The organism is Rossellomorea sp. NPDC071047, assembly GCF_050270195.1.
Taxonomy (GTDB): domain Bacteria; phylum Bacillota; class Bacilli; order Bacillales; family Bacillaceae_B; genus Rossellomorea.
The window spans coordinates 403,701-461,371 of record NZ_JBNNJT010000004.1 but is presented as its reverse complement, the minus strand read 5'-3'; the positions used below and the strand labels follow the sequence as shown (position 1 = coordinate 461,371).

The following is a 57,671-nucleotide window of genomic DNA, read 5'->3' as shown; positions in this document are numbered from 1 at the left end:
ACGATAGTTGAAATCCTGCGCCATACGTACCATTGTGTCATAAACAGCTGAGTCACCGTGGGGGTGATACTTACCGATTACTTCACCGACGATACGGGCTGATTTCTTATATGCTTTGTCGGCTGTCATCCCCAGGTCATTCATCGCATACAAAATACGGCGATGGACAGGTTTCAGGCCGTCACGGGCATCCGGGAGTGCACGGGAAACGATAACACTCATCGCATAATCCAGGAAAGACGAGCGCATTTCACTACTTATATTAATCTCTTTAACATTCGATCTTGGTGTTTCTGCCATAGTAAAAGGGACCTCCTTTTAAAGAAAGATTTATACCTTTCTCATTCTTTACCTTGTCCGCTATGTAAAAGACAGGATAGCACATGGTCTATCCTGTACTATTTTATTTTAGATATCCAAATTCTTAACGTAAGCTGCATTTTCTTCGATGAAGTTACGTCTTGGCTCTACTTTGTCACCCATCAGGATATCAAAGGTTTCGTCTGCCTCGATCGCATCTTGAAGACTTACTTGCAGCAGGGTTCTTGATTCCGGATCCATTGTCGTTTCCCATAGTTGTTCAGGGTTCATCTCTCCAAGACCTTTGTAACGCTGTATTCCAGGTTTAGGCGTCGGGGAGATTTCTGCAAGTATGCGATCCAGTTCTTTATCATTGTAAGCGTACTCGATTTTCTTCCCTTGTTGTATTTTGTACAAAGGCGGTTGAGCGATGTAGATATAGCCTGCTTCAATGATATTTCTCATGTAACGATAGAAGAACGTTAATAATAGCGTACGAATATGAGCGCCATCTACGTCGGCATCGGTCATGATCACGATTTTATGGTATCTTGCTTTAGCCAGGTTGAAGTCTTCACCAATCCCTGTCCCAAGAGCTGTAATAATCGCACGAACCTCGTTATTTGAAAGGATCTTATCCAGACGTGCCTTCTCCACGTTGATGATTTTACCACGTAGGGGAAGGATGGCCTGGAAGTGACGATCACGGCCTTGTTTAGCAGATCCGCCGGCTGAGTCACCCTCAACCACATAAATCTCACTGATGCTTGGGTCTTTAGAAGAACAGTCTGCCAATTTACCAGGTAAACTGGAGATTTCCAGGGCACTCTTACGACGGGTAAGCTCCCTTGCCTTTTTCGCAGCCAGTCGGGCACGTGCAGCCATTAGACCCTTTTCTACCACTTTTCGAGCAACAACCGGGTTCTCAAGTAAGAACGTTTCCAGATGCTCTGAAAAAAGAGAATCAGTGATGGTTCTTGCTTCTGAGTTCCCCAGTTTTGTTTTTGTCTGACCTTCGAACTGGGGATCCGGATGTTTAATCGAGATAATCGCTGTTAGTCCTTCACGAACATCTTCCCCTGAAAGATTCGCATCGCTCTCTTTAAACACATTGTTTTTTCGGGCATAGTCGTTAATGACCCTCGTTAATGCCGTTTTAAATCCGGATTCATGGGTTCCACCCTCATGAGTATGGATGTTATTGGCGAAGGAATAAAGATTACTTGCGAAGCCATCGTTATATTGTAGGGCGATTTCAATCGTAATCTCGTCTTTCTCGCCTTCAATGTAAATAGGTTCTTCATGGATGACTTCTTTAGAACGATTAAGATGTTCAACGTAGGACTTAATTCCACCTTCATAATGGTAGTCTCTTCGTTTCCCTTCTCCACGCTTATCTTCAATGCTGATTTGGATTCCTCTGTTTAAGAAAGCCAATTCGCGAATACGATTTGCAAGTGTGTCATATTCGTATTCCGTCGTTTCAGTAAAGATTTCAGGATCTGGAGTGAAGTGAATGATCGTTCCCGTTTTATCCGTTTCTCCGATCACCTTAAGATCGAAGCTTGGTACACCTTTTTCGAATTTTTGATAATAGATGTTTCCATCACGATGAACATGGACTTCAAGTTCTGTGGAAAGAGCATTTACTACTGATGCCCCAACTCCGTGGAGACCTCCTGATACTTTATATCCACCGCCGCCGAACTTACCACCGGCATGGAGGACCGTCATGATTACCTCAACGGCAGGACGTCCCATTTTTTCATGAATACCTACAGGGATACCTCGTCCATTATCTGTAACAGTGATACTGTTATCCTCTTCGATGATGACTTCGATTTCATTACAGTAACCGGCTAACGCTTCATCGATACTGTTATCAACAATTTCCCACACCAAATGATGCAAACCTCTTCCGCTTGTTGATCCAATATACATACCAGGTCTTTTTCGAACGGCCTCTAATCCTTCTAAAACCTGAATCTGATTCTCATCATAGGATTGACCTTGTTTTTGTTCCATAGCCATACTGATTCACCTACACTTTCTAACCTTCAGGGCTTTATATTTCTATAATAAATTCTCATAGTTTGAGTATTTCTTTGATCGTTTCTTTAACGTACTTGATGCGAGTGGTGAAAGATACAACTGATTAGACGTGATAACAAGAGATTTATATGAACCCTTTGCAAGATTACAAAGGTTTTTATCTTTCGTTTTTAAAAAGTGTTGAATTTCTTCTGAAAATTGAACGGTGTCTCGATCAATAATAGCGATGATTTCATCTGTACGTACCATGACATCTTCTCCAACATGTATGTACAAGGTAACACCTCATTTCAGTCTTTTCATTGATCCGGCTTCCACTTCAAAAGTAGTCGCTTCGTTTAAGGTTTGATGATCAATTCCATCCACGTTTGTCGTCGTGACAAAGGTTTGAACTTTTCCCTGGATGGTATTTAATAAATGTGACTGTCGATAATCATCTAATTCTGACAAGACATCATCAAGAAGTAAGATGGGATATTCTTTAATTTCAGAATGAATCAGCTCAATTTCTGCAAGCTTCACAGAGAGGGCTGTTGTCCGTTGCTGCCCCTGCGATCCGAATGTTTGAACATCTCGTCCATTCACAATAAATTGAAGATCGTCCCGATGCGGCCCGACCAGGGTCACACCGCGATCAATTTCCCGCTCGCGGATACCATCAAATTTCTGCTCATATATATCTACCATTTTTGACCATTCTTGATTATCTGATACATCCAAAGACGGTTTATATACGATTTCCAAGGTTTCTAAGTTTCTTGAAATCCCGGAATGGATCGGTTTTGCCCAACTTTCTAATAGCTGAACGAACTCAAAGCGCTTTTTCGTAATTTTCACAGCCATCTCTATGAACTGTTCCGTCAAGACATCCAGCATGGTCTGGTCTTTTTGCTTTCGCGTTTGCAATTGTTTCAGATAATGGTTACGTTGCTGTAATATTTTTTGATAAAGGCTGATATCATGTAAATAAACAGGAGATACCTGACCGATTTCCATATCAATAAAACGACGCCTTACTTGAGGGCTCCCTTTTACTAAATGGAGATCTTCAGGCGCAAACATGACAACATTCATATTGCCGACATATTGACTTAATTTAGATTGCTCAAGGTGATTGCTTTTCGCTTTTTTCCCTTTTTTCGAGAGGATAAGCTCCAATGGTAACGCACCGTTATACTTCTGAATCCTACCTTTTATTTTAGCATATTCCTCGTCCCAACGGATTAAATCTTTATCATTTGAGGTCCGGTGGGATTTAGCCATTGCCAGTACATAGATAGACTCCATAATATTCGTCTTTCCTTGAGCATTTTCTCCAAGAATTACGTTCACCTTATTTTCGAAACTCACATCGATTGATTCGTAATTTCGATAGTTTCTTAATTCTAATTGTTCAATGTACATGGAAATAACACCCTTTATTATTCTCCAGCAACCACAAATACTCCTACTTCGGGAATTTCAATTGTGTCACCAATTGTGAGTTTTCTGCCTCTTCTTTGGTCTTGTTCGCCATTTATGTATACTTCATATTCACTTAAGAACCACTTGGCCATCCCACCGGACTGAATTACTTCAGCCAGCTTCAGGAATTGTCCCAATGTGATGATTTCCGTTTCAATGGTGATCTCTTTCGCCACTAAAATCACTACTTTCCGTATAAAGTCTCTAATATCTTATTTTACTCTAAATGGAGTTAAGTCACAACTAACGAAAAATCAGCAAGGACTCGCAGAGCAATTTGTCCTTGTTATCATTGGATTTTTCATTGAATGGACGAGAGTAATTCCTTCAATTACCAGATATAGTGTAGAAAAAGAGCCAATACCCCATGTGAAAGGCATCGGCTCTTGTCTATTCATTAGTACGTTCTAACTGGAAGAATCAATTGAAGGATCGAATCATCATGAAGTGGTTTCAGTACGAACGGTCTCATGGCCCCGGTGAAGTTCACATAGATTTCTGTTCCCTCAATGGCTTTTAACGCGTCCATCATATATTTTGCACTAAAGGAGATCTTCAGTTCTTCCCCTTCAATGGACTGACTCTGCACCTGTTCGATTACTTTCCCGATCTCCGGTGTGTTAGACGAAATCTCAATCATTCCGCCATCGAGAGTTGAAAGTTTCACTACGTTGTTTCTTCCTTCCCTGGCAAGTAGTGACGCACGGTCTATCGCTTGTAAAAATTCTTTCGTATTCAGTGTTAGTTCTGTCTTTGTATCAGAAGGAATCAATCGACTAGTGTCAGGATAATTCCCTTCTAATAATCTTGAGAAGAATAATAGGTGTTTCGCTTTGAATAGCACTTGATTTTCTGTGATCACTATTTCAACAGGCTCTTCTGTATCATCAAGGATTTTATTCAGCTCGTTTAAGCTTTTCCCTGGAATCACAATATTGTATGAAGCATCATGATTGGTTTCAATCGGTGCCTTTCTCATCGCAAGTCGGTGACTATCTGTTGCAATACAGCTCAGTTCCCCGTTTTCAATCTGACAGTTTACACCTGTCAAGATGGGGCGTGTTTCTGAGGTGGACACTGCGAATACGGTTTGTCTGATCATCGTTTTCAGGAGATCAGTCGAAACTTTAATCCCATTCCCTTCTTCAATCTGAGGAAGATGCGGGTATTCTTCTGGATCCAAACCATTTAAATTAAATTCTGCCTGTCCTGAACGAATAACGGTTTGGAAATGATTTTGCACTTCAATTTCCACCGTATCCTTAGGTAATTTCTTAACGATTTCACTGAAGAACTTAGCTTGAAGAACGATCCCTCCAGTTTCCATGATCTCAACAATTTCTGAACCTTCTTCTTCATTCGGAATAAAGGATTCAATTGAAATGTCTGAATCACTACCTGTTAATGTGACGCCATCTTCCGTAGCGATGATCTTTATCCCTGTAAGAATGGGAATCGTTGTTCTTGACGTTACAGCCTTCATGACATCCTGAACACTTTGGACAAGATAGTCCCTTTGAATAACAAATTTCATGATTTATTCCTCCAATTTGCACATAATTTTATGGACTGAATCATATACTAATAATTTATTTAAAAAATAGTAATAGAAGTAGTAGGGCCTGTTGATATGTGGATAAGTGTGTGAATTCAACGTAAACACAGCCTATCCACATGTGGACAGACTGTGTGCTAGTTTGTCTTAGTTATTCACATTATCCAATTTTTTTGTGTGTAAAATTAACTCTTTAAAGACTCACGAATTTCTTTCAATTGCTGCTGAAGAAGAGCATCCGCTCCCAGTAATGTACTGATCTTCTCATGAGCATGAATGACGGTCGTGTGATCCCGGCCGCCAAACTCTTCCCCGATCTTTGGAAGGGAAGAATCCGTCATTTCCCTGGATAGATACATAGCGATCTGTCGGGGAAACGCGATGGATTTTGTTCGTTTCTTCGCTTTAAAGTCTTCCAGCTTCACATTGAAGTGCTCACCAACGACCCGTTGAATTTCCTGGATGGTAATAACCCGTGGTTTTGAGCTTGGAATGATATCTTTCAAAGCTTCAGCTGCAAGATCCGCATTAATATCTTTATTTATAAGAGAAGAGTACGCAACAACCCTGATTAAAGCGCCCTCTAACTCACGAATGTTTGAATCGATTTGATTAGCTATATAAAGCATGGCTTCATTTGGTATGTCCAATCCTTCAGCCTTTGCTTTTTTTCGTAAAATAGCAATTCTCGTCTCAAGATCTGGGGGAGTAATGTCTGTAATGAGACCCCATTCAAATCGAGAGCGAAGTCTGTCTTCAAGCGTCGGAATTTCTTTCGGCGGCCGATCACTTGATATGACAATCTGCTTGCTTTCTTCATGTAAGGTATTAAAAGTATGGAAAAATTCCTCTTGCGTTTGTTCTTTTCCTGCTAAAAATTGAATGTCATCTATTAATAAAACATCAACGTTGCGGTATTTATTGCGGAAATCAACTGCTTTATTGTCACGAATGGAGTTAATGAATTCGTTTGTGAATTTCTCAGAGGATAGATAAACCACTTTAGCAGCAGGATTATGCTCCAGTACATAATGTCCGATCGCATGCATTAAGTGAGTTTTTCCCAGTCCTACTCCACCATAAATAAACAAGGGATTATAGGCTTTTGCAGGTGCTTCAGCAACAGCTAGAGATGCGGCATGGGCGAAACGGTTGCCCGAACCGATAACAAAGGTGTCGAATGTGTATTTGGCATTCAGCATATTTTGATTGATATCCTGTTGCTCGTCGTCTTTCATCGACTTCTTTGGCGGTAATTGAATATCAAATTCTTCAGGCTCCTGATTTTGTGGAATGATGAATTTTACGACCAACTCTTCGCCCGTAATATCATACAAAACCCCGGAGATTAATTGAGAGTAGCGTCCTTCCAGCCAATCTCGTGCAAATTCATTTGGAGCTGTGATGACAAGTGTGTCACCTTGAATGGAATGCGCCTTAGTCGATTTCAACCAAGTATCAAAGCTCGGTTTACTTATCTTTTTTTCGATGCTTTCTAAGGCTTTGCTCCAAAGATCCCCGATATTCTCCAATCCTGATCCCTCCTTTTCTCAGTTTGTATAACTTCTGTACAATAGTTACATGCTATAAAATCCGTTAACTCTCGCTATTTTATAAAAATACAAAACAATGAATGTGGAAAATATATATAATAAGGAAAGAAAATGGTTTTTCGACAATATCCACCACTTGTGGACAACGTTTTACAAACCCTCTGAATAAGTTACCCACATGATATCCACATTTTGTGGATAAATCATTTTCGCAAACAAAGTTATTAAGAGTGAAAACACAATAATCATATCAAAATATCCTTAGAGGTGCAATGCTTTTTAAATTTTATCCACAAGCCCAGGCCCTTGTGGAATTATTTTGTCCACAAGCCATGAAATTGTGAAAAAGTTGTCAGTATGTGTTGTGGATAATTTAAAACCGTGTCGAATCCTATCCACAGGCAGATTTAATAGAGAAATGGAATAAGATTTGTAGAAGGATAAAAAGAAGCGAAAATCAACCAGCACTCCTCGTTGTAAAAGACTCTTTTCGCAAAGTTTGTGGTTATCTTAATGAAGAATGTAGGAGTTGATTTCCGCTCCAGGATGCTCGCTTTCCGCGGGGCTGGCGGTGAGCCTCCTCGGCTGCGCCTCCGGGGTCTCACCTGTCCAGCTATTCCCGCAGGAGTCGATCATCCTTCCGCTACAATCAACTTTCTGAGTATGTATCCTTAAGGGAAATCAATGAAAACAAGAATTTTAGCAAACAACCTTACTTAAGATTAGAGATTGATTTCCCTTTTATAAAAGAAGAATTATTCCTTCTAGTTACATGGTTTTATTACGCATGTTGAAGCTCTGCACACAATAAATCTATTAAAGATGGTGAGGGGAACTGCGTAGACTCCTGCGGAAGTACGGGCGTGCCGAGACCCCGGAAGCGAAGCTGAGCAGTTCCCCTCACCGTCCAGCACATGCTGATTGGCAGAGCTCATGCAGACCCTTATGTTAAAAGCAACAATCTTTACGAAAAGAGCCTTGTAAAAAGAAAAATAATATGAGTGTTGACTTTTTATGGGTACCGTCTTTATAATAGTGAGGAATGTCTTTAACTTTTATAAAGATATCCTTCAGGGAGGTGTCATAGATGAAAAGAACGTTTCAACCAAATAATCGTAAAAGAAAAAAGAACCACGGTTTCCGTGCACGTATGAGCTCTAAAAACGGACGTAATGTTTTAGCTCGTCGTCGTAGCAAAGGAAGAAAAGTATTATCTGCCTAGACCACTGAACTGACTCAGTGGTCTTTTTTTTCCTTTATCCCAAGTGAAAAGACGATTTGGCTCGTTCGTATTTTGTTTTAAGAGAAAAATTACTTATAATTTCAAATGAATGAGCCAATAATGTCGAGGATACATCAAGACAAAAATGAAAATTAGGTGTGGTCAATGCGGAAAGATCAGAGAGTGAAGAAGAATAAAGAGTTCCAGGAGATATTCAAAAAAGGAACATCCTTTGCGAATCGGCAATTCGTCTTATATCTATTGAAGAAAGATGAGCCTCAACCCTTTCGAATTGGAATCTCCGTAAGTAAGAAAATTGGAAACGCTGTTTGTCGAAACCAAATTAAACGGTATGTTAGACAGGCTTTCTTAGAATTACAAGAAGATGTAAAAGATCAGTACGATTACTTAATCATCGCCAGAAAACCGGCGGCCGAAATGAATTTCCATGAGGTGAAGGGCAGCCTCACCCATGTGCTGAAAAGAGGAAAAGTGTTGAAAAGATCCTCTAATGGAAAACATGTTAGAAAGAAGTCATAACATTTTACGATATTGACAGGTTTCGTCATCACAAGCCTATGAAAAGATGTTACAATACGAGAGATTGTTCTTTTTAAGTACGGAAGACCTGTTTTACATTATTTTGAAAGATATTAGTAGGGAGGAAATTAAGGGTGAAAAAGAGAATTATAGCCCTGATGGGAATCATTGGGCTAATGGCTTTACTATCAGGTTGTACGGAATACAATCAGCCTATCACACCTGAGAGTAGCGGAATATGGAATGAATATATTGTCTATCCTTTATCACAATTAATCACAATGGTAGCTGAGTTCATGAGTGGATCTTATGGATTGGCCATTGTCATTGTTACTTTGATTATTCGTTTAGCGATTCTGCCATTAATGATTAAACAAACGAAAAACTCAAAAGCCATGCAGGCTTTGCAACCTGAAATGAAAAAGCTGCGTGAAAAATATAGCTCTAAAGATGCACAAACTCAACAAAAGCTTCAACAAGAAACGATGGCTTTATTCCAAAGTCACGGGGTCAATCCGCTGGCGGGTTGCTTCCCATTGATCGTTCAAATGCCGATCTTAATTGGTTTCTATCATGCGATCGTAAGAACAGAAGAAATTAAAGCTCATAATTTCCTGTGGTTCGATCTCGGTAACCCGGATCCGTACTATATTTTACCTTTAGTAGCAGGTATTACAACGTTTATCCAACAGAAATTAATGATGGCGGGTACAGCGAATCAAAATCCGCAAATGGCAATGATGCTTTATATCATGCCGGTCATGATCATCATTTTTGCGATTAACTTCCCTGCAGCCCTATCCCTTTACTGGGTAGTCGGAAATCTATTTATGATTGTTCAAACGTATTTCATTAAAGGACCTGATATCAAAGAAGCGCAAACCGCTAAGGCTGGTGGGAATTCGGGAGGAAAGAAAAAGTGAGAGAAGTAGAAGCGACTGGTCAAACGGTGGAAGAAGCCATTGAATCAGCCTTGTCTCAACTGAATATCACCAAAGAAGAAGCAGAGATTGACGTCATTGATCAAGGTAAAAAAGGCTTGTTCGGATTGTTTGGTGGAAGACCTGCTGTCGTTCAAGTCAAAAAAGCGATTGATCCGGTAAATGAAGCGAAAGATTTTCTTCTATCTGTTGCCCATGAAATGGGAGTAAATGCTACCATTGAAGTGAATAGGGATGGAAGAGATGTTGAGTTCAACATATCTGGTGAAAAAATGGCTCTATTAATAGGAAAAAGAGGACAAACGTTGAATGCCCTTCAACATTTAACTCAACTAATTGCAAATCGGGTTTCCGATCAGTTCATCACCATTATTTTAGATGCGGAGAACTATCGAGAAAGACGCAAGCAAACGTTAACAAACCTGGCTGAACGATTAGCAGAGAAAGCATTGCGCACCAATCGTTCCGTTTCATTAGAGCCAATGCCTTCCTATGAACGAAAAGTGATTCATACAGCATTAGTTGATTCGACTACTGTTGATACACATTCAGAAGGCAGAGAACCCAATCGTTATATTGTGATTGCTCCAAAATAAATAAGAGACGATTCCTTTCGGGGGATCGTTTTTTTTTGCTTTCAGGGAGGTGGTTGTAGATGGGAGCTTACTGGGGATTTTGTCTACTGCCGCCTCTGTGGATTCTTATTTTCATCCCGGTTTATTGTTATTCACATGTGGATAAGTTAAAATAATAGAGATGATGTGTTATCTGTGTGGATAACATTATTTGGTGACGAATAGAGGGTTTCCTTTCTTTAGTATTAAATAGGATTGTGATATTCTAATAATTTGGGGAAACTTTGCTCTCTACTATAATTCAATTATAAATAGATCAACTAAGAAATAAGAGAGGTGAATACAATGGAGTTTGATACAATTGCTGCTATTTCCACTCCGATGGGCGAAGGGGCGATTGCGATCGTGCGTTTAAGCGGTGATCAAGCCTTCGATATCGGTGATAAGATCTTTAAGGGAATGAAAGGAAACCCTATGACAGAATTTGCTTCTCATACCATTCATTATGGACATATTATCGATCCTGACACAGAGCAAGTGGTGGAAGAAGTCATGGTTTCTGTCATGAGGGGGCCAAAAACATTCACCCGTGAAGATATTATAGAAATTAACTGCCACGGAGGACTTGTGTCGGTCAATAAAGTACTGCAGCTCGTATTGAAAAATGGAGCCCGCCTTGCTGAGCCGGGGGAATTTACGAAACGGGCATTCTTGAGCGGACGAATCGACCTATCCCAGGCAGAAGCGGTAATGGACCTAATCCGGGCAAAAACCGATCGGGCGATGAATGTAGCCCTAAATCAAATGGAAGGCCGTCTTTCCAAGTTGATTCGGAAGCTTCGTCAGGAAATTCTTGAAACACTGGCTCATGTGGAAGTGAATATCGATTATCCTGAGTATGATGATGTGGAAGAAATGACACATAACGTACTGTTGGAGAAATCGAAACATGTCAGGGATGAAATTGACAAGTTGGTCCGAACATCTGAGCAGGGTAAAATTCTAAGAGAAGGTCTTTCTACCGTGATCATCGGACGTCCAAATGTAGGGAAGTCATCTCTATTGAACAGTCTTGTTCATGAAAACAAGGCGATCGTAACCGACATCCCGGGAACAACCCGGGATGTGATTGAAGAATACGTCAATGTACGAGGTGTTCCCCTGCGTCTGGTTGATACAGCCGGGATTCGTGAAACAGAGGACATTGTTGAGCGCATTGGTGTGGAACGTTCACGACAAGTATTGAAAGAAGCGGATTTAATTTTACTCGTACTCAACTATGCGGATGAATTAACTCCTGAGGACGAACAACTGTTTGAAGCAGTAAGAGGAATGGACGTTATTGTCATCGTGAACAAAACGGATCTGCCTCAGAAGATTGATATAGATAAAGTAAGAAAACTGGCGGAAAACCATCAGCTTGTCACAACGGCGTTACTTGAAGAGCAAGGGATCGATGAGCTTGAGGAAGCCATATCTTCTTTATTCTTTGCAGGTTCCATTGAAGCAGGGGATATGACATATGTGTCCAATAGCCGTCACATCGCGCTACTCAATCAAGCTTCCCTTGCAATCAATGAAGCCATCGATAGCGTAGAAATGGGAACTCCCATCGATATCGCTCAAATTGACTTAACCAGAACGTGGGAGCTATTAGGTGAAATCATTGGGGATAGCGTTCATGAAAGCCTGATTGATCAGCTGTTCTCTCAATTCTGCTTAGGGAAATAAATACTATTATAATGTGGACTTTACATTCAAGGTCCTACAAGGAGGAAAAAACAAACCATGCAATATGACGCAGGGCAATATGATGTCATTGTCATTGGTGCTGGCCATGCCGGAGTAGAGGCAGGACTTGCTTCCGCCCGTATGGGAGCAAAAACGTTAATGGTCACCATTAACTTGGATATGGTCGCCTTTATGCCATGTAATCCATCAGTTGGTGGACCGGCAAAAGGGATCGTTGTAAGAGAGATTGACGCTCTTGGTGGAGAAATGGGGCGAAATATAGATAAAACTCATATTCAAATGAGAATGTTGAATACAGGAAAAGGTCCGGCTGTCCGGGCATTAAGGGCTCAGGCGGATAAATTCCTATATCAACATGAAATGAAACGCACGATCGAAAATGAACCGAACATGACCTTGCTTCAAGGAATGGTTGAGGAATTGATTGTTGAAGATGATGAATGCAAAGGTGTCGTAACGATGACGGGTGCTGCCTATCGCGCGAAAACCGTCGTCATTACAACGGGTACATTCCTGCGTGGTGAAATCATATTAGGAGATCTGAAATATTCAAGCGGCCCTAATAATCAACAACCTTCGATCAGACTTTCTGATCATTTACATGAATTGGGCTTTGATACTGTTCGTTTTAAAACAGGGACTCCACCGCGAGTGAATAGTTCAACAATCGATTATTCGAAAACGGAAATTCAACCAGGTGATGATGTTCCCCGTGCATTCAGCTATGAAACGACGAAATATATTACCGATCAACTTCCATGTTGGTTAACGTATACGAACGAACACACTCATCAATTGATTGATGACAACTTGCATCGTTCTCCGATGTATTCGGGAATGATTAAAGGAACCGGACCGCGTTACTGTCCATCCATTGAGGATAAAGTCGTACGTTTCCATGATAAACCGCGTCACCAGATTTTCCTTGAGCCTGAAGGAAGAAACACACAAGAAGTCTATGTACAGGGATTATCAACGAGTTTACCTGAAGACGTACAACAAAAGATTCTTCAAACCATCCCGGGTCTTGAGAAAGTCCAAATGATGCGTGCCGGGTATGCCATTGAGTATGATTCCATCGTACCTACGCAATTATGGCCGACCCTTGAAACGAAGAAAATTAAAAATCTTTATACAGCGGGACAAATCAATGGAACGTCCGGTTATGAAGAAGCAGCTGGACAAGGTCTGATGGCAGGGATCAATGCTGCCTGCCGTGCCCTGGATAAAGAAGAGGTCATCTTAAGCCGTTCTGATGCGTATATCGGGGTATTAATCGATGACCTTGTGACTAAAGGGACGAACGAACCGTATCGTCTATTGACTTCCCGTGCTGAATATCGCCTGTTGCTCCGTCATGACAATGCGGATCTTCGCCTGACTGATATCGGTCATAAAATAGGATTAATCTCCGATGATCGATACGAACGTTTCACAGCTAAAAAAGAAGCGATCTTTGCAGAGAAAAAGCGCCTGGAAGGAATCCGTATCAAGCCAACTGACGAAACACAGGCCGTTATCCGTGAAGCGGGGGGAAGCGAGCTGAAAGACGGCATTTTAGCAGCTGATCTTCTGAAGCGCCCTGAAATGAACTATAGTCATATTAAATCACTCGTTCCAAGTGAAATCGAATTAGATTTCGATGTTGAGGAACAGGTTGAAATCCAAGTGAAATATGAAGGCTATATTGAAAAATCCCTTCAACAGGTCGATAAAATGAAGAAGATGGAAAACAAAAGAATTCCTGAAAACATTGATTACAGTGCGATTAGCGGTTTAGCATCTGAAGCAAGACAGAAATTAATCGAGGTTCAGCCCCTTTCTCTTGCACAGGCTTCCCGGATTTCAGGAGTGAATCCTGCTGACATCTCTATTTTACTCGTCTATATCGAGCAAGGGAAAATTGCAAAAGTATCAGGTGATCAATAGAGGTAAAGGAAGGATAATTTCATGAAAATAAATGAATTTCAATCAATGCTTAAGGAGAAGGGGATCTCCCTTTCTCCTGAGCAATTAAATCAGTTTGAGCGTTATTATGAATTATTGGTTGAATGGAATGAAAAAATGAACCTGACGGCCATCACTGAAAAGGAAGATGTTTATTTAAAGCATTTTTACGATTCGATCAGTGCCGCTTTTTATGTTGATTTCACGCAGGTGACAACTCTTTGTGACGTTGGGGCAGGAGCCGGTTTTCCGAGTATCCCTCTTAAGATTTGCTTCCCGCACTTACATATCTCGATTGTTGACTCCTTGAACAAGCGGATTACGTTCTTGAACCACTTATCAGATGAGTTAGGGCTTGAAAACACGAATTTCTATCATGATCGTGCGGAGACTTTTGGTAAAAACAAGGCTCATCGTGAAAAGTATGATATGGTTACAGCAAGAGCCGTAGCCAGAATGTCTGTTTTAAGTGAATTATGTTTACCACTTGTGAAAAAGGGCGGCATATTTGTAGCAATGAAGGCTTCAAATGTGAAAGAGGAGCTATCCAATGCCAAGAAAGCCATTGGCATGCTGGGTGGACAAACAGATAAAATGTATTCGTTCATCTTACCGGAAGAGGAAAGTGAACGAAATATCGTGAAGATCGACAAAGTGAAAGAGACGCCTAACAAATATCCCAGAAAACCTGGGACACCCAATAAATTACCGTTAGAATAATATGAAAAGCTCTCCTGCCCAGACAGTATCAATACTTTGAAAATCTCAGCACAGGCAGGAACTTGCCATATTTTAGAGAATATTAATAAAGGGAGTTTCTTAAAGGTGGTGTAGGAAGATGAAGCATCCTTTCTCTCGTTTTTTTGGCCTAGGTGAAAAGGAGCAAGATGTTGAATCTGAAGAATCAAATGTAGTGGAAGAAGATCGAGATGAAGTGAAAAAGATACCCGTCTCACAAATCATCCCTAATCGCTTTCAACCAAGAACAGTGTTCAATGATGAAAAGATAGAAGAGTTATCCAGAACGATTCATACTCATGGTATTATCCAACCGATTGTGGTTAGACAATACGATGATGAGCAGTTTGAAATCATTGCAGGTGAACGTCGGTACAGAGCCGTTCAGAAGCTTGGCTGGGACACCGTACCGGCCATCGTAAAGAATCTTAATGATACAGAAACAGCCTCTGTTGCATTAATTGAAAACTTACAAAGAGAAGAGCTCTCTCCTATAGAAGAAGCCATCGCGTATGGAAAACTGTTGGAGTTACATGATTTAACTCAAGAAGCCCTTGCTCAACGCTTAGGAAAAGGACAATCGACTGTGGCGAACAAGCTTCGTCTCCTTAAGCTTCCAGAAGAAATCCAATCAGCCTTGTTAGATAAACTGATAACAGAACGCCATGCCAGGGCTTTGATTCCTCTGAAGAATGCTGAAAAGCAAATTCAGCTCCTTCAAGAAATCATTGAAAAAAGCTTGAATGTCAAACAAACCGAAGACCGGGTTGTGAAAATGCAAGAAGGAACGACTCAAAAGCCAAAACCGAAACGAAAAGCCTTCAGTAAGGATATGCGAATAGCTGTGAATACGATTCGTCAATCTCTCTCCATGGTATCGGACAGCGGGATCAATCTGGACTCTGAAGAAGAAGAACATGAGGAATTCTATCAATTCACCATCCGTATTCCTAAAAAAAAATAGATTCATAGTCTAAAAGTGAGAAACATATCGGAGTGGTTTCTCACTTTTTTGTTTAGTTCTTTTTGCAAAGTGTTCTTAAATATGTAATCTTCCAGAATCTCTGTCAACCAGTGTGTGCTGGATGGTGAGGGAACAGCTCCGCTTGCAGCTAGCGTTCGGCCGAGCCTCCTCAGCTTAGCCGAACGGGGTCTCGGCACGCCCGTTCTTCCGCAGGAATCTACGCCGTTCCCTTCCCCATCTATCTTAAGTTTATCGTGACAGAGTTATAGAACTTAATAAAAAAAATTAATAGATAAAAGCAATTCTAGTATACAACCAGTATTCGACCACTCTCTTCTTTTAAAGCTGTTACTAGAAAGTTTTTTGTATGTCTACTAGATTTTCAAACACATGCTTTGAAAGTTGATTGTAGCGGAAGGTGCTCGACTCCTGCAGGAATAGCGGGAAAGTTGAGACCCCACAGGGCAAAGCCCGAGGAGGCTCAACTCACGCCCCGCGGAAAGCGAGCATCCTGTAGCGGAAATCAACTACCACTGTCTCTAGTTCTGTCGATTCAGGGCAAGTACTGTCGATTCGTGAGTAAAGATCTATTTACGATTTCCTATTTTTAGAAACACTGCACTTTTTGAAAAATTGACAGACAATTAACAAGGAATTTTGATAGAATAGAAGAATACTGTGAAAAAATTTAGTGAATCTTAGGAAGTCAAAAGGTAGGTGACAACCTTGGGCAGAATAGTAGCCGTTACTAACCAAAAAGGTGGGGTGGGAAAGACCACAACATCCGTCAATTTGGGGGCTTGCTTAGCTTATATAGGGAAAAAGGTTTTACTGGTAGACATTGATCCTCAAGGAAACGCCACTAGTGGTGCAGGTGTTGAAAAAGGGGATGTCCAGCAGTGCATATATGATGTGCTGGTAGATGATGTGGATGTCAGAGAAACGATTAAACAATCAAAAGTTGAGAATTTATCCATCGTACCTGCAACTATTTCATTGGCAGGGGCAGAAATTGAACTTGTTCCAACCATCTCCCGTGAAGTGCGTTTGAAGAAAGCATTGGAGAAAGTGAAAGCCGAATTTGATTATATTATCATTGATTGCCCACCGTCATTAGGATTATTGACAATCAATGCGTTAACAGCCTCAGATGCTGTCGTCATCCCGGTTCAATGCGAATATTATGCTCTGGAAGGATTAAGTCAGCTATTGAGTACCGTTCGTTTAGTTCAGAAGCATCTGAATCATGACCTTATGATCGATGGTGTGCTCCTTACAATGCTTGATGCGAGAACCAATCTGGGAATCCAGGTCATTGAAGAGGTCAAAAAATATTTTCAAGATAAAGTGTATCGCACAATTATTCCTCGTAACGTTCGTTTAAGTGAAGCGCCCAGTCATGGTGAACCGATCATCATCTATGATGCAAAGTCCAGGGGAGCAGAAGTTTATTTAGAACTAGCAAAGGAAGTGGCGGCGAATGGCTAAAGGATTAGGAAAGGGCCTCAATGCTCTCTTTACCAATATCCAAACAACTCAAAATGAAGAGTCCGTGCAAGAAGTGAGCCTGAAAGAAATACGGCCGAATCCATATCAACCACGAAAGATCTTTGAGCCGCAAGCAATTGAAGAATTAAAAGAGTCGATCCTAGAACACGGTATCCTGCAACCGATCATTGTGCGTAAAACGATCAAAGGGTATGAAATTGTCGTTGGGGAACGCCGTTACCGCGCAGCTAAAGCGGCTAAATTAGAATCGGCTCCTGTCGTGGTCCGGGAATTGAATGAGCAACAAATGATGGAGCTTGCCGTTTTAGAAAACCTCCAACGTGAAGACCTGACACCGATCGAAGAAGGTGCTGCTTATCAAATGCTGATGGATAAGCTAAAGCTCACTCAGGAGGAATTAGCGAAGAGATTAGGAAAGAGCAGACCTCATATTGCCAATCATATTCGCTTATTATCCCTCCCTTCTCCTATTCAGGAACTTATTTCAGAAGGTAAGTTAACGATGGGACATGGGCGTGCACTCCTTGGGTTGAAAAATAAGAAGAATCTATCAACCGTTGTAAATCGTATCCTTAAAGAGTCATTAAACGTTCGCCAATTAGAAAAAATCATTCAAGAGCTGAATGAGAATGTTCCACGTGAAACAAAAAAGACAGAGCGTAAAGATGTCTTCATCCAGGAACAGGAATCCCTTCTACGTGAACGCTTCGGGACAACGGTCACGATTAAACAATCAAAGAAAAAAGGAAAGATCGAGCTCGAATTTTTTTCGAAAGAAGATCTCGATCGTATTTTGGAATTATTACAGTAACCATTTGGGAAAAGGACTGGCTTAAAAGGTATTTTTATACCAATTAATCCAGTCCTCTTCCATATTGTACATATAAGGTACACTATTCTTTGGGAAATAATCATCAAAAAGCATAATTTTTCAGACAGATAAGGAGAACGTCATGGTACTATTAGGAACGCTTGTAAATGGAGTATGTATTATCATCGGAACTCTCCTGGGTAAGGTCCTTCATCGCATCCCGGAAGACATGAAGGGAACTGTCATGAAAGCGATTGGGTTAGCTGTCATCGTCCTTGGATTACAGATGGGATTGAAAAGTGAAAACTTCCTCATTGTCATCATCAGCCTCGCTCTGGGTGCTGCATGGGGAGAGTGGATGAACCTGGAGGACAAGCTTAACTCATTGGGTAACTGGTTGGAAAAGAAGCTGGGCAGTAATCAAGAAACATCCATTTCTCAAGGGTTTGTCACAGCTACCCTTATTTTTGTTATTGGAGCCATGGCAGTAATAGGTGCGTTGGATAGCGGCATCAGGGGCGATCATGATGTTCTGTTGACGAAGTCGATCATTGATGGCTTTACATCGCTGATCCTAACGACGACTTTAGGGATTGGTGTCATGTTCTCGGCGATCCCTGTCGTCCTTTATCAAGGATTCATTGCTTTGTTTGCAACTCAAATTCATCAGTGGGTTCCAGAAAAGCTGATGGATGCCTATATCGTAGAGATGACCTCTACGGGAGGAATTATGATTTTCGCGATTGGACTCAACCTCCTCGGTGTAACGAAGATCAGAGTCGCCAATTTACTTCCCGGGATCATCGTTGTGGGATTGGTTGTAGGAATCATAAACGCATACCAGCTGTATATGTAATAGTGAAAAAGGGAGATGACCCAGGTCGTATCTGGATCTTCTCCCTTTTATTGCTGTAATTCTTCCCGCCATTTTTCAATACTGACGGCGTTGCGGCGTTCCACTGAATCGCCTGCCAGCACAATGGCTTCAGCAATCGTCTTAGCCATTTTCATTACAAGATTCAATCGTGTATTTTGTAAAACAAAGAACTCCATAAATCCACTTACATTCACGATTCCGGTCAGGTGAATCTCCCCCACCTCTGGTAACTCTTTATTTACTCCGGCACCAGGTTTTAATGGCCCGTCACTAAGTTGAATGGCGCCAACACTTTTTAATCGACCGAGACAGGCATCTACACCAATGATAAAAGGATTGATATGTTTAGCGGAAATTTGACTGAGCTTCTCTTCCAGGTTTACTGCATGGATCGGATCATCCAACGTTCCATAGACATGAAATGGTTTGATATCTTGTTCTTCTATTAATGATCCAACTAATGGGCCTAATGAATCCCCTGTTGAACGGTCTGTGCCAATACATACGAAGACAATGGGTCTTGTACGATAGTAAGTGGGAAGCATCGACGACAATTGAACGGATAGATCCTGTGCCGCACGCTCTTCCTGATGAAGGACTCTAAAGGGTTCAGGTCTTCGTTCAAATAGTCCTTTTTTTAGATTCATCGCTTCCACTCCTTTGGATATGTTTAAGGGGAATTTTATAGTGAACATACTTTGTCGGACGTGACTACCATAATCATATTTTCTAAGTATTATCAGTATACGGACGATTTCATTTTTTCATACATAATATGGTTGGATTTTTCATAAAATAAAAATTTTCTATAAACTATAGTATTATGAGGTTATATCTACACAAGGAGAGGGAAAGTTGATAAAATAAGGAATACTTCTTATTGAACAATAAGTGGAGGTTCGGTATATATGTCGAGTACTAAAAAAGTTGAAGATACCGTAGAAAAAATAAAAGATAGTGAAGCAGCTCAAAAACTTATAGATAATGAATTATGGATTGCCCTGGGATCAGGTGCGATAAAAATTGTGGCAATCATGGTCATTACCTATATCGCTCTAAGGCTGGGAAGGTCAGCCATTCGAAATGTGTTCAGGGTCCGGTCCCGCTCACCTCTCAAATTTACGGAGCGGCGGGAAGCCACTTTATCAAAATTATTAGAGAATGTATTGACCTATGTGATCTATTTCATTAGTTTAATGACGATTCTATCTACTCTGGATATTGATGTGAAAGGACTGATTGCCGGTGCCGGGATCGTCGGTCTGGCGGTAGGTTTCGGAGCACAAAACCTTGTTCGGGATATCATAACGGGTTTCTTTATTATATTCGAGGACCAGTTTTCAGTCGGTGACTATGTTCGAATTGGTTCTGCTGAAGGGACTGTTGAAGAAATCGGTCTTCGTACGACAAAGATCAAAAGCTGGACAGGGGAATTACATATCTTCCCCAATGGTAATATTACGGAAGTAACGAACTTCTCCATTCATAACAGCATTGCGGTCGTAGATGTCAGTATCGCCTATGAAGAAAATATAGAAGAAGCAGAGAAAGTGATGCAGGAGCTTCTCCTTGCTTTACCGCAAAAATATGAAGATCTTGTGAATCCACCTGAACTGTTGGGTGTTCAAACCCTGGGAGCTTCAGATGTGGTCATTCGGATCGTGGCTGAAACGGTTCCGATGAGACATTGGTATATGGCGAGAATGATACGTAAAGAGGTCAAACTATGCCTGGATGAGCACGGTATTGAAATTCCATTCCCACGTATGGTGATGTATTCACGTCAGGATCAGGAAGATATCCAGCCACGTGAAGAAAAACAAAGAAAACTTGAAAGCGAATAAGGAGGAGAAACCCAGTGGAGCCCAAGACATTCACATTAAATGATATTGTAGAAATGAAAAAGCCGCATCCATGCGGGACGAACCGCTGGAAAGTGATCCGCATGGGAATGGATATTCGCATCAAATGTGTAGGCTGCGGCCACAGTGTCATGATTCCGAGAAAAGACTTTGCGAAAAAAATGAAAAAAGTCATCAGTAGCGGCGAAGAAGAATAAGTATTCTTTTTTTACCCATATTTCTTTTGACCTAATCCATCCTATGGTTAATTTGCCAGGTTTAAGAGCATTCAGTCGGTTTAAGTCGATTGGATGCTCTTTTTAGTCAGCCATGCCGATGACTGAAGCTTCACTTGTCTTTTCCCGCTATTATCTCTATAATTGTGAAAGGTTCGACCGTTTACTTATTTTCGATCTTTCATTATTTTTAATAGATAAGAATTTAGATGAGGAGTGACCATAATGGCTTTAACAGCTGGTATTGTTGGATTACCTAACGTAGGGAAGTCCACTTTATTTAATGCAATTACAAAAGCAGGTGCAGAATCTGCCAACTATCCTTTCTGTACAATTGATCCGAACGTAGGAATTGTTGAAGTTCCCGATCACCGTTTAGATAAATTAACAGAGCTTGTAGAACCTAAGAAGACGGTTCCCACTGCCTTTGAATTCACGGATATCGCCGGTATCGTAAAAGGAGCGAGTAAAGGAGAAGGATTAGGGAATAAATTCTTATCTCACATCCGCCAAGTAGATGCGATCTGTCAGGTTGTCCGTTGTTTCGCAGATGATAATATCACACACGTTTCAGGTAAAGTAGATCCGATTGCGGACATTGAAGTCATCAACCTGGAATTGATCTTAGCCGACCTTGAGACAGTTGATAAGCGCCTTGCCAGAGTTCAGAAAATGGCCAAGCAAAAAGATAAAGAAGCGGTATTTGAGCATGATATCCTTGTCAAAATCAAAGAAGCCCTTGAAGCAGAGCAGCCGGCTCGTACGGTTGAGTTCTCTGATGAACAAATGAAGCTTGTGAAACAGCTTCACCTTCTGACTTCAAAGCCTGTCCTATATGTAGCAAACGTTAGTGAAGATGAAATTGCCGATGCTTCTGACAACGAATATGTTCAGAAAGTACGTGATTTTGCTAAAGAAGACAATGCAGAAGTAATTGTTGTCTGTGCGAAAATCGAGTCGGAGATCGCTGAGCTTGATGATGAAGAAAAAGCGATGTTCCTGGAAGAGTTAGGGATTGAAGAGTCCGGTTTAGATCAGCTGATCCGCGCTACCTATTCTTTATTAGGACTGGCTACTTACTTCACAGCCGGCGTTCAAGAGGTCCGCGCCTGGACTTTCCGTGAAGGGATGAAAGCCCCACAATGTGCCGGCGTCATCCATACCGATTTCGAAAGAGGCTTCATCCGTGCCGAAACGGTTTACTTTGACGATTTAGTCGCAGCAGGAACAATGGGAGCAGCCCGCGAAGCCGGAAAAGTCCGTTTAGAAGGTAAAGAATACCTCGTAAAAGACGGAGACATTATCCACTTCCGTTTTAATGTGTAGGTTTTGAGAAAAAAATAGGCGAGACTATGCATTTTTCTTTGAAATTTTATCAGAACTAAATTCTCTGAGAGTTGATTGGAGCTGAAAGCGAGTGCCTGGAGCGGAAATCAACCAGCACTCGCTTCTTAAAAAGCAACAAAGTTTACGAAAAAAGTATTATTGAAAGACTAGAGTCCCGATTCTAGTCTTTTTTTTACGTCATATTGCAATAATAGATAACCTGTGCTATAATTTTATTTCGTGAGTAATGAACGCATTGCTCCTTGTTCTTTCACAAAGAAAGGACCGCATAGACCACGAGGAGGTGACATTCAGATGAGAAAGTACGAAGTTATGTACATTGTCCGCCCAAACATTGACGACGAGTCAAAGAAAGCAGTAGTTGAGCGTTTCGATAACGTTTTAACAACTAACGGCGCGGAAATCATCGAGTCAAAAGATTGGGGTAAACGTCGTTTAGCGTATGAAATCAACGATTTTCGTGATGGTTTCTATCAACTAGTTAAGATGAGCGCTACTTCTGATGCAGTTAACGAATTCGATCGTTTAGCTAAAATCAGCGATGATATTATCCGTCATATCGTTGTTAAAGAAGAAGAATAATCCGTACGTTTTTTAAGATATACACTTCTATCATCTGTTTCACGTGAAACAGTAAACTAGAAGGAAGGGGTTGATTCTGATGATGAACCGAGTTGTATTAGTAGGGCGTTTAACCAAAGACCCTGAATTAAAATATACTCCAAGTGGAGTGGCTGTTGCTTCGTTTACACTGGCTGTCAATCGTAGTTTTACGAATCAATCAGGAGAACGGGAAGCAGATTTTATTAACTGTGTTGTATGGCGTCGCCCTGCAGAGAATGTAGCAAACTTTCTTAAAAAAGGCAGCTTAGCTGGCGTTGACGGTCGTATTCAAACACGTAATTTCGAAGGACAGGATGGACGTCGGGTGTTTATGACGGAAGTTGTAGCAGAAAGCGTTCAGTTCTTAGAACCGCGTAGTGCGAACCAAGGCGATCGTGGAGGAAGTCCGGGCTATTCGGGTGGAGGTCAACGTGACCAAGGAAATCCTTATAGTCAGAATCAGAATCAACAACGCAACAACAATAATAACAACAACTATACACGTGTAGATGAGGATCCATTTGCAAATGACGGTCAGCCGATCGACATTTCCGATGATGATCTGCCATTCTAAATGAACGATAATAAATCTAAACAAGACAGGAGGCGAAACAAATGGCAGGAGGACGTAGAGGTGGACGTAGACGTCGTAAGGTGTGCTACTTCACAGCAAACGGAATTACACATATCGATTTCAAAGATGTAGATCTTCTTAAGAAATTCGTATCTGAACGTGGAAAGATTCTTCCACGTCGTGTAACTGGAACTAACGCTAAGTATCAACGTAAGTTGACTCGTGCGATCAAACGCGCTCGTACAATGGCATTACTTCCATACGTTACTGGTGAATAATATCATCGGCTAAAGCAGCAGAGACTTGTCTCTGCTGCTTTTTTATGCCGTTTTTTAAACGATGTGTATGAGATCTATTCTTCCTCTGTAAAGTACCTCTTCGATTATCCTGTCCATCTTAACTTTGATCTTGTAAATTCCCTTATACCTATAAAGAAATGGCGAAAACTGTCGATGAATAAGTGTATATATAGATAGTTATTTGGTAGTAAGAGGGGGAATTTATGTGAAAAAGAAAAACACAAGGAAACAGGTGGAACGAAAGAAAGGTTTTCTTTTATCATCCATCAGAATGAAGCTTATTGTAATCATATCCATTTTATTTATGGTATCGTTAGCCGTTATCATTGCGATTACAAGCTTACAGACGAGAATGAAAACAGAGAAAGAGGTTATTGATCAAACTCAAGGGATCGTTGGAGAATTAAATAATTCCGTGCAACTCTTTCTGGGACAATACGAAAAGAGTATTGATCAATACTCAATCTCCAACTCGTTAAAAGATTATGCAAAAGCACAGATGCAAACAGAATCCGAAGGTGAAAATACAGAGCTGTTTGCCAATATTCAATCTGATTTTGACAATTACTTAAGCCTTTATGGGGAAGCTACTTCTATTTACTTCGCATCACCAAATAAGAAATTAAAAATCGTTCCATCCGTCTCTCTGCCTAGTGACTTTGATCCGACAAGCAGGGATTGGTATAAAAACGCTGAGGAAGTAAGGGCTGGCGTGGTTTGGAGCGAGCCTTACGTGGATACTGCAACGGAAGAATATATCATTACAGCCTCAAGAGCGATTGTTTCAGATAATAAAGTAGTAGGCGTTCTCGGTGTCGATATTAACTTGACGAAACTTACTGGCCGAGTCTCAGAGATGGACATTGGATATAATGGTTATCCGTTCTTAATCGGGCTTGATGGTACAGCCATCGTCCACCCTACTAAGCGGGGGGAAGATCTTTCATCTCTTCCTTTCATCAGCAAAATGCTCGGTTCTGATAAGGATTCTGACACGATCCGGTATGAACTGGACGGAGATGAAAAAGTGTTAGTGTATAGTACGGTACCGAAGACGAATTGGAAAGTGGGCTCTGCCTACAGTATGAAGGATCTCATTCAGTCTTCGAAAGAAATCGAACGATTACTGATAGTGACAGCCCTCATCACCCTGGCTGTCATGCTGGTGTTAGTTGTGTTCATTTCTAATAAAATCACTAAACCGATCAAGCAACTTCAAAAAACGGTAACCGACGTCTCAACTGGAGATTTATCCATTCAATCTAAAATTAATTCCAAAGATGAAACAGGATTACTAGCGTCCGATTTAAACAAAATGATCGTAAATATGAAAGATACGATTCAAGTCGTCCAAGAATCGATCTATAATGTCCGCGAATCGGCTGAAGGATTAAGTGCGGTTTCTGAGGAGACAAATGCCTCAAGTGAAGAGATGGCAAAGGCTGTTACAGAAATTGCGACAGGCGCTTCTCAATCAGCTTCTGACTCCGATCGGGCTCATCATCAAACAGAGCAATTAGGAACAAGAATTAATGGAGTATATGAAAAGTCAAAAGCTATGTCTGAGATGGCTGGACAAGCGGATGTCATGAACCAGTCCGGTTTAAACCAGGTAAAAGAATTAGAAAATGCCTACCATTCTTCCAGTGAGTACATCTCTTCCATGGAGAAAGTCATCTTTAGTTTGGAAGCAAAGGTGAAGACGATTGAATCGGTCATGGGCACAATAACGGATATTTCTTCTCAAACCAACCTCCTTGCATTAAATGCGAGCATTGAGGCAGCTAGAGCAGGTGAACACGGCAAGGGATTTGCTGTCGTGGCGGAAGAAGTACGAAAACTTGCCGATCAGTCAGTGAAGGCAACCGAAGAAGTGAAACGCACCATTATAGAAATTCAACAAGGTTCTCATCAAGCAGTTGATGAAATGGTGAAAACGAAAGAAACCTTTGAGGTGCAAAATGAAGTGATCCAACGGACCAATCACGTATTTGACCAAACCTCACAGTTGATGAAATCCATGCAGGATGAAATAGAAAGAATGTATGAGGAAGTGGGTCAAATCAATCTTGAAAAAGATGAAGTGGTCAATGTGATCCAGATGATGGCCGCTACAGCGGAACAAACGGCTGCTTCCTGCGAAGAAATGAGTGCCTCTACAGAAGAACAAGTAAGGGCCGTCCAATCGGTTACAGAAGCAGCAGAACGCTTAACAGACTTAAGTCAAGAACTTCAGTCTTCAATCGAACGTTTTAAGATTTCATAAATTTCATTAGAGGGTGGTCCTGATTCATTGCCATTCTTTATCTACTGCGTATACTCCCTTTTAAAGTGAGTGCATACTAGAGTAGATGAAGAAGTGAAGCATGTTGAAGGAGCGCCCTTTTATTGTGAAAACGGAGTGATATAAACCATTATAGTTATTGATTTTCACAATGGCACGAATTTTGGTGAAAGTGGCACAATAAACGCGAAAAGTGCACAACAAGGTTAATTGACGGCCATTAATGAATGCCTGTCGCCTTCGGATAAGAGCCCCCTAGATGAAATCTATCTCCAAAATTGATATGATAGTGCTATTGCATGTTTTTGAATATATCGTAAGGAGCGTTTCAATTGAAAAATCCCCGTGTGTTAACGGAAGGTGCGCTAATGCTCGCCATCTTTACTGTTTTACTGTTGCTGGCTTTATATGTTCCGCTTATTGGGACCCTTGCATTTTTCGTATTGCCCCTCCCTCTTATTCTGTTTAGTTCTAAGTATTCGTTACTCAATTCTTTTTACGTATTGATCGGATCGTTAGGATTATCCTTCTTGTTTGGAGGGCTCATTGCGCTGCCTGTTGCCTTCATGGTTGCGACAACCGGGGTAGTGATTGGCTGGTGTGTGAAAGCGAAAGTAGATAAAATGAGGCTGTTTATGGCTTCAAGTCTCACACTTGTCATCAATATCGTGATTGGTTTTGTTTTTTCTATCCTACTCTTCGATGTTAATATTATAGAAGATAGCTTAGCTGAATCGAAGGCTGCATATTATTCTTTGTTTGAGAAGCTTGGTCAGGAACCGGACAAGAAACTGGTCGAAAGTCTGGACAGCTCTATTGATCTTATTCAGACTTTGATGCCTACATTGTTCCTGGGAATCGCTGTCGTAATGACCCTGTTGTTTATGCTGATCAACTTTCCCATCATGAAACGTTTAGGGAGAGATGTACCCGTATTTAAACCATTTAGAGAATGGAAGCTTCCCAAGAGCATCCTTTGGTATTATTTACTTACCTTAGTTCTGTCCATGATTCTGCAGCCGGAAAAAGGAACGTATGCTTATACGGCCCTTCTTAATGTTCTGTATGTATTGCAAACATTGATGGCGGTACAAGGCTTATCTTTCCTCTATTTCTTCGCTCATATTAAAGGATGGTCAAAAGGAATTTTGGTATTAATTACAATCATTTCGATTCCTCTTCTTTATCTCGTGCGAATTTTAGGTATAATTGACTTAGGATTTGATCTAAGACAACGCCTACAACGCAAGTCATAGAAATTTAAGGTCCAGGAGCTGAAATCATGCCATCTTATTTTAATAAGCGAATGATCCGCTACCCATTGTACGGTCTTGCTATATTAACAGCTCTATTGTTAGTATCGGTTTCCTTTTACCAATGGATCATTTCGTTAATAGGGTTGATTGTCTTTGGAATCGTGTATTTTCTTGCATTCTATTTTGAGAGAAGATCACACGAAGAAACGGAGGAGTATATCTCCACTTTATCCTATCGTGTAAAACGTGTAGGGGAAGAGGCGTTAATGGAGATGCCCATTGGAATCATGCTGATCAATGATGAATATTACATAGAATGGACAAACCCTTTTCTGGCCTCTTGTTTTAATGAAGATACAGTCGTTGGAAGATCCTTATACGATGTGGCAGAATCTCTTGTTCCATTAATCAAGCAGGAAGTGGATTCAGAAATTGTGACGATTAATGAGAGAAAGTATCATGTCGTATTGAAGCTCAAAGAAAAACTTCTCTATTTCTTTGATGTCACGGAACAAAAAGAAATAGAAAAGCAATATCATGATGAACGCACGAATATTGGAATCATCTTTCTAGATAACTATGATGAATTAACGCAAGGGATGGACGATCAAACAAGAAGCAGCCTGAATAGCCTTGTGACGTCCATTCTGAATAAGTGGGCAAAAGAATATGGCGTATTCTTGAAGCGGGTCTCTTCTGAGCGGTTCATCGCCGTCATTAACGAGAAGATCCTACAAGTATTGGAGAAGGAAAAATTCGGCATATTGGATGACGTCCGGGATACCACCTCCAAGCAAAATGTTCCCCTGACTCTTAGTATCGGAGTAGGGACTGGGGTTTCTTCCCTGCCTGAACTCGGTACCCTGGCTCAATCAAGCCTGGATCTCGCCTTAGGTCGTGGAGGAGATCAGGTGGCCATTAAGCAAACCAATGGAAAGGTTAAATTCTACGGTGGAAAAACCAATCCAATGGAAAAACGTACCCGGGTACGTGCCAGAGTCATTTCCCACGCCCTAAAGGAAATCATGATTGAAAGTGACAAGGTCATCATTATGGGACATAAACATCCCGACATGGATGCCATTGGAGCTGCCATCGGCATTCGAAAAGTGGCTCAAATGAATCAGCGTGAAGGGTACGTCGTCCTAAACTTTAATGAAATCGATAATGGTGTGAAACGATTGATGAAGGAGATCAAAGCAAATTCCGATCTTCATTCCCGTTTCATCACCCCCGAGGAAGCACTCGAAATGGCGACAGAGGATACTCTGCTCGTGGTCGTCGATACCCACAAGCCTTCCCTGGTCATTGAAGAAAGGCTTTTAAATAAAATGGATAAAGTCGTGGTGATCGATCATCATCGCCGCGGAGAAGACTTTATTAAAAACCCATTACTTGTTTATATGGAGCCATATGCTTCTTCAACAGCTGAACTTGTGACGGAGCTATTGGAATATCAGCCTAAACATGAAAAAATCACGATGCTTGAAGCCACTTCCCTGCTGGCGGGGATCATTGTGGATACGAAGAGCTTTACGCTTCGAACGGGATCGAGGACCTTTGATGCTGCTTCGTATTTAAGGGCACAAGGGGCAGATACCGTATTGGTCCAAAAGTTTCTGAAAGAGGATGTCGATACCTATATCAAACGTTCAAGGTTAATCGAATCGGTTAAATTTTTCCGTGAAGGGGTCGCGATTGCGAAAGCAGAGGAGGATGTCATCTATGATCCCGTCCTGATTGCACAGGCAGCGGATACGTTATTGACCATGGATGAAGTGATAGCTTCCTTCGTCATCTCTAAGCGGGATCCGGAAACAATCGGGATCAGTGCCCGTTCTCTAGGTGATGTGAACGTACAAATCATTATGGAAAACTTAAACGGTGGTGGTCATTTAACCAACGCCGCTACTCAAATAAAGCAAGCATCTGTACTGGAAGCTGAAGAACAGCTGAAGGAAGCATTAAATGATTATTTTGAAGGGAGAAAAGAGATATGAAAGTAATTTTCTTAAAAGACGTTAAAGGTAAAGGGAAAAAAGGAGAAGTAAAAAACGTAGCGGATGGCTATGCACATAACTTCTTATTAAAAAAAGGCTTGGCCGTTGAAGCAACAAATGCAAACATGGGTCAGCTCGAGGGTCAAAAGAAGAAAGAAGAGCAACTGGCTCAGGAAGAATTGGAAGAAGCAAAAAGATTAAAAGCGACTTTAGAAGAAATCACGGTTGAAATGAAAGCAAAATCCGGTGAAGGCGGTCGTTTATTCGGTTCCATCACGAGCAAGCAAATTGCGGATGCGTTGAAAAAAGCACATGACATCAAAATCGATAAACGTAAAATTGAAATGAATGATGCCATTCGTGCCCTTGGCTATACGAATGTCCCTGTGAAGCTTCATACGGACGTTTCAGCAACCTTAAAGGTACATGTAACAGAAGAGTAAGATTTTTTCATAGAAAATATACGAAATTTGGTAACTTCATTTTGAGAAAAACATGTTAAAATGAATATAGCTTGATAAAAAATGTGATCTGGATTTTATCCCGATCACATTTTTTCGGTAGGACTAAATTCTTATTTATATATATTAAGTATTAACTTTAACGCAGGCAGCAGATGCCTATAGACGTGGCGAAGCCCCTTCGCAGTTTGAATTGGAGGTTATGCATAGATGAATGAAGTGTTCCAGGATCGGATTCCACCTCAGAATATTGAGGCAGAACAAGCGGTATTAGGTGCTATTTTCTTAGAGCCCAGCGCGTTGACGACCACATCGGAAATATTGATTCCAGAGGATTTTTATCGTCATTCTCATCAAAAAATATACAATGTCATGCTGAATTTGGGAGACGGGGGAAAAGCCGTCGACTTAATTACGGTGACAGAGGAGCTTGCAGCAGCGAAAGAGCTTGAAGATGTTGGTGGGGTCGCCTATTTAAGTGAGCTTGCAGCATCAGTTCCGACGGCCGCGAATATTGAATATTACGCAAAGATCGTGGAAGAAAAATCTTTACTGAGACGATTGATCCGTACAGCGACCGATATTGCTTCTGACGGCTATGCCCGGGAGGATGAAGTCGACAGCCTTCTGAGTGAAGCGGAAAAAAACATCATGGAAGTAGCCCAGCGTAAAAATGCCGGTGCCTTCCATAATATTAAAGATGTCCTTGTCAGAACCTATGACAACATCGAAACCTTAACGAATCGTAAGGGTGACGTAACGGGGATTTCAACGGGGTTTGCAGACCTGGACCATATGACGGCCGGATTCCAGCGAAATGACTTGATCATTGTGGGAGCCCGACCTTCCATGGGTAAAACAGCCTTCGCCCTGAATATCGCTCAAAATGTCGCCGTTAAAGCGAAAGAAAACGTCGCGATCTTCTCCCTGGAGATGGGGGCTGAGCAGCTCGTTATGCGTATGCTGTGTGCAGAAGGCAATATTAATGCCCAAAACCTTCGAACAGGTGATTTAACCGACGAAGACTGGAGAAAGCTTACGATGGCAATGGGAAGCCTCTCGAATGCCGGGATTTACATCGATGATACACCTGGTATTAAAGTGGGGGAAATTCGTTCGAAATGCCGACGTCTCGCTCAGGAGCATGGGCTTGGAATGATCCTCATCGACTACTTGCAGCTCATTCAGGGGAGCGGCCGTTCAGGAGAAAACCGTCAGCAGGAGGTTTCTGAAATTTCCCGTTCCCTTAAAGGACTGGCACGTGAGCTTGAAGTACCGGTCATTGCCTTATCCCAGCTTTCCCGTGGTGTGGAGCAGCGTCAGGATAAGCGTCCGATGATGTCTGATATTCGTGAATCAGGAAGTATCGAGCAGGATGCGGATATCGTAGCCTTCTTATACCGTGAAGATTACTATGATAAAGAAGCGGAAAACAAAAACATTATCGAAATCATCATTGCCAAGCAACGTAACGGCCCGGTTGGAAATGTGTCGCTTGCGTTTGTAAAGGAATACAATAAATTCGTGAATCTGGAGCGGCGATTTGACGACGCTCCGGCTTAATAGAAAAAATCCAAGCACTGTCTGATACAAGTGCTTGGATTTTTTTTCTTTATAGAATGGTTGCATGCTGATGGGCATGAAGCCTTGTGAAAATACCGTCCTCTCTCGAGAGCAGTTCTTCATGAGTACCATCTTCAGCAATTCCGTTTTCGGTGACGACCAAAATGCGGTCAGCCTTACGAATCGTCGCTAATCGGTGGGCGATGACCAGGGTGGTCCGTTCTTTAGCGAGTTCATTTAAAGCTTCTTGGATGATTGCTTCCGTTTCCGTATCCAGGGCGGAAGTCGCTTCATCCAGAATCAAGATTCGTGGATTCTTCAGGAACATGCGGGCGATGGATAAGCGCTGCTTTTGACCACCGGACAGCTTCAGTCCTCTTTCCCCTATTTGAGTGTCATATCCCTCTGGAAGGGAGGCAATGAGATCAGTGAGATGAGCACGTCTCGTTGCTTCTTCAATTTCTTCGTGTGTAGCATCAAGTTTTCCATAGGCGATATTTTCCCGCAGAGTCCCGGTGAATAAGAATACATCCTGCTGAACAATGCCAATCTGAGCACGCAGGGATTCCTTCGTCATCTCCCTTATATCGATGCCATCAATGGTGATGGCTCCTTCTTCAATATCATAGAATCGTGGAATCAATGAACAGATCGTTGTTTTCCCTGCACCTGAAGGTCCGACAAACGCCACGGTCTGTCCTGATTGAATGGTAAAGGATAAATCCCTTAGAATAGGACGGTTTGACTCATAACCAAACGTGACGTCGTCAAAAGAAATATCTCCACGTAGAGTGGGAACTTCTATGGCATGTGGACGGTTTTCAATATCAGGTTCCATATCCATGAGCTCGGTGAACCGTTTAAAACCGGCCATTCCTTTCGGATATAACTCAAGGAGCGCTGATATCTTGTCAATCGGTTTAAACAGGACATTGATATAAAGAATAAAGGCAACGAGTTCCCCATAAGAGAGTGCCCCGGAAAAGCTTAACCATGCTCCGTATACTAAAATGATCAAGGTCATCAATCGAGTCGTAATGTAGATACCGGATAAATTCACGCTCATCACGTTATAGGCTTTCAGTTTTGATTTGCGGAAGAATTGGTTATTTTCATTGAATCGTTCCATTTCATATGATTCGTTTGTAAAAGATTGAACCACTCTCGCCCCGGAAACGCTGTCTTCAACGCGGCTGTTTACATCGGCGATATTTCCGTACATTTTCGTCCAGGCTGCATTCATCTTAATATTCGAATACGATATAAGCCAAACAAGAAAAGGAACAATAATAATAGCGACCAAAGCAAGCTCCATATTAATCGTGAGCATGATCCAAAATGCGCCGATGAAGGTCATAACCGCGATAAATAGATCTTCGGGTCCATGATGGGCAAGCTCCCCGATGTCCATCAGATCGTTTGTCACACGACTCATGATATGACCCGTTTTCGTATTATCAAAGAAGCGGAAGGATTGTCTTTGAACGTGATGAAACAATTCCCGTCTCATATCCGTTTCAATATTGATCCCGAGCTTATGCCCCCAGTAGTTCACGATGAATTGCATACTCGAACTTAGCAGGTACAAAACAAGAAGACCGGCAGAAACCGCCAATATGGTACTCCAGTTTCCGTCAGGCAAAAGGGAGTCAATAAACCATGAAACCGCCATGGGAAACCCTAATTCTAAAAGCCCGACCAACACGGCACAGGCAAAATCAATGTAAAAAAGCCGCTTATGGGGCCGGTAATAGCTGAAAAAACGTTTAATCATCACATCGTCACCTCTGTATTCAATTGTATGTAAAATTCAAAATGCTTATTTTAGATTAGCAAAAGTTTCTCAATTGCGCTATCATAACCTGTCCGAAGAATTTGTTATTGATTGTTTCGTATACCTGCTTGATACTTGATTCAAAATGAGTGCTCTTGCTCTGTTTAGTTAGCAAACTTCTTGATTATCAGTGGATTCGCTCACTTTCCGCAGGAGTCTCATCATCCACTGACAATCTTTATAGAGGAGTAAGGAAAAGAGCAAATAGTTTTGAGGTTCAAAGATACCGTAACTTTTCAGGTTATTATTGCTAATTTCATATTGAGCGGTCTCAAAAACCTTGACTACTTTTCAATCCAAAGCTTTTTATGAGGGTAATAAAAATGAGGAGAAGATAATCCTTAGTGGGTACTAATGATAATAAATAATTTTGGGACTACCATAATAAGTTTAATTTGTTGTTCCTTTATAAACTGTTTGTTTTGGACCAGCCTTTCTACAATTGGAGCTTTTTGTAATTGTCTATCCATATTTATAGGTAGTAAGAATGTAGTAGCACAGAGTGGATTGTAGCGGAAGACACTTGACTCCTGCGGGAAATAGAGGAAAGGTCGAGACCCCACAGACGGAACGTCGAGGAGGCTCGACTTCCTCCCCGCGGAAAGCAAGTGTCTGGAGCGGAAAGGAACGGTCCACTTTTTCACACTACCACTACTCGCTTTTAGTGTAGCCTTTTTTATTTGTCTCAAAATTCTTAAACTAGAGGTTTTCAGAAACAAAAGCCCAAGATTATACGAACATAAATATAATTACCTATATAAACGTTCGTGTTTTGATTGACTTTCTTTTTTAGTGTTGATAAAATGAGTTTGTTTGATAAAAGAGGGAATACTAATTCCCGTCGGAGGTGCTTAATATGTCTTCAGTAGTAGTAGTAGGTACGCAATGGGGAGACGAAGGAAAAGGAAAGATCACTGACTTCCTTTCTGAACATGCAGAAGTTATCGCGCGTTACCAAGGTGGGAACAACGCGGGTCATACGATTAAGTTTGACGGAGAAACATATAAATTACACTTAATTCCATCAGGTATTTTCTATAACGAAAAAACATCCGTTATCGGAAATGGGATGGTTGTCGATCCTAAAGCTCTTGTGAAAGAGTTGAAGTATCTTCACGATCGCGATGTGAAAACAGACAACCTGAGAATCAGCAACCGTGCACACGTGATTCTTCCATATCACTTAAAGCTTGATGAAATTGATGAAGAACGCAAAGGTGCCAACAAAATCGGTACAACGAAAAAAGGAATCGGTCCTGCTTATATGGATAAAGCAGCACGTGTCGGAATCCGTATCGCAGATCTTCTGGATCGTCAATCTTTCGAAGAAAAGCTTGCTCGTAACCTGGAAGAGAAAAACCGCCTTTTTGAAAAATTCTATGAAACAGAAGGCTTCAATATTGAAGATATTCTGGATGAGTACTATGAGTATGGTCAACAAATTAAGCACTATGTTGTGGACACATCCGTTGTATTGAACGATGCCATCGATAACGGCCGCCGCGTTTTATTTGAAGGAGCTCAAGGGGTAATGCTTGATATTGATCAAGGTACATATCCATTCGTTACTTCTTCTAACCCGGTAGCTGGCGGAGTAACAATCGGTTCCGGAGTAGGCCCGACAAAAATCAACCACGTAGTTGGAGTATCAAAAGCATACACAACCCGTGTTGGGGACGGACCTTTCCCGACTGAACTGACGAACGAAATCGGAGACAGAATCCGTGAAGTGGGACGTGAGTACGGAACAACGACCGGCCGCCCTCGTCGTGTCGGCTGGTTCGACAGCGTGGTTGTACGTCATGCCCGTCGTGTTAGTGGTTTAACAGATCTTTCATTAAATTCGATCGATGTATTAACTGGAATTGAAAGCTTGAAAATCTGTGTAGCGTACAAATACAAAGGTGAAGTCATGGAAGAATTCCCTGCTAACCTGAACATTCTAGCTGAATGTGAGCCAGTGTATGAAGAGCTTCCAGGCTGGACAGAAGACATTACAGGATGTAAAACGTTAACGGATCTGCCAGAGAACGCACGTCACTACTTAGAGCGCGTATCTCAATTAACTGGTATCCCTCTTTCTATCTTCTCAGTTGGTCCGGATCGCTCTCAAACAAATGTAGTTCGTAGCGTGTGGAGCCCGAATTAATTAGTATAAAAAAACTCTCAGCCATCTAGAGGCTGAGAGTTTTTTATTGATTTAATTGTTCGTACACTCTGTCATGACATACGACATAAAGAACGTCATCAGTATGCAGTTCCCGATTCATGGCATCGGTGAAATCCATATTATCATTCACAGCGAGCAGAATAGCTCCCTTCTCCAGCAGCTCCTCAGAAGCCTGCTTGATGGTTTTCCAATTCTCTTTAACACTGAATTCGTGTATATTATTGCCATATCGTTTACTTAATAACTGTCTGAATAAATTAGTCGTCCCAGGATGAAGGGTCGCTTTCGCCATCAGTAAGGAAACAGAATCATTCGATAAAATAAAATCCTCAACAGCAATATGCTGGAATTTTGGTATATGACGATCTTCAGACACTTCCACGATCGTATGGACTGGTTTCCCATGCGTTTTCGATAATCCCTCAACAGCAGACGCAATCAATAAGGTTTTCCCATCTACGAGGGAGGGATCTTCAATCTTTGAATCGGAGAAAATCGCCACTCGTTTCGCCTCAAAGATATTGGCTTTCAGTAATACGTTTTCATCTGAAGGATCGCCTTGAATGAAATGAATCTGCTCATGCTCAATGGGTGTGATGGGAAGCATGTCAATGAGCACGATTTCAGCGTCTGGCACATGAGCAAGAATTTCTTCAATGGCTCTCTCCGTTTTCTTCGACCAATTGATATAGATATAATGATCTTCATATGTATACACTAACTTTCCCTCCCTCTTGAATTTCTGAAATGTGGTAATGGAATCAACGGTTTTACTGATCAACACCCCGATAATCCCGATCCCAAAGATGAATAGGAAGATTCCCAATAACCTTCCACCCACTGAAACCGGAAAATAATCTCCGTATCCGACAGTGGTCAAGGTCGTCATCGTCCACCAAAATCCATCAAAAAGCGTTGGAAATGTCTCAGGCTCCAAAAGATGGCTGCCAAAGGTTCCCAACAGGACAATAATCAGGGATAATAGTAGAATGAAACCGAAGTCCATCTTCGTGATCTGCTTCCAAATCCTTTGGAAAATAATCATACATACCCTCCTCACGAAAAAAATCATAGTTCAATAATACCAATGAATCTCGGGGAAATGAAACCTTTTCCTCAGTGGTTCGTATATTTATAGAAATCATATCCTTCCAATCAGGAGGCTGGAATCAAAAATGAAACAACCTGTACTGGAATACCGTTTACGAAAAGGCAATGATACGTATGAACCGATCTATCATTACCCTGATATCGAATTAGAACAAATCCTGGCAAGAAGGGAATGCGAATTTTTTGTGAAAGAAGGTGTGACGTATCGTCAGCTTTCTTCAGCGATTGAAGGGAATCAATTTATACTATATGTAGAAACGTATGAAGAAGAACCTGTTACGGATCCCCTATTTCCACCTGAAGGATTGGTACTGGAGATTCGCGAACTGAATCCACGAAGCAACCACCCGATTTTAAAAATAGAACACCATGATTATCATATCGATATTCTAAGTGTCATCGGTTCTGTTTATTATTATATTGAGGGGGCTGAATGGGAGCGTGATTCTGCTGAAATCGATGAGGATCGGTATGTGTATATATTATATGTAAAAGCAACGGGCTATAAGCTAGAGGAGGAAAGCCAATGAACAAAACCAAAAAAATGATGGCAGGTGTCGCAGCATCCGTAATGGCGATATCTGTGACCGGCTGCGGAAATCAGGACCTGCCTCCTGAACCGACTGATGTTGACTGTGACGACTGGGATTGGGATGACGAAAGCGGAACGTATTATTGTGATGACGACCGTTCCCCTCACTTTGGATACTTTTGGTTTGCTGGTAAAATGTTCAAAAACAAATCCAGTCTGAAAAATTATTCAAGCTATAAATCGTACTCTAAGAGCTACAAATCAGGAATCGGAAGCGGCTCCAAAGGCGGATTCGGAGGATAACCATGACAGCCTCTCACCGTGAAAAAAGAAACTCGTTCTATCAGAGCATTCTGGAATTTTGGCATGATTTGTATGACATGGAGTACTCGTTATTGGATATTAAGATGGAATCACGTGACACGATTTCAGCGATCCATGAAGCATCCCGAAGAGTGTACACTATTTATCAAAAAAGTGCGGACCTGCTTCGTGAACTGAAGGATGATACCCTTCTGGAGCTAGGTTTTCCAAAGGAATCTCTTGCCTATATAAAATTCAAGTCCATTGCTCAAGAGTGCATTGTTGGTCGCTTTGATTTCGTTGTAAGTGGTGGGGATATCAAACTATTAGAATTCAATAGCGACACCCCCACCTTTATCAAAGAGCTTTACCATGTGAATGATAAGGTTTGTCAGTATTTCGGGTGTTCAAATCCTAATGAGGGATTCGAGGCGGGATTAGCGAAAGAGTTAAAGCGGGCACTCTTATCTTCCTGGAAGTCTTTGCAGCGGGAAGGCGAACCTAAGATCGTTTTCACCTCTCACCAGGATCACGAAGAGGACCACCTGACAACAAAATATCTACAAAAGCTTTCAGGTGTGCCGTCTGAATATGTAGGTCTGGATCAGCTGCAGATTCGAGAGAGTGGTCTTTATACTCCTCAAGGGGAGCGGATCGATGTATTGTACCGGCCCACGTATCCTATCGAACATCTTATTGATGATAGGGACCCTCTTACAGAAGAGCATGTAGGATTAGACCTGATGCAAATGGTATTGGAAAAAAAGCTTGCCATCTTGAATCCTCCCTCCGCTTTTTTACTCCAGTCTAAAGGAGTTCAAGCACTTATATGGGGTCTTCATGAAGCATGCAGTGCCTTCTATACAGATGAGGAACATCAATGGATCGAACGATACTTCCTTCCAACTTACTTAGATTCTGATCAATTCGAGAAGAATGGGATCACCTACGTTCAAAAGCCTGCATTTGGCCGTGAAGGAGATACGGTCAAGATCATTGAAGCGACAGGCAAGATCCTTTTAGAAGATAAAAAAGAAACCTATAAGCAGACCCTGCCAGTATTCCAACAATTCATCCCTCTGCCCGTTGCTGCGATTAAGACGGATGAAGGAAAGAAGGATGCAAGCTTGATGGTCGGCAGTTTCATTATTAATGGCACGGCCGGTGCAATCGGAATACGAGCTGGTAACGCCATTACCGATAACGAATCATACTTTCTGCCTGTAGGGTTACAGGAGAAATAAAAAGGAGAGAAACTCATGCAAATCATAACAAGTGAAGCACTACTCAGCTTTCTGGCTCACGTCGGAACGGGCCTCGGACTGATGATCCTCGGAATCACCGTTTTCGCCTTTACCACCAAATTCTCAGAAGCTACCTTAATCAGGGAAGGAAACATTGCCGTAGCCCTCAAACTATGGGGAAAAGCCATCGGACTCGCCATCGTCATCTACACCGTATGGGCAAACAGCTTTAATTTACTCGACGCCTTTATCTGGGGACTCATCGGAATCGCGACTCAAGTCATCGCCTACTGGATCATCGAGTACGTTCTGACACCTAAGACGAATTTAGCGAAGAAAGTGGAAGAGGGTAATATCGCCATTGGATTCAGCCTTTTCTCTGCTGCGATTGTAGTGGGATTGGTTGTGGCTGCTAGTTTGACTTATTAAGGGTTGATTTCATATGAAGATCTGCTGCTGGAGCGTTGTGTTGGTGCTCTGGTGGCGGGTCTTTTTTTGGTAGTGTTGCCAGGGGCAGAATGTTCTTGGAACTTAGAGCGAATTCCGCTTGAAATCGAGGGAGAAATGGAAGTCGATAATAAAAGTGTGAAAGTCGATAATATATCACCAAAGTCGATAATTAGAAGCAATATTAGGACGTTTACAAAAAGACTATCCTAAAATCCCCTTTATTAAGGAAAACCTCGCAAAAATTCAAGCAGGCTATAATGGTGAAAAAGCGATTGACTACCAATTAGGTTACCTGCCTCCTAAAGACTACTTCATTTTCCATGATATCCGCCTTAAAGTGAATGGTCGGTACTTCCAGATTGACACACTCATTTTGACCAATCGTTATATATTATTATTGGAAGTGAAAAATATAGCCGGGGCGGTAAGGTTCGATACTATATTCAATCAATTCATTCAAACAAAAAACGGTATAGAAATTGCTTTACCTGATCCCATTCTTCAGATAAACAGGCAACAATATCAATTTAAAGAATGGATCAAAAAGAATCATCTTCCTCGCATTCCCATACATGGGATGGTAGTTATTAGTAATCCCCAAACGGTTATAAGTACAAATAATGAAGCGTTAAGCAAAACGGTAGTTCACGCAGCCTCACTCCCCAATAAAATCACTCAACTCCATAAACACTTCCATAATCATATAATTTCAGATAAAGAACTTAGAAAAACTATCAGGTTAATTAATAAGGGAAATACCCCACAAAACACTTCTATACTAGATACCTACAAAATAAGTCAAAATGATATTTTGCCCGGAGTCATTTGTAAGGAATGTGCCCATCTCCCACTAATAAGAGAGTTTGGATATTGGCGTTGTCCAAATTGTAGGAAAAGGTCGAAAAATGGTCATATAGAAGCTTTAAAAGACTACTACTTACTATTCGGAAATGAGATAACCAGCTTCCAAATAAGAGAATTTTTATTAATATCCTCGCCTTCCCTCGCAACTAGATTAATAAAAAGTGCAGGTCCTTATGTACAATCAATTGGCACTAATAAAGGAAGGATCTATAAACTGGATTTTGATTTAATCTAAACGGTTTAGGGGAAATGCACCTCCCCAACCTGGTGCATTTACCCATGATTATTCCCCAAGAAATAATTTTCGACAATAAATCCAAAAAAACTATTGCCCTCGACATTCATACTGTGATAATATTAATTTCGTTGTCATGAAAGCGGCTTTGATCAAGCTTGCTATTCGTGTTTATATATATACTTAGAGCCATTAGCTCAGTTGGTAGAGCATCTGACTTTTAATCAGAGGGTCGAAGGTTCGAATCCTTCATGGCTCACCATTTTTTCTCTCTACATGGCCCATTGGTCAAGCGGTTAAGACACCGCCCTTTCACGGCGGTAACACGGGTTCGAATCCCGTATGGGTCATTTTTATTTTCTCGAAGTGATAAATAGTGTTGCTTTAAGATTTAGCTATTTTCATAGAGCAAAGTAATGAAAGTTATTTTGCTAAAGCAAAAAACTCTGGTCCGGTAGTTCAGTTGGTTAGAATGCCTGCCTGTCACGCAGGAGGTCGCGGGTTCGAGTCCCGTCCGGACCGCCATTTACATATTTAGTTTCTTAAAACGATATGGCTCAGTAGCTCAGTTGGTAGAGCAATGGACTGAAAATCCATGTGTCGGCGGTTCGATTCCGTCCTGAGCCATCTTACAAAAAGTACTGCGACGACTTTGACTCTCCTAGTACTTTTTTATTTGTTTTTGTAACACTTTTGTAACAAAGTACAATGTATTTCCTCTAATTTCTACCATTATTGTTTCAACGGCTCATCCACCTTTAGACCCACGCAATTCCCACTGTGACGCTAAAAACACCATTGAAGCGCTTTCTTTGATGTCTAATCATTTATACAGTTTTATTACAATCTTGATTCTGTGTCCCGGATTTCGTCGAATTATGGTAAATTAGTAAAGTACGAATTTTATAGAATTTTACTAAATTAGGCTTAATGAACTACCGTAACTGGGATTTTTGCTTTAGTTTATAGGAGGCAACTCAATGAGTTTTGGAGAGAAATTAACACCCATTTTAGAAAAATATAAAAAACTTAATATTCGACATAGATCTAATCAATTTGTAAAAAGAGTAGGTATTACAACTCTCGCTCTTACGACTCTAACTTTTTCATCTGCGGCAGCAAGTACTGGAACGGATGAAAATCTTCAAACCATCTATCATGTATATATGGGTAGTGAGTATGTAGGTGCAGTTACGAATCAGGAAGAAGTAAAAGCTGTTTTGGATGAGAAACTGTCTGAGGCTAAGAAAGAATACACGGATTTCCAGGTTGATTTTACTCATGATGTAACGTACATACCTGAGAATGTGTTTTCTGCTACGAAAACAAACAATCAAAAGGTAATTGAGAGTGTAAATAATTCAGTATCAGTTGAAGCAAATGCTTTTGCTTTAGTTGTGAACAATAAACCGGTTGCTTATGTTAAAGATGAAAAGGCTGCTGAAGAAGCTTTAAAGTCTTTTAAGCTCAACTATGTTTCAGAAGATGAGCTAAAGGAATTGGAAGCGCGAAAAAATGACTCCGCGTCCTCTTCTCTACCCGCTTTAAAGGAAAATGAAACACGTTTATTAGAAGTTTCTTTTAAAGAAGAGGTAGAGATGAAGAAGACGCAAGTGGGACCGGAAGAATTGATGTCTTCTAAGGAAGCTGCAGATCTCCTGAAAAAAGGTGTGCTAGAGGAGAAAAAGTATAAGGTTCAAAAAGGTGATGCACTGAGCGCGATTGCAGAAGAGCACCAGTTAACTACCGGGAAGCTGCTGGAGTTAAACTCAGAGCTGAAAGAAGACGATGCACTGAAGGTCGGTTCCGAGTTGAATGTGACCGTCTATGAACCTCTTGTCCATGTACTTGTTAAGAAAGAAGCAAACAAGATCGAAAAGATTGCCTATGAGAAAGAAGTAGTAGAAGACTCTTCTATGAATAAAGGCGATACGAAAGTGAAGCAGGAAGGTCAAGAAGGTGAGAAATCCGTTACGTTTGAAACGACAGAAGTGAACGGTTCTCAAATCGAGAAAAATGTAAAAGAAGAGAAAAAACTAAAGGATCCAGTGAAATATATTGTCATTAAAGGAACAAAAGCTACTCCATCCAGGGGATCAGGAAACTTTGCATGGCCGACAAATGGCGGTTATATTTCATCTAAACAAGGACCAAGATGGGGTAAAGTTCATAAAGGGATCGACATTGCGCGACCAGATAATCCTACAATTAAATCCGTAGATAACGGAAGAGTCGTTTCTGCCGGTTGGGATGATGGCGGTTATGGAAATAAAGTTGTGATCGATCATGGAAATGGATATAAAACGATTTATGCTCATTTAGATTCCATTTCAGTTTCTGCCGGTCAAACCGTGGAAAGAGGCCAAAAAATCGGTATCATGGGTACAACTGGTGAATCTACAGGAGTTCACCTGCATATCGAAGTTTACAAAAATGGATCACTTATTAATCCATTAGATGTTTTGTAATTTTATATAGGTAATCAATCATGGGACTGACACAATCATTTTATTTGTCAGTCCCCTTTGTTATATTTAGATTGTAGTCAAAAAGAAATGAAATAAGGGTTATGATAGAGTTAAAGATGAATTAATATGGAGATAGTGGTAAATTTAAAGGAAGAATCCAATACTAATCACAACTTTATATGATACATTACTTTTTTCTAAAGGAGATCAATTGACATGGAAAAGAAAATATTAGTCGTTGACGATGAGAAACCAATTGCAGATATACTACAGTTTAATTTGAAAAAAGAAGGTTATGAAGTACATTGCGCTTACGATGGTGACGAAGCCGTCAAGATGGCGGAAGAAATCAAGCCTGATCTTGTCCTTCTTGATATTATGCTTCCGAATCGTGATGGAATGGAAGTTTGCCGTGAAATCAGGAAGAAGTATGAAATGCCTATCATTATGCTGACAGCGAAAGACTCTGAAATCGATAAGGTGCTAGGGTTGGAACTGGGTGCGGATGATTATGTAACGAAACCTTTTAGTACACGTGAATTGATTGCCCGTGTGAAAGCTAATTTGCGACGCCATCAGCAAGGTGCACAGCAAAATGCTGAAGATGAGAACAATGAAATCACGGTTGGTTCTTTAACCATCCATCCTGATGCGTACGTTGTTTCGAAAAGAGGGGAAACGATTGAGCTCACACATCGTGAGTTTGAGCTTCTTCATTATTTAGCGAAGCATATTGGACAAGTGATGACCCGTGAACATTTGCTTCAGACTGTTTGGGGTTATGATTACTATGGAGATGTACGTACGGTCGATGTTACCGTCAGACGCCTTCGCGAGAAAATTGAAGACAACCCAAGTCACCCTACCTGGATCGTAACACGTAGAGGAGTCGGTTATTACTTACGAAATCCTGAACAGGAGTAATTTGTAATGAAGAAAGTTGGTTTAACCCGTTCCATCCATCTTAAATTCGTTTTGATTTATGTTCTGCTCATTCTTCTCGCCATGCAGATTATCGGTGTATATTTTGTTAGGGCCCTTGAAGAAAAGCTTGTCGATAATTTCCAGACGTCTATTAAAAATAGAGTGGAATTATTAGAGTATACAATTCGTGAAGAAATAGTAAAGAAACGCAGTGAAGATGATCCCACACTCGAAGAGGATATCGGGAGAGTATTAGATGATAGTAAAACATCTGATATTTCCGAGATTCGAGTGATTAATGATAGAAGCAAAATTATTGGCACCTCAGATCCCAATAATCAGAGTTTAGTTGGTCAGGTCAGTGGGGAGAAAGAAGTTAAAAGAGCCCTCGCTGTAGGCTTAGGTCATGAGGATATCTATCTTGATGATAAAACGAAAGATCGAATTTGGGTGTATACAGCACCAATAACTTCAAATGAAGAAGTCATTGGTGCTATTTATCTTGTAGGTGAAATTGAATCGGTTTATGACCAAATGAGTGAAATCAACAAAATTTTCACCAATGGTACCCTCATTGCCTTGGTCATTACAGCAATATTGGGCGTATTATTGGCTCAAACCGTGACAAGACCGATATCTGATATGAGAAAACAAGCCCTTGCTATGGCAAAAGGAAACTTTTCTAGGAAAGTAAAGGTCTACGGTTACGATGAAATAGGTCAGCTTGCAATTACGTTCAATAATTTGACCAAACGTCTTCAAGAAGCCCAAGCTACGACGGAGGGCGAGCGAAGGAAGCTTTCTTCCGTACTTTCCTATATGACTGATGGTGTCATTGCGACCGATCGAAAAGGCCGGGTCATTCTGATTAATGATCCTGCAGCGGATATGCTGAATGTTTCACGTGAAACAGTCGTTTCTCAACCCATTGTTTCCCTACTGGGATTGGATGAGGAATACACGTTTGATGATCTATCCAATGAACAGGATTCCATCATTTTGGATTACAGTACGAAAGAAAAACCTTATATATTAAGAGCCAATTTCTCCATTATTCAAAAAGAGACCGGATTTGTGAACGGTCTCATAACGGTATTACATGATATTACGGAGCAGGAAAAAATTGATTTAGAAAGACGGGAATTTGTTGCAAATGTTTCCCACGAACTTCGCACACCGCTAACAACGATGAGGAGTTACTTAGAGGCGTTGGCAGAAGGAGCATGGCAAGATGAAAACATAGCACCTCAATTCCTTGATGTTACTCAAAATGAGACAGAGAGAATGATCCGGTTAGTAAATGATCTTCTTCAATTATCGAAAATGGATAGTAAAGACTATCGTTTTAATAAAGATTGGGTTGATTTCATTCTCTTTTTCCATAAAATCATTGATCGATTTGAAATGACCAAGAATGTGAATGTGACCTTTAACCGTTTCTTACCAGACAAAGCAATGTTTGTGGAAGTGGATCAGGATAAAATCACACAGGTTTTGGATAACATCATTTCGAACGCCTTGAAGTATTCACCAGAGGGCGGAACCATTACATTTAAAGCGATAGAAAAGAACGGATATATTGAAATCAGTGTATCAGATCAAGGATTAGGGATCCCGAAAGAAAATCTGGAGAAAATCTTTGAGCGTTTCTATCGTGTCGATAAAGCCAGAACAAGACAAATGGGTGGCACAGGACTTGGCCTTGCCATAGCAAAAGAGATGATTTCAGCACATGGTGGTGACGTATGGGCGACAAGTACTGAAGGAAGAGGAACCACCATCACATTCACTCTCCCATATGATTCCACTCAAGAGGATGATTGGTCATGAATTACGAAAAAATCAAATCGATAATTCTAACGCTGCTCGTATGCATCAGTATTTTTCTTACCTTCAATCTTTGGACGTATCAACCAGGGTACGATACGATTAATAGCGATGAAGCGTACGATGTGTCTGTGGGCGACAAGATACCTGAGAATGAGTTGAACAGCGTTCTAATCAAACCGTTTAAACTTTTCTATCATTCGGGAAATAGGACAGTCGGGACTTCAGATGAATTCGAAATCAATAAGGTTATTGAACAATTAAGAACCTGGACATTATTTGATATGAAAGATCTTTCAAGAGAGTATAATATGTCAGAGATCAAATCTGTTATACACGGTGAAAAAAAGGTGGAAATTGTTTTCCCGGACAATGTTCCCCTTTCTACTTATAGCCAAGTGTTAAAGTTAGAGGAGAAAAACACCCTGAACGGTTCCTTTAACCGAATCATTATCGACCTGAATCATAATGGTTCAGATACAGGTTCTGTGTATTTTGTTTTATATAAAGAAGGAGAAAAGAAATTTTATGAAAGCCGGGTAGACCGTGCTAGTTTAGAAGCTTTCGAAAAGAGCTTTGTTCAAAAAGCCGTTTATAATTTTGATGAATATTTAGAACAGCCATTAAATAATAAAAAAACGATCTTTCTGCCTGAAAATCCTGAGGATTATATCAGCTATAGATATTATTCGGACCTTGATTCCCCCGAAGAGTATGTACAGGCACTATTTAGTGATCCCAATAGTGTAGATAAGGGGTTTACTGAGCAGGGCGAAAAGTATACAAATGTATATAGTTTATTAAAAACGAATAAAGAACATAACACGTTGTCTTATGTGAATCCATCAGAAGAAAAAAATGGAGGATCATCTGCTACACAGCTTCTTCAAAAGAGTATGGAATTTGTAAATGATCATGGTGGCTGGACCGATCAATATCAATTTTTCTCGATCAGCCCCCTTGAGAATAAAATTGTATACCGGTTGTTTATGCAAAACTATCCTGTTTTTAATGAAAATGGGATGGCTGAAATTTCTCAAATTCTCGGTGAGGAATCAATCAACGAGTACAATCGTCCTTACTTTAAATTGGATTATGATTTATCGTTTGAAAGTGTAGATGAGGTCCAATTGCCATCCGGATCAACCGTTTTATATCTTTTGGCAAAGGATGATACGATCAATCTTGAGTACGTAGAAGATGTCATTGTCGGATATAAGATGACAAGAGATTCTAATGAATCAAATAGAAAATTCCTTGTATTTGAACCTTCCTGGTATTATAAATACGATGGCAATTGGTTGCGCCTACCTTTGGAAGATGAGGGGGGGCTTGGAATTGGACTGGAGTAAAACGAAGAGCATTTTCATAATTGTCTTTCTTATTTTAGACATCTTTTTAATGTCGTTGTTCATTAACAAAGTTTCTGAAAGCAATCCAGAAACGTTAAGTCAAGTTTCCTTTGAAGAACAATTAAAAACAGATAAAATTGATTACCCAAAAAATCTTTCAAAGGAATCATTAAAAGAAGCCTATATTAGTGCTAAAACGAAAATGTTCACGGAGAAGGAAATCGAAAAGTTGAAAAATCAAGATGTCAGTGTCGTCACGGATAATACAATTCATTCAACGCTAAAAGAGCCATATTCCATAAGTGAAAAGTTTTCACCTGATGAATTAACCGATTTTATGAAGAATCAGGTGGTAGGCGGTGAAAAATACAGCTTCTGGAAATATAATAAAGATGAACAAACGATTATTTACTATCAGACGTATAAGGACAGACAGATTTTTAACAATTCAAATGGTAAAGTGATCCTAATCCTAAATAAACAAAGTGAAATCGTCTCATACAAACAAACACTGCTTGAGGATTTAGAAGAATTAAGCGGGGAAAGGAAAAGCCTGCTTACTTCTCTCCAAGCTCTTCAGGTTTTGTGGACCAATCATAAGATAAGCACGGGCAGTACGATCAAAGCACCTGAACTGGGATACTATACTTTTTTATCACGTGAAGAATCCCAAGTCCTGGCACCGACCTGGCATTTCATCGTTGAATCAGGTGACAAAAAAGAAGATCTATTTATTAATGCAGTTGAAGGACAGATTTTCGAAGTGACCAAACCAGAAAAAGAAACAATGGAGTGAGAGATATGACGATGCATTTTAGTGTGCTTGCCAGTGGCAGTACAGGAAATGCGATATTTGTGGAGACGGAAGAGCATTCCTTTCTTGTCGATGCAGGATTGAGCGGGAAGCAGATGGAAGGGTTGTTCAGTCGGATAGGCAGAAAGATTGAAGATTTATCGGGTATTCTTGTGACTCATGAGCATAGTGATCATATTAAAGGAATTGGTGTACTTGCGAGAAAGTACAAGCTTCCTATCTACGCCAACGATAAGACATGGAATGCCATGGACGGGTTAGTAGGGAAAATAGATATGGAACAGAAGTTTTCATTTGATATGGAAACAGCCAAGCACTTTGGTGGATTGAGCATTGAGTCCTTCGGGGTTTCACATGATGCGGCAGAGCCGATGTTCTATATTTTCCACCAGGGAGAGAAAAAGCTTGTTCTGGTAACGGACACGGGATATGTAAGTGATCGGATGAAAGGGATCATTTCCAATGCTGATGCGTATGTATTTGAAAGTAATCACGATGTGGGGATGCTCCGAATGTGCCGGTATCCGTGGAATATAAAGCGTCGAATTCTTGGTGATTATGGACATGTATCCAATGAGGATGCTGCCATTGCCATGAGTGAAGTGATGGGTGATAAGACAAAAGGAATTTATTTAGCCCATCTCAGCCTCGATAATAATATGAAAGATCTGGCCAGAATGAGTGTGACACAAACACTCGAGTCAAAAGGAATAGTAGTAGGAGAACAAATTGACCTGTTTGATACGGACCCTAAAGTACCAACACCTTTAGTTGCGATTTAAACCGATTCAAATGTTTACGATTTTTCTTTTGAAGGTATGAAAAAGGTGAGGGCTGCTGTCTTCACCTTTTTTGTCTTCTAAGCAAGCCACCTCGACTTTGGGGTTTACATATCTATCAACTTTATGAAATTCCTTCCCTTTTTTCATCATTTTTTAATTTAATCTGACTATAATCATGCTTGTAAAGATAAAATAACAAAAGGAATAGAACGTAGAAAGGATGAAGTTACATGGGATATTATGATTCAGATCATAATTCTGAAAGCCGGAGCAGGCAAAAGGGCAATCGGGGAGGTATGTTCCTTGCCGGGCTAATGGGAGTGGTGCTGGGAGCTATATTGGTCATTGTGGCGATTCCTCAGTTGACGAACTTTGATATCTTACCGTATTCCATTCAACCCGATCAGGACTTGAAAGAAACGGATGAAGCGTATCATAATGGTGCCACTCAAAATGTTTCTGTCGATGTGACAACGGATGTGACGAAAGCCGTTGAGAAATCAGGAGACTCTGTTGTAGGGATCACGAACATTCAATCTCAAAGCTTCTGGGGACAGGGTGAAGGACAAACCCAGGATCAACAGGCGGGTACAGGATCCGGGGTTATGTATAAGAAAGAAGGCAATAAAGTCTATATTGTGACCAATAATCACGTGGTGGAAGGTGCAGATCAGCTGGAAGTGACGCTTGCGGACGGGACTAAGGTGCCTGCTGAAATGCGAGGTGCGGATATTTGGACAGACCTGGCTGTAATCGAAATCGATGGAAGTAAAATCAAGAAAGATGACATTGCCGAGTTTGGAAATTCAGACAAGCTAAAAGCGGGAGAACCTGTTATTGCGATTGGTAACCCGCTTGGACTGCAATTTTCCGGTTCCGTTACACAGGGGGTCGTTTCAGGTGTGGAGAGAACGATTCCGGTCGATATTAACCAGGATGGAATGGAAGATTGGAATGCAGAAGTTCTGCAAACCGATGCAGCCATCAATCCAGGGAACAGTGGTGGAGCCCTCATTAATATTTCCGGTCAGTTAATTGGTATCAACTCCATGAAAATCGCACAGAGTGCAGTAGAAGGGATCGGACTTGCCATCCCGATCAACTATGCTCAGCCGATAATTGAAGACCTTGAGCAGTACGGTGAGGTCAAGCGTCCTGCAATGGGTGTGACATTGGAGGATGTGAATAAAATTTCTGCCTATCATCAGCAGGAAACATTGAAGCTTCCGAAAGAAATCAATTATGGTGTCATGATCAGACAAACCGTTCCCAATTCTCCAGCTGCCCAGGCAGGCTTACAAGAGCTCGATGTGATTACGGAGCTTGACGGAGAGAAAATTGAAAATGTCATTGAGTTAAGAAAACATCTTTATAACAAAAAAGACGTAAATGATCAGATGAAAGTCACGCTCTATCGAAACGGAGAAAAGAAAGAAGTGACCATGAAACTCACCGACGAATCACGATTATAGAATGTGGATAAGCAAAAAGCAGGAAGGCGAAGCGCCCTTTCCTGCTTTTTCTTTACATGATATGATAACTGTGGATAAGTATATACTCTAAAATCAGACTAAAGATTAGGAGGAAACGACATGATTTACTGTTGCTTAGAGCATGTGGAATTAGCCATGGATATTGTCGTGGATGAGCATGAGGTAGCACCTCAGCTGACAGAGCTATCTGAAGAAAAGAAGTTATCCACAACTTGTGAATATTGTGGGAATAACGCAATATATATAGTGGCGAACTAATATTCTTATACGATATGTGGATTGGTTTTGTGGATATGTGGATAAAGTCTGTGGATAACGTGTTTGTAAATTGTTTGTAAAGTGAGTGTGGATAGTGAATATCACCATTGTAACGGTTGGTAAATTAAAAGAGAAATATTTAAAGCAAGGAATAGGGGAATATGTAAAGCGCTTAGGTGCTTATGCAAAGATAGAAATCGTCGAGCTTGCCGACGAAAAAGCCCCTGAAGTGTTGAGTGAATCAGAAATGGAGCAAGTGAAAAACAAAGAAGGCGAACGGATCTTAGCTAAGATCTCTCCTGATCACCATGTCATCGCCCTGGCGATCCAAGGGAAGATGCGCTCATCGGAAGATCTCGCCGATAATCTGGACAGGCTTGCTACGTACGGGAAAAGCAAAGTGGCGTTTGTTATTGGTGGATCACTTGGGTTGAGTGATGATGTGATCAAGAGATCTAATGAAACCCTTTCTTTTTCGAAGATGACTTTCCCCCATCAGTTGATGCGGTTAATCCTGATGGAGCAGATTTATCGGGCATTTCGGATTAATCGGGGTGAACCGTACCATAAATAGAGGCAAAAAAAAGGGTCAGACCCCCCAGTAAGTTAACGAACACTGGTGGTCTGACCCTTTTCTCTATTCAAAAATGAAATGTGCCTTACTTAGACACAGAAAAGCCTTCCTCATCTTTCACTGCATCTGCATACTCATCAAGCAGAGCACGGACTTCATCGGTGGATTCTGATTCCATCAGACGATTTCTCAGCTCACTCGCTCCACGGAAACCGCGGACGTAAATCTTAAAGAAGCGGCGAAGCGGTTTGAATTGCCGCGGTTCGAGTTCTTCGGAGTATTTATCATGAAGATCGAGCTGCAGTCGCAGGAGATCGAGCAGTTCCTGGCTGGTATGCTCTTTCTTCTCTTTTTCGAATGCGAACGGGTTATGGAAGATCCCCCGTCCGATCATAATGCCATCCACGCCGTATTTCTCCGCGAGTTCAAGTCCCTTTTGGCGGTCAGGAATGTCGCCGTTAATCGTTAGCAATGTATGAGGGGCAATCTCATCACGAAGTTTCATGATCTCCGGAATCAATTCCCAGTGAGCATCTACGTCACTCATTTCCTTTTTGGTACGGAGATGAATGGATAGATTGACAATATCCTGTTCCAATAGGTGCTTCAGCCAGTCGTGCCATTCTTCCACTTTGGTATAGCCGAGACGGGTCTTCACACTGACGGGAAGTCCGCCCGCTTTGGCTGCCTGGATGATTTCTGCTGCGACATCAGGCCGGCGGATGAGGCCTGATCCTTTTCCATTCGCTGCGACATTGTGCACAGGACAGCCCATATTGATATCGATTCCGCGAAAGCCCATTTTAGCCACACCTATACTCGTTTCACGGAAGTATTCGGGCTTATCCCCCCAAATATGGGCGACGATCGGCTGTTCGTCTGGAGTGAAGGTCAAACGCCCCCGCACGCTGTCTTTTCCTTTCGGATGACAGTAGCTCTCCGTATTCGTAAATTCTGTAAAAAACACGTCAGGTCTTGCCGCTTCACTCACCACATGACGAAAAACGACATCGGTGACGGCTTCCATCGGTGCCAAAACAAAAAATGGCTTAGGCAACTCATGCCAAAAATTATCTTTCATAATATATTTAAACCCTTTCCTTAAGGAAAATATGTTCCCAAAATTAAAAAGTAAATTGCTTCAGTTTTATCCATTCCCAGTTAGGATGGATTTCAACCAGTATATACTTTAATAGTAAAAATCGAAAAGTGCAAGGGGATGATTCGCCGTGTTTCTTCATGAATTAAAGAAAAACGATAAAAGATAGATGTAAAAAGGATCTGTGGGCCAGCAAGCTAACGTTACGCGCACTGGGGACTGGCCATTTTGCGAAAAAAATCATCCCAAATAAGTGAAAATTTCACTCATTATAGTAAACAAAATCTGTAAAAAATTGCTATAATAATTCTTAAGGCTGTAGGATAACTCCTGCATATTGAATGACAGTAAAGGGGAGCGGTAAATGTCTGAGTTGAATGAAAACCCGTTAATCAAAAATGATGAAAAGAAACCAAAGATCAAGGTAGAAAGAAAAGAAGGGGAACCGACTGCTGCATTTAAAGGGGCAAGTTGGGCAGCTTTGGTAATAGGTCTTTCCGCTTACCTGATCGGCCTGTTCAATGCAGGAATGGAATTGAATGAAAAGGGGTATTACTTTGCTGTGTTGGTATTCGGACTGTATGCAGCTGTATCCCTGCAAAAAGCGGTAAGGGACAAGGAAGAAGATATCCCTGTTTCGGGCATCTATTATGGTCTCAGTTGGTTTGCAGTGATCGTAGCCATTTCCTTGATGGCGATCGGTCTTTATAATGCCGGGAGTATCATCTTAAGCGAAAAAGGATTTTATGGTATGTCATTTGTTCTTAGCCTATTTGCGGCTATCACAATTCAGAAAAATATCCGGGATACGCAGGTGGCCAGGGAAAGAGATTAATAATGGGGGGGCGGTACTGCTTGCAGTACTGCCCTTTGTCGTTTTAAACTTTCTCACCAAAACCCACACCTCCCCTCATCTCAAAGAATACTCTATTAGCAAAATTATAAACAATATCTATAGAGGTGAGCACTGTGTACCATGATTCAGAATTTTTAAAAGGTCTTACGGGCGAAGTGGTGACTGTGAAGGATTCGGTTTATGAGGAGTCTCGACAGGAATGGAATCGTGCCATCAACAAGTTTCCGTTGGTGATTGTGTATTGTGAAAGAAAGCAGGATGTGGTGAATGCGATTTTTTGGGCACGAAAGCGTTGTGTCAGTATCCGTATAAGGTCCGGTGGGCATCATTATGAAGGGTATTCTACCGGTGACTTGGTATTGGTCATCGATATCAGTCGATTGAATGCATTGGAATTGGACAAGCAACGGAACATATTAAAAATAGAAGCGGGAGCAAAAAACACAGAAGTGTATAATCTGGTAGGATCCAATGGCTATGTTTTTCCCGGGGGAACATGTCCGACCGTTGGTGTGTCGGGCTATACGCTCGGCGGAGGTTGGGGATTTTCCAGCAGACTTTACGGGTTGGGGTGTGACAGTTTGATCGAATTGGAACTGGTCAATTATCAAGGAAGGCTCATCAAGGCAAACAGAAATTGCAACTCCGATTTGTTTTGGGCATGCCGTGGTGCCGGCGGAGGTAATTTTGGAGTAGTGGTAGGCATGACGTTTCAGCTGCCGGAACCTACAGAAAGCACCGTCACATTTGTGAGGTTCTTTTACGTAGGTACAACCAATGAGAAGCAGGCGCAAGTGATGAATGTTTGGCAGAATTGGTTACCAGGGCTTGATAATAGAATGACGGTTTCTGCAAGCTTTTATAATGAGGAAGGTGAAGGGCTCGGGATTTTTGCGTCTGGGTTCTTTTATGGCTCGGCAGAACATGCCAGGGAGATTTTACAACCTTTTGCAGAAGTGGAAGGGTTCCGTGTGGAGCTGGAGGAATCATCCTTCCTTGAAGCAGTGAAAAAAGTGGAAGCGGCGTTTCCCCCATCTGAAAAATTCAAATCGACGGGCAGATTTGTCCAAAGGAGTTATTCGCTTTGTGAGCTTGAAAATATTGCAGGGCTAGTACAAGACCCTGCAGAAGGTTCTGTTTATGCAGCAGTTACCTTTTATGCACTCGGAGGACAGATCATGAATGTGGGAAAAAGGGATACGGCATACTTCTACAGGGATGCAAGATATATTATGAGCGTTCAGTCCATTTGGACTGAGGATGCATCTGCAAAGGAAAACAGTAAGTGGGTTCGCGAGCGCTTTGAATATATTAAAAGAATTACGAAAGGATCTTATGTTAATTTCCCAATCAGCGATCTCAGAAACTATGAACAGAAGTACTTTGGAGGCAATGCAAAGAGGTTGGACAGGGTGAACAAAAAGTACGATCCCTTTAATGTGTTCAGGTTTCCCCAGGGGCTTAAATGATCGACGTGGGAAGAGATTCCTATGTCGATATTTTTATTTACTAGGTTACCAAGTCTTTGAAAACGGACTTTGCACTTTTTTAAAAGCTCAAAATAGTATATAATTATCAGATAATGGTAGATATTTTGATCCCTAAATCATTATAATAGATTGTGGTATGGTTATAACAGAACAGGTGAGTTCCAGGGTGGCGCCTTGCTTTAATTGAGACCGGGCATGAGCGCTTACTCTTTTCTGAAAATATAAAGAGTAAGGAAGGTTATCATGAGCAGCATACAGAAAAAAACAGACGTTATTTTAATTGGTGCCGGAGTCATGAGCGCGACTTTGGGATCTTTGCTGAAAGAGTTAGCACCGGAATGGGAAATCAAAGTGTTTGAGAAACTCGCAAGTGCAGGTGAAGAAAGCTCGAACGAATGGAATAATGCGGGTACGGGGCATGCTGCATTGTGCGAGCTCAATTATACGTCCGAGAAATCAGATGGATCGATAGATATAAGTAAAGCGACAAAAGTCAATGAGCAGTTCCAGCTTTCAAGACAGTTTTGGTCTTATCTTGTAAACAAAGATTTAATAGGTAATCCGCAAGACTTTATCATGCCTATACCTCATATGAGTATGGTACAAGGGGAAAAGAATGTAGCGTTTTTGAAAAAACGATTGGAAGCGCTGTCAAGCAATCCCTTGTTTCAAGGGATGGAATTTTCCGATGACCCTGACAAACTGAAGGAGTGGATTCCCCTCATCATGGAAGGCCGTACATCTAATGAACCGATAGCGGCAACCAAAATCGACTCCGGGACAGACGTCAACTTCGGGGCATTAACACGAATGATGTTTGACCATTTAGAGAGGCAAAATGTCGAGATAAATTACAAACATAGTGTGAAGGATTTCAAACGCACCAGTGACGGATCCTGGGAAGTCAAAGTGCATAATATTGATAGCGGTAAGATCGAACATCACACGGCAAAGTTTGTCTTTATCGGCGGTGGAGGCGGAAGTCTTCCTCTACTTCAAAAAACTGGTATCCCTGAATCAAAAAATATTGGAGGATTCCCGGTAAGCGGACTGTTTATGGTATGTAACAATCCGAAAGTAGTAGCGCAGCATCATGCCAAAGTATATGGTAAAGCCAAGGTGGGGGCTCCTCCAATGTCTGTTCCACATCTTGATACACGATATATCGATAACAAAAAATCGTTACTGTTTGGACCGTTTGCCGGATTTTCGCCCAAGTTCTTAAAAACGGGATCAAATTTGGATTTATTAGGTTCCGTCAAACCGAATAACGTCCTTACGATGCTCGCGGCAGGTGCCAAAGAGATGTCATTGACTAAATACCTGATCCAGCAAGTGTTGTTGTCGAATGAAAAGCGCATGGAAGAACTGCGGGAGTTTATTCCTAACGCCAAAAGCGAGGATTGGGATATCGTAGTGGCCGGCCAACGTGTGCAGGTGATCAAGGATACTGAGGCAGGCGGGAAAGGAACTCTTCAATTCGGTACGGAAGTAGTCAGTTCCGCTGATGGATCTGTAGCTGCATTGCTTGGCGCTTCACCAGGTGCTTCTACTGCCGTTCACGTTATGCTCGAGGTGTTTGGCAAATGCTTCCCGCAGCATATGAATGAGTGGGAGCCGAAACTGAAGGAAATGATTCCTTCTTATGGTGTGTCACTAGTGGAGAACCCGGAGCTGTTTAAAGAAATTCATACTTCAACAGCAGAGACGCTTGGTCTGAACGGGAAAGAGTTAGCTTACAGTTAATGTCGTGAAAACCTAAATATATTTGAAATAAACCCAAGCTTACGGCTTGGGTTTATTTCGTGTATTCTATCAGAATTCCATCTGTACATAGAAAAACTGTAAATGAATAAAGTACGAAATGTCTAACACCAAACAATGATTCTATAAGGAGTGGTTTGAGCCGGTATACTCATCGTGGCGGGCCCATAGATCACAATCAGATTGCGGTTGCCCGGGTACTTTGAAAAAGATTGTCCGTTGGTTAATACAATTTGAGTATAGGGGGATAGATTCAATCTTAGCGTGCCATCGCTGCTCTCCAACTGTGAGTTGAAATAATCTACTTTTATATTTTGAGATGTGCTTTCCTTTACCATGACAAGTGCACGATATTGTGGTGGATAGATAAGAGGAACAGGTGCGTTCCCATCATAATATCCGGTTACCCTATCCCCTACAGCCACCATAGCGTGGTCCACAAAGTATGTGGTTGGTGACACGACAAAATTCACCGAATTACCTGCTCCATCTTCTACAGATATTAATTTATAACAGCCTTCCCCTTCTCCATTTTGCCCTGTCATAAAATCACTGATCATGGTGATGGTACCATAAAAAGACATGAAATTTACCATACGAGTCCTCCATTCATATTTGAATTGAATGGTCCGGTATTGAAGTTATGCTTTCCTGCAAAACTACGAACAAGCCGATGAAAAACAGATAACCCTCAACACAATATAGTTTGATCACAACGAGATTATCACACCTAGTGAAAAATAATTACTTCTTCTTTTGTAAAGATTTTATGAAGAAAACCCTATTATAAAGGATTTTCGGATGCCATCTAAGAATGTATACCTCTAAACAGGTTTCTTCAAAGGGGTGTCAAACATGATGAAGTGGAATGCTGCTATTCGAAAGCCTTTTCTTATGAGAATATGGGAGAACTATCCGAAGACTTGGAAATTTATGATCGATGTAGGCATTTTAGTAAAGTACAAAACATTGAATATAAAAAAGCTTCCTAAAACGTTAACACTGCCCAGTTCCACGGTCCTCTATATAGATTCTGAGGAAAATCGGGGAAGGGCACTACTGATCAGCAATGGGGTGACCCAAAAAAGGCTCGACCGATTCTGGTCCATGGCTGTGAAGAAAATGAATCCCGACCTGGTCATCGATGTAGGCGTGAATTATGGGGAGTGTATCTTCTCTACTCAGTATTCACCCAAGACCAGGATAATAGGCGTGGAGGCGAACAGCCGTTTAATACCTTTTATTGAACAATCTAAAGAAGCACATCCTAACCGGTCACAAATAGCCATCTACAATGCAATCGCCTCGGATAAAGACAATGAAAAAACGGTTTTCTTTGTTGATAGGCATTGGTCTGGTACCTCTTCAGCCACTTATCAACCTTCTCATAAGTTAATAGATAAGGTACCTGTCCAGTCCATCACCATCGATACCCTTTGTCATGATCAAACCTATGAAACAGTCCTTTTTAAAGTGGATGTTGAGGGATATGAAGCGTTTGTCTTAAAAGGGATGACTGACCTTTTCAAAACAAGTAAGTCAATCCTTGGATTCATTGAATTCAACAGTGAATACTTTAAAAAGCTGGGTATCAGTGTAGATCAGTTCCTCCTGTTTCTGCAAACATACTTTACGATTTACGTATATAAGGAAGACCATAGTCTGGTAAAGGCTGCCCATTACAACCATATGGACCTGAAAAATTTGTTTGGAGCGGATTATATTCATACTGATTTTTTATTGGTGAGTGATGATTCCCTTATCGAACGTATGCATATAAACTATGTTTAAAGCTCCACCTCATCCCGGGGTGGATTTTTTTATTCTCGATAGGCTGGATGACCAGGTCAGTAAATAGAAATCCGTCTCACCCAGTGACGGATTTCTTATGATACCACTCATAGAACGTACCCGCTTCCTCTTTCGACACCCCATATAACAAACTCTCATGACTCGGGTTTGCC

Annotated in this window: 54 protein-coding genes and 4 tRNA genes (2 of these 58 cut by a window edge); 45 read left to right on the top strand and 13 right to left on the bottom strand. The window is 41.2% G+C overall.

The genetic code is table 11. The features are described 5' to 3' along the window. The 7 genes from gyrA to dnaA form a co-directional block, all read right to left on the bottom strand. On the bottom strand, positions 1-300 hold the start of the coding sequence (gyrA, locus tag ACQKFO_RS16535; RefSeq protein ID WP_427599993.1) for a DNA gyrase subunit A. It extends 2,244 nt beyond the left edge of the window; 300 of the gene's 2,544 nt are visible here — the first part of the coding sequence; its start codon is at positions 298-300; its stop codon lies beyond the left edge, outside the window. Between the two features lie 108 nt (positions 301-408). Continuing rightward, positions 409-2,325 carry a DNA topoisomerase (ATP-hydrolyzing) subunit B gene (gene gyrB, locus ACQKFO_RS16530; protein WP_148970677.1) on the bottom strand — a complete coding sequence of 639 codons (1,917 nt, stop codon included), beginning with the start codon at positions 2,323-2,325 and terminating at the stop codon, positions 409-411. Between the two features lie 48 nt (positions 2,326-2,373). After that, positions 2,374-2,628: an extracellular matrix regulator RemB gene (remB, locus tag ACQKFO_RS16525; protein WP_113969423.1), complete on the bottom strand. Its 255-nt coding sequence runs from the start codon at positions 2,626-2,628 to the stop codon at positions 2,374-2,376. 9 nt (positions 2,629-2,637) lie between these two features. Then, a complete protein-coding gene (recF, locus tag ACQKFO_RS16520) occupies positions 2,638-3,756 on the bottom strand; it encodes a DNA replication/repair protein RecF (RefSeq protein WP_149154957.1) in 1,119 nt (372 codons plus the stop codon). A gap of 17 nt (positions 3,757-3,773) precedes the next feature. After that, on the bottom strand, positions 3,774-3,992 hold the full coding sequence (gene yaaA / locus ACQKFO_RS16515) for a S4 domain-containing protein YaaA (RefSeq protein ID WP_044340280.1): 219 nt from the start codon (positions 3,990-3,992) through the stop codon (positions 3,774-3,776). 221 nt (positions 3,993-4,213) lie between these two features. Further along, positions 4,214-5,350, bottom strand: a complete 1,137-nt coding sequence (gene dnaN, locus ACQKFO_RS16510; RefSeq protein WP_044340279.1) for a DNA polymerase III subunit beta — start codon at positions 5,348-5,350, stop codon at positions 4,214-4,216. A gap of 206 nt (positions 5,351-5,556) precedes the next feature. Beyond that, positions 5,557-6,903 (bottom strand): chromosomal replication initiator protein DnaA, encoded by a 1,347-nt coding sequence (gene dnaA / locus ACQKFO_RS16505; RefSeq protein WP_427599992.1) that lies wholly within the window; start codon positions 6,901-6,903, stop codon positions 5,557-5,559. A gap of 1,108 nt (positions 6,904-8,011) precedes the next feature. Between dnaA and rpmH the strand changes: the two genes are divergently transcribed. From rpmH to ACQKFO_RS16450, 11 genes are all read left to right on the top strand, one after another. After that, positions 8,012-8,146 (top strand): 50S ribosomal protein L34, encoded by a 135-nt coding sequence (gene rpmH, locus ACQKFO_RS16500; RefSeq protein WP_034764748.1) that lies wholly within the window; start codon positions 8,012-8,014, stop codon positions 8,144-8,146. A 165-nt stretch (positions 8,147-8,311) separates the two neighbouring features. Continuing rightward, positions 8,312-8,686, top strand: coding sequence for a ribonuclease P protein component (gene rnpA, locus ACQKFO_RS16495; protein WP_427599991.1), 375 nt, complete (start codon positions 8,312-8,314; stop codon positions 8,684-8,686). Positions 8,687-8,820: 134 nt separating this feature from the next. Further along, a complete protein-coding gene (spoIIIJ, locus tag ACQKFO_RS16490) occupies positions 8,821-9,609 on the top strand; it encodes a YidC family membrane integrase SpoIIIJ (protein ID WP_427599990.1) in 789 nt (262 codons plus the stop codon). After that, complete coding sequence (gene jag, locus ACQKFO_RS16485; protein WP_427599989.1) at positions 9,606-10,223, top strand: RNA-binding cell elongation regulator Jag/EloR; 618 nt, start codon at positions 9,606-9,608, stop codon at positions 10,221-10,223. The genes spoIIIJ and jag overlap by 4 nt, the downstream gene beginning before the upstream one ends. A gap of 324 nt (positions 10,224-10,547) precedes the next feature. Then, on the top strand, positions 10,548-11,933 hold the full coding sequence (gene mnmE / locus ACQKFO_RS16480; protein WP_427599988.1) for a tRNA uridine-5-carboxymethylaminomethyl(34) synthesis GTPase MnmE: 1,386 nt from the start codon (positions 10,548-10,550) through the stop codon (positions 11,931-11,933). Positions 11,934-11,990: 57 nt separating this feature from the next. Next, on the top strand, positions 11,991-13,883 hold the full coding sequence (mnmG, locus tag ACQKFO_RS16475; RefSeq protein WP_427599987.1) for a tRNA uridine-5-carboxymethylaminomethyl(34) synthesis enzyme MnmG: 1,893 nt from the start codon (positions 11,991-11,993) through the stop codon (positions 13,881-13,883). 21 nt (positions 13,884-13,904) lie between these two features. Further along, positions 13,905-14,621 carry a 16S rRNA (guanine(527)-N(7))-methyltransferase RsmG gene (gene rsmG / locus ACQKFO_RS16470; protein WP_427599986.1) on the top strand — a complete coding sequence of 239 codons (717 nt, stop codon included), beginning with the start codon at positions 13,905-13,907 and terminating at the stop codon, positions 14,619-14,621. Positions 14,622-14,739: 118 nt separating this feature from the next. Continuing rightward, entirely contained in the window at positions 14,740-15,603 is an 864-nt protein-coding gene (noc, locus tag ACQKFO_RS16465) for a nucleoid occlusion protein (protein WP_149154947.1), read from the top strand. Between the two features lie 726 nt (positions 15,604-16,329). Next, entirely contained in the window at positions 16,330-17,091 is a 762-nt protein-coding gene (locus ACQKFO_RS16460) for a ParA family protein (RefSeq protein WP_427599985.1), read from the top strand. After that, positions 17,084-17,923, top strand: a complete 840-nt coding sequence (locus tag ACQKFO_RS16455; protein ID WP_427599984.1) for a ParB/RepB/Spo0J family partition protein — start codon at positions 17,084-17,086, stop codon at positions 17,921-17,923. Before ACQKFO_RS16460 ends, ACQKFO_RS16455 begins: the two co-directional genes overlap by 8 nt. 142 nt (positions 17,924-18,065) lie before the next feature. Next, a complete protein-coding gene (locus tag ACQKFO_RS16450) occupies positions 18,066-18,779 on the top strand; it encodes a DUF554 domain-containing protein (protein WP_427599983.1) in 714 nt (237 codons plus the stop codon). A gap of 47 nt (positions 18,780-18,826) precedes the next feature. Here ACQKFO_RS16450 and yyaC read toward each other — a convergent pair whose 3' ends face one another. Beyond that, positions 18,827-19,447 carry a spore protease YyaC gene (gene yyaC, locus ACQKFO_RS16445; RefSeq protein ID WP_427599982.1) on the bottom strand — a complete coding sequence of 207 codons (621 nt, stop codon included), beginning with the start codon at positions 19,445-19,447 and terminating at the stop codon, positions 18,827-18,829. 261 nt (positions 19,448-19,708) lie between these two features. Here yyaC and ACQKFO_RS16440 point away from each other — a divergent pair, with 261 nt between their 5' ends. From ACQKFO_RS16440 to dnaB, 11 genes are all read left to right on the top strand, one after another. Beyond that, positions 19,709-20,644 carry a mechanosensitive ion channel family protein gene (locus tag ACQKFO_RS16440; protein ID WP_427599981.1) on the top strand — a complete coding sequence of 312 codons (936 nt, stop codon included), beginning with the start codon at positions 19,709-19,711 and terminating at the stop codon, positions 20,642-20,644. A 14-nt stretch (positions 20,645-20,658) separates the two neighbouring features. Further along, positions 20,659-20,859, top strand: coding sequence for a DUF951 domain-containing protein (locus ACQKFO_RS16435; RefSeq protein WP_034764770.1), 201 nt, complete (start codon positions 20,659-20,661; stop codon positions 20,857-20,859). A 243-nt stretch (positions 20,860-21,102) separates the two neighbouring features. Next, positions 21,103-22,203 carry a redox-regulated ATPase YchF gene (gene ychF, locus ACQKFO_RS16430; protein ID WP_427599980.1) on the top strand — a complete coding sequence of 367 codons (1,101 nt, stop codon included), beginning with the start codon at positions 21,103-21,105 and terminating at the stop codon, positions 22,201-22,203. A gap of 315 nt (positions 22,204-22,518) precedes the next feature. Next, positions 22,519-22,806 carry a 30S ribosomal protein S6 gene (rpsF, locus tag ACQKFO_RS16425; protein ID WP_034764776.1) on the top strand — a complete coding sequence of 96 codons (288 nt, stop codon included), beginning with the start codon at positions 22,519-22,521 and terminating at the stop codon, positions 22,804-22,806. A 79-nt stretch (positions 22,807-22,885) separates the two neighbouring features. Continuing rightward, positions 22,886-23,401: a single-stranded DNA-binding protein gene (gene ssb, locus ACQKFO_RS16420; protein ID WP_034764778.1), complete on the top strand. Its 516-nt coding sequence runs from the start codon at positions 22,886-22,888 to the stop codon at positions 23,399-23,401. Between the two features lie 41 nt (positions 23,402-23,442). Continuing rightward, positions 23,443-23,679, top strand: coding sequence for a 30S ribosomal protein S18 (gene rpsR, locus ACQKFO_RS16415; protein ID WP_034764780.1), 237 nt, complete (start codon positions 23,443-23,445; stop codon positions 23,677-23,679). 226 nt (positions 23,680-23,905) lie between these two features. Next, positions 23,906-25,966 (top strand): methyl-accepting chemotaxis protein, encoded by a 2,061-nt coding sequence (locus ACQKFO_RS16410; RefSeq protein ID WP_427599979.1) that lies wholly within the window; start codon positions 23,906-23,908, stop codon positions 25,964-25,966. 350 nt (positions 25,967-26,316) lie between these two features. After that, a complete protein-coding gene (locus tag ACQKFO_RS16405) occupies positions 26,317-27,240 on the top strand; it encodes a YybS family protein (RefSeq protein ID WP_427599978.1) in 924 nt (307 codons plus the stop codon). A 26-nt stretch (positions 27,241-27,266) separates the two neighbouring features. Then, a complete protein-coding gene (locus ACQKFO_RS16400) occupies positions 27,267-29,240 on the top strand; it encodes a DHH family phosphoesterase (protein ID WP_427599977.1) in 1,974 nt (657 codons plus the stop codon). Beyond that, complete coding sequence (gene rplI / locus ACQKFO_RS16395; RefSeq protein ID WP_149154938.1) at positions 29,237-29,683, top strand: 50S ribosomal protein L9; 447 nt, start codon at positions 29,237-29,239, stop codon at positions 29,681-29,683. Before ACQKFO_RS16400 ends, rplI begins: the two co-directional genes overlap by 4 nt. A gap of 228 nt (positions 29,684-29,911) precedes the next feature. Continuing rightward, entirely contained in the window at positions 29,912-31,264 is a 1,353-nt protein-coding gene (gene dnaB / locus ACQKFO_RS16390) for a replicative DNA helicase (protein ID WP_148996236.1), read from the top strand. 49 nt (positions 31,265-31,313) lie between these two features. Here dnaB and ACQKFO_RS16385 read toward each other — a convergent pair whose 3' ends face one another. Then, the gene (locus ACQKFO_RS16385; RefSeq protein ID WP_427599976.1) at positions 31,314-33,038 is read right to left on the bottom strand and encodes an ABC transporter ATP-binding protein; all 1,725 of its coding nucleotides are present in this window, start codon (positions 33,036-33,038) and stop codon (positions 31,314-31,316) included. 916 nt (positions 33,039-33,954) lie between these two features. On the opposite strand from ACQKFO_RS16385, the gene ACQKFO_RS16380 reads away from it, so the two are divergent. After that, positions 33,955-35,247: an adenylosuccinate synthase gene (locus ACQKFO_RS16380; protein WP_427599975.1), complete on the top strand. Its 1,293-nt coding sequence runs from the start codon at positions 33,955-33,957 to the stop codon at positions 35,245-35,247. 43 nt (positions 35,248-35,290) lie between these two features. Here the strand turns inward: ACQKFO_RS16380 and ACQKFO_RS16375 are convergent, their stop codons facing one another. Then, positions 35,291-36,313: a potassium channel family protein gene (locus ACQKFO_RS16375; RefSeq protein ID WP_427599974.1), complete on the bottom strand. Its 1,023-nt coding sequence runs from the start codon at positions 36,311-36,313 to the stop codon at positions 35,291-35,293. A 130-nt stretch (positions 36,314-36,443) separates the two neighbouring features. Here ACQKFO_RS16375 and ACQKFO_RS16370 point away from each other — a divergent pair, with 130 nt between their 5' ends. The 18 genes from ACQKFO_RS16370 (at position 36,444) to rlmH (ending at position 50,498) form a co-directional block, all read left to right on the top strand. Then, entirely contained in the window at positions 36,444-36,908 is a 465-nt protein-coding gene (locus ACQKFO_RS16370; RefSeq protein WP_427599973.1) for a hypothetical protein, read from the top strand. Further along, positions 36,905-37,213, top strand: coding sequence for a hypothetical protein (locus tag ACQKFO_RS16365; RefSeq protein WP_427599972.1), 309 nt, complete (start codon positions 36,905-36,907; stop codon positions 37,211-37,213). Before ACQKFO_RS16370 ends, ACQKFO_RS16365 begins: the two co-directional genes overlap by 4 nt. A gap of 2 nt (positions 37,214-37,215) precedes the next feature. Further along, positions 37,216-38,457 carry a glutathionylspermidine synthase family protein gene (locus ACQKFO_RS16360; RefSeq protein ID WP_427599971.1) on the top strand — a complete coding sequence of 414 codons (1,242 nt, stop codon included), beginning with the start codon at positions 37,216-37,218 and terminating at the stop codon, positions 38,455-38,457. Positions 38,458-38,472: 15 nt separating this feature from the next. After that, positions 38,473-38,886, top strand: a complete 414-nt coding sequence (locus tag ACQKFO_RS16355; protein ID WP_427599970.1) for a DUF350 domain-containing protein — start codon at positions 38,473-38,475, stop codon at positions 38,884-38,886. A 199-nt stretch (positions 38,887-39,085) separates the two neighbouring features. Then, the gene (locus ACQKFO_RS16350) at positions 39,086-40,006 is read left to right on the top strand and encodes a nuclease-related domain-containing protein (protein WP_427600003.1); all 921 of its coding nucleotides are present in this window, start codon (positions 39,086-39,088) and stop codon (positions 40,004-40,006) included. A 186-nt stretch (positions 40,007-40,192) separates the two neighbouring features. Beyond that, a tRNA-Lys gene (locus ACQKFO_RS16345) sits at positions 40,193-40,268 on the top strand. 16 nt (positions 40,269-40,284) lie between these two features. Continuing rightward, positions 40,285-40,356: transfer RNA gene (locus tag ACQKFO_RS16340), tRNA-Glu, on the top strand. Positions 40,357-40,454: 98 nt separating this feature from the next. Further along, positions 40,455-40,531 (top strand) — tRNA-Asp (locus tag ACQKFO_RS16335). 29 nt (positions 40,532-40,560) lie between these two features. Continuing rightward, positions 40,561-40,633: transfer RNA gene (locus tag ACQKFO_RS16330), tRNA-Phe, on the top strand. Positions 40,634-40,986: 353 nt separating this feature from the next. Continuing rightward, on the top strand, positions 40,987-42,474 hold the full coding sequence (locus ACQKFO_RS16325) for a peptidoglycan DD-metalloendopeptidase family protein (RefSeq protein ID WP_427599969.1): 1,488 nt from the start codon (positions 40,987-40,989) through the stop codon (positions 42,472-42,474). 216 nt (positions 42,475-42,690) lie between these two features. Then, a complete protein-coding gene (gene yycF / locus ACQKFO_RS16320; protein WP_113969391.1) occupies positions 42,691-43,398 on the top strand; it encodes a response regulator YycF in 708 nt (235 codons plus the stop codon). Between the two features lie 6 nt (positions 43,399-43,404). After that, positions 43,405-45,228, top strand: coding sequence for a cell wall metabolism sensor histidine kinase WalK (gene walK, locus ACQKFO_RS16315; protein WP_427599968.1), 1,824 nt, complete (start codon positions 43,405-43,407; stop codon positions 45,226-45,228). Continuing rightward, positions 45,225-46,577, top strand: a complete 1,353-nt coding sequence (locus tag ACQKFO_RS16310; protein WP_427599967.1) for a YycH family regulatory protein — start codon at positions 45,225-45,227, stop codon at positions 46,575-46,577. The genes walK and ACQKFO_RS16310 overlap by 4 nt, the downstream gene beginning before the upstream one ends. Then, positions 46,564-47,373 (top strand): two-component system regulatory protein YycI, encoded by an 810-nt coding sequence (locus tag ACQKFO_RS16305; protein ID WP_427599966.1) that lies wholly within the window; start codon positions 46,564-46,566, stop codon positions 47,371-47,373. Before ACQKFO_RS16310 ends, ACQKFO_RS16305 begins: the two co-directional genes overlap by 14 nt. A 5-nt stretch (positions 47,374-47,378) precedes the next feature. Continuing rightward, positions 47,379-48,173, top strand: coding sequence for an MBL fold metallo-hydrolase (locus ACQKFO_RS16300; RefSeq protein WP_427599965.1), 795 nt, complete (start codon positions 47,379-47,381; stop codon positions 48,171-48,173). Positions 48,174-48,403: 230 nt separating this feature from the next. After that, a complete protein-coding gene (locus ACQKFO_RS16295; RefSeq protein WP_427599964.1) occupies positions 48,404-49,645 on the top strand; it encodes a S1C family serine protease in 1,242 nt (413 codons plus the stop codon). A gap of 120 nt (positions 49,646-49,765) precedes the next feature. Further along, complete coding sequence (locus tag ACQKFO_RS16290; RefSeq protein WP_113969385.1) at positions 49,766-49,924, top strand: CxxH/CxxC protein; 159 nt, start codon at positions 49,766-49,768, stop codon at positions 49,922-49,924. A gap of 94 nt (positions 49,925-50,018) precedes the next feature. After that, the gene (rlmH, locus tag ACQKFO_RS16285) at positions 50,019-50,498 is read left to right on the top strand and encodes a 23S rRNA (pseudouridine(1915)-N(3))-methyltransferase RlmH (RefSeq protein WP_427599963.1); all 480 of its coding nucleotides are present in this window, start codon (positions 50,019-50,021) and stop codon (positions 50,496-50,498) included. Between the two features lie 85 nt (positions 50,499-50,583). Here rlmH and ACQKFO_RS16280 read toward each other — a convergent pair whose 3' ends face one another. Next, entirely contained in the window at positions 50,584-51,579 is a 996-nt protein-coding gene (locus tag ACQKFO_RS16280; protein WP_427599962.1) for a tRNA dihydrouridine synthase, read from the bottom strand. 382 nt (positions 51,580-51,961) lie between these two features. Between ACQKFO_RS16280 and yiaA the strand changes: the two genes are divergently transcribed. The 3 genes from yiaA to ACQKFO_RS16265 all read left to right on the top strand — a co-directional run bounded on the left by yiaA (position 51,962) and on the right by ACQKFO_RS16265 (position 55,689). Next, positions 51,962-52,432 carry an inner membrane protein YiaA gene (gene yiaA / locus ACQKFO_RS16275; RefSeq protein ID WP_427599961.1) on the top strand — a complete coding sequence of 157 codons (471 nt, stop codon included), beginning with the start codon at positions 51,962-51,964 and terminating at the stop codon, positions 52,430-52,432. 134 nt (positions 52,433-52,566) lie between these two features. Continuing rightward, positions 52,567-53,922, top strand: coding sequence for an FAD-dependent oxidoreductase (locus ACQKFO_RS16270; protein WP_427599960.1), 1,356 nt, complete (start codon positions 52,567-52,569; stop codon positions 53,920-53,922). A 264-nt stretch (positions 53,923-54,186) separates the two neighbouring features. Beyond that, positions 54,187-55,689: a malate:quinone oxidoreductase gene (locus tag ACQKFO_RS16265; protein ID WP_427599959.1), complete on the top strand. Its 1,503-nt coding sequence runs from the start codon at positions 54,187-54,189 to the stop codon at positions 55,687-55,689. A gap of 122 nt (positions 55,690-55,811) precedes the next feature. Here the strand turns inward: ACQKFO_RS16265 and ACQKFO_RS16260 are convergent, their stop codons facing one another. Next, positions 55,812-56,303 carry a hypothetical protein gene (locus ACQKFO_RS16260; RefSeq protein ID WP_427599958.1) on the bottom strand — a complete coding sequence of 164 codons (492 nt, stop codon included), beginning with the start codon at positions 56,301-56,303 and terminating at the stop codon, positions 55,812-55,814. A 259-nt stretch (positions 56,304-56,562) separates the two neighbouring features. Between ACQKFO_RS16260 and ACQKFO_RS16255 the strand changes: the two genes are divergently transcribed. Then, positions 56,563-57,498 (top strand): FkbM family methyltransferase, encoded by a 936-nt coding sequence (locus tag ACQKFO_RS16255; protein ID WP_427599957.1) that lies wholly within the window; start codon positions 56,563-56,565, stop codon positions 57,496-57,498. A 76-nt stretch (positions 57,499-57,574) separates the two neighbouring features. Here ACQKFO_RS16255 and ACQKFO_RS16250 read toward each other — a convergent pair whose 3' ends face one another. After that, positions 57,575-57,671 carry the 3' end of a PH domain-containing protein gene (locus tag ACQKFO_RS16250; protein WP_427599956.1) on the bottom strand. It continues 1,334 nt past the right edge of the window, so only the last 97 of its 1,431 coding nucleotides appear in the window; its start codon lies beyond the right edge, outside the window; its stop codon occupies positions 57,575-57,577.

Coding starts and splice junctions, on each gene's coding strand:
- rnpA (WP_427599991.1), top strand. CDS start 8,312: ATGCGGAAAGATCAGAGAGTGAAGAAGAATAAAGAGTTCCAGGAGATA.
- mnmE (WP_427599988.1), top strand. CDS start 10,548: ATGGAGTTTGATACAATTGCTGCTATTTCCACTCCGATGGGCGAAGGG.
- ACQKFO_RS16300 (WP_427599965.1), top strand. CDS start 47,379: ATGACGATGCATTTTAGTGTGCTTGCCAGTGGCAGTACAGGAAATGCG.
- rsmG (WP_427599986.1), top strand. CDS start 13,905: ATGAAAATAAATGAATTTCAATCAATGCTTAAGGAGAAGGGGATCTCC.
- rpsR (WP_034764780.1), top strand. CDS start 23,443: ATGGCAGGAGGACGTAGAGGTGGACGTAGACGTCGTAAGGTGTGCTAC.
- ACQKFO_RS16260 (WP_427599958.1), bottom strand. CDS start 56,303: ATGGTAAATTTCATGTCTTTTTATGGTACCATCACCATGATCAGTGAT.
- gyrB (WP_148970677.1), bottom strand. CDS start 2,325: ATGGAACAAAAACAAGGTCAATCCTATGATGAGAATCAGATTCAGGTT.
- ACQKFO_RS16450 (WP_427599983.1), top strand. CDS start 18,066: ATGGTACTATTAGGAACGCTTGTAAATGGAGTATGTATTATCATCGGA.
- ACQKFO_RS16385 (WP_427599976.1), bottom strand. CDS start 33,038: ATGATTAAACGTTTTTTCAGCTATTACCGGCCCCATAAGCGGCTTTTT.
- ACQKFO_RS16310 (WP_427599967.1), top strand. CDS start 45,225: ATGAATTACGAAAAAATCAAATCGATAATTCTAACGCTGCTCGTATGC.
- ACQKFO_RS16265 (WP_427599959.1), top strand. CDS start 54,187: ATGAGCAGCATACAGAAAAAAACAGACGTTATTTTAATTGGTGCCGGA.
- ACQKFO_RS16455 (WP_427599984.1), top strand. CDS start 17,084: ATGGCTAAAGGATTAGGAAAGGGCCTCAATGCTCTCTTTACCAATATC.
- yyaC (WP_427599982.1), bottom strand. CDS start 19,447: ATGAATCTAAAAAAAGGACTATTTGAACGAAGACCTGAACCCTTTAGA.
- ACQKFO_RS16295 (WP_427599964.1), top strand. CDS start 48,404: ATGGGATATTATGATTCAGATCATAATTCTGAAAGCCGGAGCAGGCAA.
- walK (WP_427599968.1), top strand. CDS start 43,405: ATGAAGAAAGTTGGTTTAACCCGTTCCATCCATCTTAAATTCGTTTTG.
- ACQKFO_RS16375 (WP_427599974.1), bottom strand. CDS start 36,313: ATGATTATTTTCCAAAGGATTTGGAAGCAGATCACGAAGATGGACTTC.
- yiaA (WP_427599961.1), top strand. CDS start 51,962: ATGTCTGAGTTGAATGAAAACCCGTTAATCAAAAATGATGAAAAGAAA.
- ssb (WP_034764778.1), top strand. CDS start 22,886: ATGATGAACCGAGTTGTATTAGTAGGGCGTTTAACCAAAGACCCTGAA.
- ACQKFO_RS16290 (WP_113969385.1), top strand. CDS start 49,766: ATGATTTACTGTTGCTTAGAGCATGTGGAATTAGCCATGGATATTGTC.
- ACQKFO_RS16280 (WP_427599962.1), bottom strand. CDS start 51,579: ATGAAAGATAATTTTTGGCATGAGTTGCCTAAGCCATTTTTTGTTTTG.
- ychF (WP_427599980.1), top strand. CDS start 21,103: ATGGCTTTAACAGCTGGTATTGTTGGATTACCTAACGTAGGGAAGTCC.
- dnaB (WP_148996236.1), top strand. CDS start 29,912: ATGAATGAAGTGTTCCAGGATCGGATTCCACCTCAGAATATTGAGGCA.
- ACQKFO_RS16325 (WP_427599969.1), top strand. CDS start 40,987: ATGAGTTTTGGAGAGAAATTAACACCCATTTTAGAAAAATATAAAAAA.
- rpsF (WP_034764776.1), top strand. CDS start 22,519: ATGAGAAAGTACGAAGTTATGTACATTGTCCGCCCAAACATTGACGAC.
- ACQKFO_RS16440 (WP_427599981.1), top strand. CDS start 19,709: ATGTCGAGTACTAAAAAAGTTGAAGATACCGTAGAAAAAATAAAAGAT.
- recF (WP_149154957.1), bottom strand. CDS start 3,756: ATGTACATTGAACAATTAGAATTAAGAAACTATCGAAATTACGAATCA.
- mnmG (WP_427599987.1), top strand. CDS start 11,991: ATGCAATATGACGCAGGGCAATATGATGTCATTGTCATTGGTGCTGGC.
- rpmH (WP_034764748.1), top strand. CDS start 8,012: ATGAAAAGAACGTTTCAACCAAATAATCGTAAAAGAAAAAAGAACCAC.
- ACQKFO_RS16255 (WP_427599957.1), top strand. CDS start 56,563: ATGATGAAGTGGAATGCTGCTATTCGAAAGCCTTTTCTTATGAGAATA.
- ACQKFO_RS16370 (WP_427599973.1), top strand. CDS start 36,444: ATGAAACAACCTGTACTGGAATACCGTTTACGAAAAGGCAATGATACG.
- ACQKFO_RS16355 (WP_427599970.1), top strand. CDS start 38,473: ATGCAAATCATAACAAGTGAAGCACTACTCAGCTTTCTGGCTCACGTC.
- ACQKFO_RS16365 (WP_427599972.1), top strand. CDS start 36,905: ATGAACAAAACCAAAAAAATGATGGCAGGTGTCGCAGCATCCGTAATG.
- rplI (WP_149154938.1), top strand. CDS start 29,237: ATGAAAGTAATTTTCTTAAAAGACGTTAAAGGTAAAGGGAAAAAAGGA.
- yycF (WP_113969391.1), top strand. CDS start 42,691: ATGGAAAAGAAAATATTAGTCGTTGACGATGAGAAACCAATTGCAGAT.
- ACQKFO_RS16400 (WP_427599977.1), top strand. CDS start 27,267: ATGCCATCTTATTTTAATAAGCGAATGATCCGCTACCCATTGTACGGT.
- dnaN (WP_044340279.1), bottom strand. CDS start 5,350: ATGAAATTTGTTATTCAAAGGGACTATCTTGTCCAAAGTGTTCAGGAT.
- noc (WP_149154947.1), top strand. CDS start 14,740: ATGAAGCATCCTTTCTCTCGTTTTTTTGGCCTAGGTGAAAAGGAGCAA.
- ACQKFO_RS16360 (WP_427599971.1), top strand. CDS start 37,216: ATGACAGCCTCTCACCGTGAAAAAAGAAACTCGTTCTATCAGAGCATT.
- ACQKFO_RS16380 (WP_427599975.1), top strand. CDS start 33,955: ATGTCTTCAGTAGTAGTAGTAGGTACGCAATGGGGAGACGAAGGAAAA.